The organism is Thermogemmatispora tikiterensis (assembly GCF_003268475.1).
GTDB lineage: Bacteria > Chloroflexota > Ktedonobacteria > Ktedonobacterales > Ktedonobacteraceae > Thermogemmatispora > Thermogemmatispora tikiterensis.
In genome coordinates this window covers 388015-445685 of sequence record NZ_MCIF01000002.1, presented here as the reverse complement: position 1 = coordinate 445685, position 57671 = coordinate 388015, and the positions used below count along the sequence as shown (strand labels likewise).

Below are 57671 nucleotides of genomic sequence, written 5' to 3'. Positions count from 1 at the left end.
CGTCCCCCGCTGCCAGCGACCTTGGCTTGGCGTTTGTGACTCTGCCCAAAGCAAGAACGAGGTGTATCTATGGCTACGATCGGGGCGCCGCTGCTGCAAGCCAAAGAAGGTAGCCCTCGCGGCCCTTTGGAGCGTCGTGAGGAGCGGCTGGCCTGGCTGATGCTGCTGCCTGTGATTCTGGCCCTGCTTGCGCTGGGCGTCTACCCAGTGTTAAGTACGCTCTGGTTTTCCTTTCAGCAGGGAGGCTCTTTCGGCCTGGGCACGACGAGCGCGGGTCTGGCCAACTATCTGCGGCTCCTCCACGATGACCAGTTTTGGAGCGCTCTGCGCTTTTCATTACTCTATAGCCTTGTGACTGTCTGCGGCCAGATGATCTGCGGGACGGCCCTGGCGCTGTTTGCCAATCGCTCCTTTCGCGGGCGCTGGTTGGCGCGGGCCGCTATTCTCTTCCCCTGGGCCATTCCTACCGCTACGAATTCGGTGATCTGGGCCTATATGTTTAACGACCAGTACGGCCTGGTCAATAGCTTGTTAGAGCACCTGGGCCTCGTGAATCCGGCACATCCGATCGTCTGGCTGGGTTCCGCTCAGCTGGCGACGCTCCTCATCTACGTGCTGGCGATCTGGAAGGCCAATTCGCTGGTGGCGCTGCTGGTGCTGGCGGGACTGCAGGGCATCCCCGAGGAGGTCTATGAGGCGGCACGCGTCGACGGGGCCTCACGCTGGCAGACCCTCTGGCGTGTCACGCTCCCGCTGCTGCGTCCGGTGTTGCTGGTGACGCTTATTCTGCGCACCATCGAGTCGCTGCAGGCTTTTGATCTGATCAGCGCTTTTACGAACGGTGGCCCGGGCAACGCTACCCAGAACCTTGGCCTGTATATCTATCTGCAGATCCAACAGTTCGGCGATTTCGGCTATGGCTCGACGATCGCCGTGGTATTGACGGCTATTACTCTGGTGTTCATCGTGCTCTATATGCGGACGCTTCTGCGGACAGGCACGAGATAACAGGGGTGTCGCTGAAGGAGAAACGAGTATGGCGCTGGCTCCTACGACGACAGCACCAGCAAGAGAATCCTCTCGCCCGACGACAAGGTCACGCGGCCCGCAGCTGAAGCCGCTGACTCGACAGACACTGCTCTATCTTGCGCTGGCGGTGATCATCGTCGTGCAGTTTCTGCCCCTGATCTGGGCGCTCCTGACCTCGCTGATGACTCCCCAGGAGACCACTTCGATCCCGGCGACGCTCTGGCCTGCTCGTCCAACGCTGAGCAGCTATATCGAGGCCCTCCAGGGGGATATCGGGCGCTACTACCTCAATAGCATTGTGGCCTCGCTGGTCTCAACCCTGGTGACGATGGTCCTGGCCACACTGGCCGCTTATGCCTTTGCCCGCCTGCGCTTTCGCTGGAAGCGGCTGGCGCTGCTTTTCGTCGTCTCGCTCTCTCTTTTTCCACCGTTCTCCCAGGTCATTCCTCTCTATATGGTCTTGCAGAGCCTGCATCTCATAGGGAGTCTCTTGGCTCTGATCATTCCGTATTCGGTCTTTGGCCTGCCGATGGCTATCTTGATTCTGATGGCTTTTTTACAGGAGGTGCCTTTCGAATATGAGGAGGCGGCGGCCCTCGATGGCATGAGCCGTCTCGGGGCTTTTGTGCGCATCGTGCTCCCTATGATTATCCCCGGGCTGTTTACCACCGCGGTGATAGTCTTTGTTGGGGACTGGAATGAATACCTGTTCGCGCTGAACTATACGACGACGGCAACATATACGCTGCCTGTGGGGATCGTGATCTTGAGTCAGACGGAATTTACGACGAATTTTGGTGTGCTGTCGGCGGCAATGGTGATGTCGGTGGTGCCCTTGGTGGCGCTCATTTTGTTGCTAGAGCGACGAATTGTCTCGGGTCTGACCGCCGGTGGCTTGAAAGGTTAACAAAGGAGGTTGCCAGGTTATGGATTTCTATCTCGATACAGCTCAGCTGGAGGAAGTGCGTGCGGCTGCCGCCTGGGGGGTGCTGCGCGGCGTGACAACCAATCCCAGCCATATGGCGCGCGCAGGCGTGCGCGAGAGCGAGATGCGTGGGCACATTCAAGAGCTGTGCTGGATCGCAGATGTACCAATCAGTGTTGAGGTGGTGGCCCTCGATGCCGACGGGATGGTGGCCCAGGGACTGGATTTTGCAACCTGGTCGCCACATGTGGTGGTGAAGCTGCCAACTACCGTCGAGGGTCTCAAGGCGATGGCTCGCCTGAGTCGGAGCGAGGTCATGGCCTCTTGTCAGGGCTGCGCCCACGTGACAGACTGCCCGATCCGGGCCCGCTTCGCTCAGCAGCAGCGGCTGACCCGCCGGCCAGAGATCAACGCGACACTGATTTTTACAGTCAATCAGGCCCTGTTAGCTCTGGCGGCGGGTGCAAGCTATGTGAGTCCTTTTGTCGGTCGCCTCGATGCTGTCGGCGAGGATGGGGTGGCCCTGGTGGCCGATCTGGCCCAGACATTGCGCGTCCAGCAGCAACCCGGGAAGATTATCGCGGCAGCCTTGCGCCATCCTGTGCATGTGACGGCAGTCGCCAGGGCCGGCGCACACATCGCCACGATGGCCTATACGATCCTGACGCAGCTGATCGAACACCCACTGACAACAGCGGGCCTTGAGGCGTTCTTGCAGGACTACCGGCGGAGTCAGGAGGAGCGATGAGCGAGGCGATGCAGATGACCGGCGATAGGCCGGAAATGGTGACTCAGGGCCTTTATCTGAGACGGCTGGTGCAGGTAACGGCCATCCCGGGAGGGGTGCGGGCCGAGGTAGCCCTGGTTCCGTTTCGGACGCTGGGCGGCCCGCTCCGTCCCGTGGTGGTAAGCGCTGAGCCGCTGGCTCAGCAGATGACGACGACCGGAGTGCCCAATCGCCCGGCAGAGGCGGAGGACTTGACAGGGACAGGGCGCGAAACAGGCGCTCAGGGCGAGTCTCCAGTTGCTGAGGCACGCTTGACATTGGAGCTGCAGGTGGTGTCTCCTCGCAGTCTGCGCCTGCGCCTGGGAGAGCCGGAGGCGCTACAGCAGGAGCGGACCTACGGGATGCTGGCGCCCGGCGCCCTGGAAGAGGTGCTGGCCGCAACCTATGGCTCTCAGCTGCCATTGCCCTCCATCGAGGAGATAGCGACGGGGGTCCGCGCTTGGCTAAAGGGGATCAGTATCAGGTTGGAGCGCGATCCGTTTGCGGTCCAGATCGAGAGTGAAGCCGCCCCGGCTGTCACCTGGCGCACAGCGCTTGATGATCGCAATGTGCATGGCCTCCTCTGTACGCCACCGCCGGGCCTGTATTCCGCACCAGGGGAACGGAGGGCAGCATACTGGTCGTGGGCCATCGATCCCGCTGAGCATTTCTATGGCCTGGGCGAGCGCTTCGCACGCCTGGATCATCGCGGCACGGTGGTCCACCTCTTCAATATTGATGCCTGGGGAACAACGACCGAAGGGTCGTATAAGAATGTGCCTTTTCTGCTGTCGTCGCGCGGCTATGGCCTCTTTGCGCATACGCCAACGCCTGTGACCCTGGCATTGGGGACGCCCTCGGCGCGGGCAGCGCTGGTACGTTGCGCGGAGCCGAGCCTTGATCTGTTTGTACTCTTCGGGCGGGAGGCGCGCGAGATTCTGGAAGAGTACACGCGTCTGACTGGACGGGCGACGCTGCCTCCGCGCTGGGCCTTCGGCGTCTGGCTTTCGCGCTGCCGCTACCAGAGCCGGGCGGAGGTGGAGGAGGTTGCCAACCGGGCCAGAGCTGAAGGGATACCATGCGATGTGCTCCACATTGATCCGGCCTGGCTGGCGCATCCAAATCTCTCCTGTGATTTCACGGTCAACGAGGAGGCTTTTCCCGATCTGCCGGGGTTGATCCGCGAGCTGGGTGAGCGTGGCTTTAAGGTCTCGCTCTGGGAGCTGCCCTATGTTTCTGAACAGGCACCGCGCTACCAGGAGGCGGCGAGCGCAGGCTACTTCTTGCGTGATGAGAAGGGTGAGCCGATCGGGGCCGATTTTGGAGGGCCGCCCCCCGATGGCCGCAAGCGCGCGATTGTCGATTTCACCAATCCCGCGGCGCGCGCCTGGTGGCAGGATCTGCATCGTCCACTGTTGCGCGCCGGGGTGGCAGTTTTCAAGACGGACTTTGGCGAGGGGGTGCCGCTCGAGGCGCGCGCGGCTAATGGAATGAGCGGCCATGAGCTGCGCAATCTGTATCCGCTGCTCTACAACGCTGCTGTCCATGAGGTGATTTCTCAGGAGACAGGACGGCCAGGCTTTGTCTGGGGGCGCTCTGGCTGGGCGGGTACGCAGCGCTATCCGGCGCAGTGGGGTGGTGACCCGAAAACCGATGTGGCGGCGATGGCCTGCTCTCTGCGCGGAGGCTTGAATCTGGCCCTGAGTGCTCCGGGCCTCTGGGCTCACGACATCGGGGGCTTTTATGGGCCGCCGCCATCGCCAGAGTTGTATATTCGCTGGGCCCAATTCGGCCTTTTCTCACCGCTGGCGCGGGCACACGGGACCACGCCGCGGGAACCCTGGGTCTTCGGAGAGGAAGCCCTGACTATTTTCCGCCGCTATGCGCGGCTGCGCCTGCGCCTCAATCCCTACCTGTATAGCCTGGCCTGGGAGGCCCATAGCCACGGACTACCGATGCTGCGCCCGCTGCTGCTCGAATTCCCGGCAGATCCGACTGCCGCCGTGATCGATGATGCCTACTTGCTCGGCCCGGCCTTGCTCGTGGCCCCAGTCTTTAGTGAGGCGCGTGAGCCAGTAGCCCGCCGCCTCTATCTTCCTGTCGGGGAGTGGATCGATTTCTGGAGCGATGAGCGGCTGGAAGGCGGACGCTATGTGACACGAGTGGCACCGCTGGAGATTCTGCCCGTCTATGTGCGCGCTGGTAGCGTGCTGCCGCTCGGACCGGAGCGGGCTTTCCTGAACGAGGAGGCCCCCGACGAGGTGACGCTGGAGGTCTACCCCGGCGCTCCAGGTCGTGGGCGCATTGTCTGGGACGCCAGCGGTGTAGCTACGGAATGGCAGCTGTTGCCCACTGCAGCAGGCGGCTGGCAGCTACAGATTGCCGGCCAGCGTCAGGTAGACTGGTCGGTACGCTGGCATACGGCCAGAGGCATAGTGAAGCAGGCGGTGGGCTACACAGCGAGCGCCGTGCTCTCTCTGTAACGGGGCAGAGGCCGCTGATGGAAGAGTGAGCGATGCTGATTGATCTCTGGCAGTCAGGTTGCCCATATACTACTATAGGAAATTCCGTGAGGAGAGCAGCCAGAGTGCCAGCACTCTATTCCCCACAATTGGTACATAAGATGGATAAAAAAGGAAGGACAGCTTTGTCGCTCTCTACCTTCCTGTCCAGCGCAGCCTGTCTGCGCCTGTCAGCCGCCCGTCTGGAATATACAGCGATAACATAGTAGTAGAAGTGCGAAAGATGCAGCAGACAAGAGAGCATGCCCAGGCACATCGAGGGGGGAGATGGTGCTGGCCATGCTCTCCTGCTTGCGTTCTCAGTCAGGCGCTGCTGACCAGAATCGAGACGTCAGAGCCAGACCAGAGCCAGAGAGGAAGCCAGACTCCTTCTGGCAAATTAGCCAGTGAGCGGCTTCTGTCCGTAGACAATCATAAAATAGCCGCGTGTCTGCAGCGCGTTCCACTCGTGATTAACCTGTTCGATAATGTCGAGGACCTCCTGCTCTGAGCGGCCAAAGCGCGCGGCGATCGGCCCACTCACCGCTTTGGCCCCCTCTTTAAAGTCCAGGGCCACCAGCGAACCCAGGCGCCCGCCCCAGTCGCCAACCGGGACCTCCAGGAGACGGCGCTGAATGTTGATCAGGCCAGCCTCTGCCAGATAGTGTTCGAGCGAGCGCACCACCACGCCCTCCGTATCCAGCCCACGCAGCGACGCCAGTTGTCCCATCCAGTCGAGCAGCTGCTGCATCGCCGGCCCGCAGGTTCCCCAATCGCGTGAGCTGATGCTTGTCTCAAGCAGCTCAACCCAGCCACCCGGAGCGGTCACTCGCGCCAGCTCCTGCACCACCCCCGGCCAGGCCACCAGCGGAATCGCCAGGATCAGCAAACGCTGATGCACAAAATCAAAGGTGTTCTCCTCAAACGGCAGACCCTGCAGCACGTCCCCCCGAACAAAGCGATAGTTCGAGGGCATGCGACTCGTACTCTTGGCCTGCTCCAGATCCAACCCGATCACCTCCGCCTGCGGAAATTGCTGCGCCAGCTCGATGGCCCATCGCCCGGTTCCACAGCCCACATCGAGAATGCGCCTCGGCTGCCCAATCGGCGCCAGGTAGTTCCCACGCAGCGCGGCACGAAACATATAGTGCTGGAAATCGAGCCGATTGACTTCGCCGAGATCCTTGGGCAACAAGTACGGTTGTTCCTGCAGGTAGCGGCGCCGGCCCTGTAAGCGGGGCAAGGCTACGTCTCCCAAGTGCCAACCCGCTCCGCTGCTCTGTCCCGCCGGTCCTGTCGACAGCGCGCTCCCGCCGCGCCGACGGAAAAACCACCAGGGCATCTACTCCTCCTTTCTTCTCTCCTCGTCATATCACCCATGCTGCTATCATCCGGTATCGTATTCCCGGGGAGGCAAAAAGATTTTGAATCATTTCCCAGGCTCTATCAGCTGTAGCACATGAAGTAGATAGTTCAGTGAAGAGTGTAAATAAGGAGATGCGTATCTGTCAATGCAGCTGGCAAGGAATAAGCGCAGACCTATTAATTTTTATCAATTTTTTATGGGGAGAAGGGATTGAAGAGAGGTCCTTCCACATCAGAGCTGGCCGGGAAGATCGCTTGCTTTATCTCGCACAGAGATGATGATGCTTCAGCAGTGTCTTCATGAGATGCTGTATCATCTTTGAGGAACTGCCCAAGGCGTAGGTAATGAAACAGTCACGAGAAGGGGGCCGAGGACCTGGACGGCCCCGGTGGAGGTTGATCGCAGACGGAGGATCAGATCGTTATCCCAGTCCTTTCGCCGGCAAGGCCGGGCGACTACGGCGCTCTCTCTTTGCCAGCCGCGTCCTTAGCGACGCGATCACCCTCAGCCTGAGCACGAGCCTCGTCCAGGTCGCCAGCCTGCCCATAGCGATAGACAACGATCCTCTCAGTCCGCCACAGCGCGGGACTGACCTCCATCAGGCGGAACAGGGCCCGTACCCAGAGTGGGAAGCGTGAGAAGGCAATGAGTTCGCTGGGCCTGAGTTCCTGGACAAGATCCAGCTTTGGCTCTAGCTGCCTGATCTCCTCTGGATCATCGAGGCCCCACCGATAGGTGGCGCCTGTGCCTCCAACGTTTGAGCCTGCTCGTTTCACAATCAACCTGTTGCAGATGTCGAAGATCAGCTGGCCACTGGGAAAGTGGGCCACCACAGCATTGAGCAGCGCTTTCACCTCTATCTCGCTCAGGTAGTGCAGCACCCCCTCAGCGATTAGCAATCCTGGCCGATCTCGCGGAACCTCATCGAACCAGCGCAGATCTGAGAGCGGGGCCCCGATCAGACGATAGGCCACTCGCTCGGGGAAGAGGCGACGACGCAGGTCGATCACATCGGGATAATCGATATCGAACCACAGAACAGAGGCCGGCGGATCGATGCGGAACACACGGCTGTCCATGCCGCAGCCCACATGGAGAACCACTGCCTCAGAATGCTCAGCCAGATAGCGGCTCGCCAGCATATCGAACGTTGCTGCTCGTGTGGCAATGACGGTACAGCCGATTTTCTCCCACATCTTCCACGATCCAGGCCCCCGATACTGTTCGCGGATATCGTAATCGATCTGCTTCATCGCCGCTTCAGCCCAGGGATCGCGCAAGATGGGCCGCTCCCATTGGCTCTGAAGCGCCCGCCCGCTCAGGGTCATGAGCATGGTCTCTTTTTCTTTGGAAAAGGGGATCTTCTCAGAAGTCATAGCGCAACTTCCTCCTGGCTGGCCAGGTCTTCTGCTCGACCCGGCCACAATTGGGATTATACGTCTGGGCCCCAATGATGCTTAGTTAGTAGGAAGGGGCCGCTATGGGTCGCGGAACCATACAGGCACCCATCATCTAATCCCGTCATTGGCCCCCTGTAGCAGGGCTTCTGCTTACAGGCCGGGACATACTGTCACTGAGATCAATAGACGAGCCTCCCTCAGAGGGAGGGAGACAGCTCGCCCTGGAGGAAGCGCCGCGCCAGGCTGGCCGGTTCCTTCCAAGCAAGCAGTCCTCATCTCACGCAGCCATCCAAAGGCCCATGACAATGGCCATGAAGATCAGAGCGCTGCCAGGCGTCTTTCACAGACCTGAGAGATGCCTGCTCAAGCTCAGCCTGGAGTGTATCCGCCTTGCTTTGATCTATGCCCATAGCTGGTACATTCATGCCCTCAGCCGGAGGCTCTGGCATATCCCCAGGTCCCAGTCCCAGCAGGTCAAGTCTGGACAGGCACATCCTCTCAGGTCTTCGTCACCCTGCACCCTGGTGTGGCCGTATGTCCCCTTATTCCTCCTCCGCAGCCGGGTTCAGCTAATGCTTCCAGTCGTGCCACATAGGGAAGGACCAGTGATTGGTCACCGTGCGACGGAGGGGACACCGTTGGCTTGTTCCCGTGAGGAGTTGGCGTACTCGTGGGTTTGCTGCTGCCACCACGCTGATGGCTCTCTCCAGCACTAGTGAGAGCGATGGCGTTGGTTTGGGCCACTGTTCCATCAGGGTTGAGAATGCCCAGACTCTGCAGGCGCTGGTTCCCTTGCCAGTTGGTCACAAAGACTATCAGTCCTTGACTTTGCCGCTGAGTCTCGTGCGCCTCGACCACCGCGCCGTTCACCAGCAACTGCGCACCCGGCTGGAGATCGCTTCCCGTCAGGGTAATAGTCACGAGGCCATTAGTAGAATGAGACTGCAGCACCACGGTCACGTGCGCCAGCGTGGGAACCGTATCTCCCAACTGCCCCAATTCACGAGTGGTCGCCAGGCGCTCTGGCAGCCCAAGGCGAGAGAGCAGGTGACGTAGCTCGTGGATCGAATCAGATTTCAGCGCTGCCAGATCCCCGGCTAGCTGGTCGCGCTGGGGGCCTGCCGGTAGTCTCGCGATCGCTGAAGCGGCAGCATCTACCTGTCGGTCAAGATCAAGGAGGCCCTGTTGATATGCCTCCCCCTGGCCCGAGTCAGCTAGCCTGACGAGCACACTGAGCTGCTCTCGCGCCATCTGCAGGTTCAGGGTCGCCTGGCTGGCCGGATTGCTGGACAGCTGGATCTCGACATGCTGCTCCCAACGCCTGAGCGTGTAGAGCGGATTAGCAGGATCGGTGACCTGAGCAGCCAGAACCAGCAGACTTGTGCAGAACAAACAAAGCAATAGACACAGGCTGAGAGCAATAGCCAGGGCAGGACGCCAGCGAAGTGCGGTAAAGAGAGGCCGCCGCTTCTGGCTCCGCTGACGCAATTCCGCATAACGGTCGACTAAACGCCGCTCCAATTGCCTGGCGAACTCAGGGTCGACTTGCAGCTGGGGCGCATGTCGCAGACGCCACGCCAGGCCCACAAGACTCTCCAGATCCGGGCTCGGACTCTGCTCCTGGGTTAACGCCGGCTCCGGGCAGCCGCCCACCGGGTGCCTCGCCTCCTCCTGCTCCTTCATGAGGCGCTCAAGGTAGTCATTAAGGCGCTCATCGAGCGGCTTCATGGTACCCTCTCCTTCCGTTTCTGAGCAACACGCAGGGAGCCAGACCCATCGCCCAGGAGGCGGCGCAGACGCTGCAAAGCGCGAAACTGCAGCGCTTTGATTGCGTTTACTTGCTTGCCCAGCATCCGCGCAACAGTGGCAAGGTCATACCCTAGAATCACACGGCTCACGAGGACCTGACGCTGTTCCTCAGTCAGGTGATTGATCGCCTGGACAACGGCTTGCCAGTCCTCTTGACCTTCTATCAGCGCAAGAGGATCACGCACAGCGTCATCAATCGGCCCGACCGGCGAGTCTGCAGGCGAGTCTTGCCGGCCCTGGTCTTGCAGCGAGAGAAGTAGTGGTTCTTTTTCGCGCGAGCGATAGTAGCCAGCCACTGTGAGACGCGCGATACTCAGGAGCCAGGCGAGAAAGCTGGCCTCATCTCGCGCCCTCAGACGGGCAAGACCCTCGACCATTTGGAGGAAGACCTCCGAGGTCAGATCCTCAGCAGTCGCCCGGTCGGGGACGCGAGCCGCAACGTAGCTAAAGACACCAGGCAAAAAGCGCTGGTAGAGCATGCTCACGGCCTCAGCATCTCCCTGGCGGGCACGATCCAGCAGGCGCTCGATTGTCTCTGTCACGTGCTGCTCCGCCTTTCAAGGCGAGATGCCCGTAACGGGTTACGGTACGGGAAGCAACCCAATTGTAGCAGTACATATAGCTGTGGGAAGATCGCTCTCCCTTTTATCCTAGGACCGGTTCAGGCCGTAACCTGAGACACCCTCCGCGCAACTTTTTCAGCGAGCACAGGTCAGTCAAGGCGGGTTGCCCTGCGTCTGGACCTGGATCACCCAAACCGCCATGTACCTTGTGGGTACTTTTTCTAACTTATTAAACAGCGAAAAGGAGAGATCTATGAAGCTCATCTTTCTCTTGCAGAAGAAGGCTCTGATTATGCTCCTCTCGGGAGTCTTCCTTGTGGGCAGCGCGACCGCCGCTTTTGCGGCTACCTCTACCGGACAAGCAGTTATCCAGTCATTCATTCATACCCATGCCGCAGCGACTTCAGAGGCTACTCACCATGCCAGTACGCAAGCTGAGGGAAGCCCCTCGCATGGGCCGGGGAGCTGTCCGGGCCTGCCAGATGCCCAGAAGCTGGCTGCCAGCTATCACCTGAGTACTGCCAGTACTGATGCCCCAGTGAAAGCGCTCTGCGCGCTGCACCAGGGCACCTTTGTGGGCACAACCACCGGCGGCGTGAGCGTGAGCGCCAGCCGTGTCTATGGCTATGGAGAGATCGATCAGTTGTTGTCCCTGGCACAGTACCTGGCGGCTCACGACCGCACCAACCCGGTGGGCAAACTCTCTGACTCTAATGTGAGCCACTACCTGGCCGACGCGCTGGAGCTGTGTGGCACGACGCCGCTGCAGGTCTGCCTCCAGCGGTCTACATCTGGTGGCAGCCCAGGCAACAAGCCGACCATGACGCCCACGCCCACAGGAAATAAGCCGAGCACTACTCCTACACCCAACAGCAAGAAGCCAACGAGCACTCCAACTCCGCATCACTAGGAAATCCTTCCCCTGGCTTTCCCCTCGAAGGAGGAAGAGGCACGAACTCCAAGCAGTGGGACTGCTGCTTAGCCGTGCCTTTTCCTCCCCTTTCGTCACAGGAGGGCAGGAAGCGCCTCGCCTGGCACTCCCTCCCACATTGCTGACACCAGCGATCTCTCCTCTAACGAGGACTGGCTTAGCTTGTTCCCCTTCTTCTTCCTTCCTTCTTAACCCACGCGCCAGATCACGCGCACGCAGGCAAAAGCAGCGCTCTTATGATGAAGATCGCCTATTTGCTTGACCTTTGTCTATCTCTGGACTATACTTGCTCAATAGCCGTATGATGATTTCTTTCTTTTCACACCTCCAATTTAACAGGATGCTTCTATCTCATTGCTGAGAGCAGGAGAGCGGGCAGCAACCAGGCTAGAGACTGAGCCAGGGTGTTTGTACTGGCGCACCGGCTCTCTCGTGGCAATCCTGTTGTAGTGATAAGGGGCACAGGTCGATAGATAGAGATATCATGGCCTCTTCTCTTCATTTCCGTTGAAACGAGGAATAGTATGGGGATGGGACCGTTTCTGGTTCGGTTGCTCAGCGCGCTGCTCTGCGGCCTGGTAATTGGCCTGGAGCGTCAATACCGGCAACGGGCGGCAGGATTGCGCACCAGTGCGCTGGTTGCGACAGGTTCGGCGCTGTTTGTCTTAGCTTCTACGCAGCTCCCTGGAGGCAATCGGCTGGCGGCTCAGGTGGTATCGGGAGTTGGCTTTCTCTGTGCAGGAGTCATCTTGCGAGACGGCCTGGCAGTTCGTGGTCTGAACACAGCGGGAACACTGTGGTGTGTAGCAGCTACGGGGGTCCTCGCAGCGACAGGTCAGTTTGCCCTGGCAGCGCTGAGCACGCTACTGATCGTAGGAACTCACTTGACCCTGCGACCGGTCGGGCAAATGATTGACCGCTGGACCCGACACTCCACAGAAAAGCGGGGAGCTTGCTACCTGCTCCAGGTGCTCGCTGCTGAGCGCATGGCCCACCAGGTGCGGGCCATTCTGTGGCACACTGTGCAATCCGAGCCAGTGCTGCTACAAGCGTTCCAGAGTCAAGATGGCCCTGGGCCAGATCTGGTGACGCTACAAGCAAGGCTCTACCTCGCGGCGAAGAATGACCGGCTCCTGGAAAGGCTGAGTCTGCGCTTAAGCCTGGAGCCGGAGATCATTGGGGTCAAGTGGACCCCCGTCTCTGGGGAGAGCCAGCCCGAACCCGAGGGGCGAACCGCAGAGGGTGGCGAGCAGCGATCTGACAGGTGCGAGAAGGCACGCCCCAGACCTACGGCGACCAGCCATCCCAGCTCATGAGAGGAGAGGGGAGGGGAGGAGAGACCCTTATTCACCCGCCCCCACCCAGGGCTAGCCATCCAGCCCAGCAGCAACCCTCTCTCCACCACGTCGAGGCTGCTGGATGCCCCCAGCGCTGTGCCCCAATGGCAAATGATTGCCAGCGATCGCCTCACGCTGGTCCTGCCCTGACCGCTGCGCCTGAAGCAGTCCAGTGGCTCACAGGAGGAGACAAGGCCGGAGCAGCATCCAGCCCTTCCCAGTTCAGCTTAGCTGGCGCAACAACTGAGCAGGCGGACGTCTCGTGAGAAGGAGAGCGCCACCAGCTTGAGCGCCTCCGCCATCGTCGGATAGACATGGACCAACTCGGTGAAATCCTCCAGCCTGGCCCCGAAGCGCAGGGCCATCGCCGCCTCGTGGATCACCTCGCCGGCACTCTCCCCGAGCAGCGACACCCCCAGCACGCGCCGGCTGCTCCGCTCTATCACCATCTTGACCAGGCCCTGCCTCCGATGGATCGCCCCCGCTCGCGGCACCAGGCTCAGCGGCAGCACGCGACAGGCACAGGCCAGCCCCTCCGCTTGCGCCTGGGCATCGGTGAGACCCACCATCGCCAGCGGGGGATCGGTAAAGATACAGCGCGGGATCACCCGATGGTCAACGGCGCGCGGTGGCTCCCCGGAGAGGGCATTGTGGGCCGCCAGCTTGCCATCAGCGGCCCCGACAGGCGTGGCGAACTGGTTGCCCCAGGCCGTGCCGATGACATCGCCAGCCGCCCAGATGTGGGCGACGCTCGTGCGCAGCGTGCGGTCGACCCGCACCGCCCCGTCCGCCTCCAGGGCCACCCCAGCGCGTTCCAGTCCTAGCCCGTCGGTATTGGGACGCCGTCCCGTTGCTACCAGTAGCTGCTCGGCCTCCAGCGTCTCTGTTCGTCCTGCCTGCAGCAGCGTGACCGCAACGCCGCTGCTGCCTGGCGCAACTGCCTGCACCTGGACCCCGGTCAGCAGCCGCAGCCCTTCCGCCTGCAGCAGCTCCGCCAGCGTCTGTGCTAGCTCCGGCTCCACTCCGGGTAGCAGCTGCGAGCCGCGTATCAGCAGAGTCACGCGCGTCCCGAGCCGGGCGAAGAGCTGGCCCAGCTCCAGAGCAATGGCCCCCCCACCCAGAATCAGCAACGAGCGCGGCTGCTGGCGCAGGGAGGTTCGCCAGGGATCATCGGCGCTGCTGAGCAGATCGCTGGTCAGGAAAGGAACTTGCTCTAACCCGGGCAGCGCCGGAATGATCGGACGCGAGCCGGTGGCGATCAGGAGCTGCTGACCGCGCAGGTGTCGCGTCCCGTCGGGACCGGTCACCACCACCTCGTGCGGCGAGCGCAGCTGCGCCCGCCCCGCTACGAGGGCCAGCCCCGGAATCTCGCGCAGCAGGCGCTCGTAGCGCTCCCAGCGATAGGTCTGGACCAGAGCATCCTTCTGCTGCAGCAGCTCAGCCCAGTTGGCCGGCATGTGCAAAGGGGTCAGGCCCGGATAGCGCGGGTGGGCTGCTTCGTAGACCAGGCGCGCCGCCTCGATGAGATTCTTGGAGGGCAGACAGCCCCGATTGGCACAGGTCCCGCCGATGGTGCGCTCCTCGGTGAGCAGGGCGGTTTTGCCCAGGTCAGCGGCGTGCAGGGCCGCGGCGAAGGCGGTCGAGCCGCTGCCCAGAATCAAGAGATCAGGCTCTGCGACGATCGACATTGCTCGGGTACTTCCTTTCCGTTCGTGACTTCTGTCAGGGCGAGAGAGGCCAGGGCTGCAAGCCCAGGGGTCAGCAGCAGGGAAATCAAAGCGGCCCGGCCAGTAACCAACACCGTCCCCATTCCCCTGCCATTGAGGGAGCCTGGTCTTGCCTCGGTGGGCCTCACCTGGTGCTCATGACCTGCCTCTCAGAAAGGCACCTCTGCCCGTCAGGCAGACTCGCTGGCACTTGCCTCGAATCAGCTATTTAAGATACTAATATATCCGTTTATACTGATATGTGAATCATAGAGCACGCGATCCGCCCTGTCAAGGAGTCTTTCGCTTTCGGCAGGCAGCGTCCGAGTCTGGCCTACACCCGACCTGTGATGATCATTACTGGTCTGATCAATACCTCGGTCTCGATGCGCTGGGGAGGAGGCGCCGGTGAGACGGCTCCCTCTGAGGTTGCCTCCAGGTGAGCGAGGGCGAGGGAGGGGTTGAGATACTGCTCTCTCACCATGAGCTGGCCATGAGTCAGTCACAGGGTTCCTCTTCTCCCTGGAGGCCTCTACGCAGCCTGTCGCGCTAAGGCTGCTGGAAGATTCTTACCAGGATGCAGTGAACGAAAAGCGGCGCGGCAAAGGTTCGTTCGAGATGCCAGATCTCTCCATCATGATGAGCTGCATTCAGGACAACTAAACGTCAGTGGTCTATGCTGTACGCTTTTTATAGGCCATCCTGGCGAAGAAGAAAGCCAGCAGCAGAATTCCCAGACACCAGGCGAGCGCTATCCAGATCTCCTGAGAGACCGGCTCGCCCGCCAATAAGGCCCGGATCGTATTCACGATTGCCGTCACTGGCTGGTGCTCGGCGAAGGCGCGCACGACTGGCGGCATCGAGCGGGTGGGCACGAAGGCCGAGCTGATAAAGGGGAGAAAGATGAGCGGGTAGGCAAAGACGGCAGCACCGTCGATCGAGCGAGCGGTCAACCCAGGGATGACAGCTACCCAGGTTAATGTCAGCGTCACCAGGGCCAGGAGACCGACGATGGCCAACCAGGGCAGGATACCCGCCGCTGAGCGAAACCCCATCAGCAAAGCGACGAGGACGATGATCAGCAGCGAAATCCCGTTGAAGACCAGCGAAGCCAGCACATGGCCCCACAGAAGAGTGGAGGGGGCAATTGGCATAGAGCGGAAGCGATCCATGATCCCTCGTTGCACATCGGTAAACAGACGCAGGGAGGTATAGGAGGTCCCGCTGGCGATGGCGACCAGGAAGATCCCGGGCAACACGTAATTAACATAATTGGCCGTGCCGCTCTGGATCGCGCCCCCAAACACGTACACGAACAGCAACATAAGACCGATAGGCGTGATGGTAGCGGTGATAATGGTGTCCATACTGCGGAAAATGTGTCGTAGCGAACGACCAAGCATCACGCCCAGGTCGCTGAAAAAGTAGCGCTGCAGGGTTGCCATTTAGCAGACCTCCTTTTGACCAATGATGGCGAGGAAAATCTCTTCCAGGGTCGGCTGTTTTTCCACATACTCCACGCGGGCCGGGGGAAAGAGCTTTTTTAGCTCCTGCAGGGTTCCACTGGCGATGATGCGGCCCTGATGGAGAATGGCAATGCGATCGGCGAGCTGCTCCGCCTCATCCAGGTACTGCGTCGTCAAGAAGATCGTTCTTCCTCCTTGAGCCAGCTCCTTGACCACTTTCCAGACCTCCAGGCGTCCTTCGGGATCAAGCCCGGTAGTTGGCTCGTCAAGGAATATGATCGGCGGGGTTCCTACCAGGCTCATGGCCAGGTCCAGCCGGCGACGCATTCCTCCCGAATAGGCCGAGACGCGACGATTGGCGGCTTCGGTCAGGCCGAAGCGCTCCAGTAGCTCATCAGCTACCCGACGCGGCTGTTTGAGGTGTCGAAGTTGGGCGATCATAATGAGGTTTTCACGTCCGGTCAATAGCTCATCTACAGCCGCAAACTGGCCCGTGAGACTGATGGAGTGCCTGACCCGGGCAGCCTGGGCGATCACATCAAAGCCATTGACGAGGGCTGTGCCACTGTCTGGCTTGAGGAGGGTGCTGAGGATCTTGATGAGCGTCGTCTTCCCCGCTCCATTAGGGCCAAGCAGGGCGAAGATGCGGCCCTGCTCGACGGCGAACTCGACGCCTTGCAGGACTTTGAGCTGTCGGTATGATTTGTGCAAATCTCTGACTTGAATTGCCATGTCTGGCATCAGATGCCTCCTACGTCAGGTTGATTACTTTTCACACTTTAGACAAGCACCGGACCCAGGTGGTCCAGTCGCCAGGCCCAGTCAGGGCCGGGATAGCCCCCCAGCCGCGATAAGACGGTTGGGACGGTGCATCCTGCAGGGTGGTTTCCAGCTCCAGCATGACCATGACAGGCGAGACCTTCCTATGGTATACTCATTTACTGATTGGGTCACCACTCACTCCGCCATTTTTATTCTCTAGTCACTAAAGAAAAATTCATTTAAGTGACTGAGTCACACAAATAGAAGGTACCACAGAGGAAGAGACCGTGTCAAGTGACACTCAGGAAAACCGCGCGGAGATGCTGGCAGCCATCAAGCGTGAATTGAGGAAGAGTAACAGTTTTGGCGCTGCCTTCTTCCGTGTAGCAGCGACCCAGGCGGGCCTGGCGGCTGACACAGACATCCAGGTTCTGGACCTGCTCGATCTGGCCGGTGAAGTTTCTGCTGGTCAGCTCGCCGAATTGATGGGAATGATCAGCGGGGCCATTGCCAAGGTGCTCAACCGTCTGGAGGCATCTGGGCTGGTGTATCGGGAGCGAGACAAGAGCGATGGTCGCAGGGTCATTGTCCGGCTCACCGCAGGCAAGGAGGAGCTGCGCAAGGTTCGCGCGATGCTGGCTGCTCTTGAGGAGACGTGGGACGAGGTGATATCGAGCTATAATGAGGAACAACTTGCCTTTCTCTTAGCCTTTCTCCAGCGCAGCAACACGCTTTCGCGCCAGCAGCTGCTCCAGCTGCAAGAAACGGCCTTGCCAGAAGAGAGAAGTATTTTCTCCGCTCCCCTGGATGATCTCCCGCAGGGCCGACTGGTTTTTCTCTCTGCTGGCATCCGGCTGGTCTTACGGACGAGCTCAGAAATGGCCGAACTCTACCAGGCGCGTTTCAAGGGAGCGGTTCCCAATGTGACCGTCCAAGGTGGAGTAGTCACTATCCGCTATCCTCGACAGTTCCTGCTTTTGACGGGAGATCAGCGTCAGGCAGAGATTACTCTGAACGGCTCCATTCCGTGGCAAATCGTCGTCCAGAGCGGGGGATCAGATGTCTTTGCCGACCTGAGCGGCCTCAATCTTGCTTCTTTCGAGGTCAGGGGAGTAGGCAGTCAAATCCTGCTACAGCTTCCCGTGCCCTCTGGAGTGGTTCCCATACGGATCAGCGGGGGAGGATCAGAGATTGTCGTGCAACGACCTGCAGGTGTTGCTGCACAAGCGCATCTCAAAGGCTGGGGGTCCGCCTGGGCCTTCGACGGTCAAACTTATATGGGTAACAAGCTGAGGTTATCCAGTGCTGGCTTTGATCCAGCAGATCCTTATTATCTTATCGAGGTGACCAGCTCCGGCAGCACGGTCACTATTACCTCTCTTGAGGCCGGGGGAGAGCTGAAATAGCTGCTCGTCGTGGTTCCGGCTAATCTGCTCATGCCCCTGGGCTTCCTGGAGCAGGAGCTGACCCCGATGGGGTGCAGATGAGCACGGCGAGTGGGCCTTTGCGACCAGCCGGGCCGAGCTGAGGTATGCAGGGAATCAACGGCACTTCCGTACATCCATGCAGGCCGTAGACGAGCAGAGCAGCTGCCAGAATGAGGCCAGGCCACGAGTGAGTGAGGTGCTCAGTCTGTGCGCGCTATTCAAGGTCTGCTCTGCTCTGCTGGTGCTTCCCCTCTTCAATCTGGCACGCAGCTTCCTCTTTCTGTTTCTGTTGATCTCAGCCCCAGACCCAGACGGGCCTGCCTCCTCTTTCTGAGCCTGAGAATCCTTGTGTTGCCCTCAATAACGGGCTCCTTCTCTGATTCTGAGCGCCGCTGGGGCTGGCTGTTGACACAGTTTGTTTCAATCCCAAACGGGCTCTTTCTCTGATTCTGAGCCGATCTGACCATGTCATGTCGCTCTGCCAGCCATGCGTTTCAATCCCAAACGGGCTCTTTCTCTGATTCTGAGCGGCTCTTGCGGCGGGGGCGCGGGTCATCCTCTGCTCCTGGTTTCAATCCCAAACGGGCTCTTTCTCTGATTCTGAGAAAAAAGAGCGTGCACGCCGTCATAGACGGCATGCAGTTTCAATCCCAAACGGGCTCTTTCTCTGATTCTGAGAAGGGTCGTGCTCTGCCGGCCCGGACAACAGTGGGTCGAGTTTCAATCCCAAACGGGCTCTTTCTCTGATTCTGAGTTTTCCTCATATACGCTACTCCATCCTCATATACGGTTTCAATCCCAAACGGGCTCTTTCTCTGATTCTGAGGTTCCTGCCCCCCTTGGGGGGGCAGGCGCAAAAAAAAGTTTCAATCCCAAACGGGCTCTTTCTCTGATTCTGAGTTCACAACTACGAGCAGACAGGGCGTCTCCGCAGGGGTTTCAATCCCAAACGGGCTCTTTCTCTGATTCTGAGTCAAGAGGTGCTCAAGTACCGACAGCTGATTGAGAAGTTTCAATCCCAAACGGGCTCTTTCTCTGATTCTGAGCAAAATGCCGGCCAGACGATGAAATGCCCCCTCCTTCAGGTTTCAATCCCAAACGGGCTCTTTCTCTGATTCTGAGGAACTGCTCGACAACTAACCACCCCCCCACCCTCCAGTTTCAATCCCAAACGGGCTCTTTCTCTGATTCTGAGTAGTGTACCGGTGTTGACACTGGGCAATTCGACAAGTTTCAATCCCAAACGGGCTCTTTCTCTGATTCTGAGGGGCCTACGAGCTGGGAGAAGCCCGTTCAGGGATTGAGTTTCAATCCCAAACGGGCTCTTTCTCTGATTCTGAGGGCACCCCCCTTAAGATAGCATCTGGAGCGGCTTCCGTCAAGGTTTTTCGATGATCCCAAAAAATCGGTCACTAGTGACCGCTCTTAAGCGGTAATGATGCCAGGCACTTTGCCACTCAGAGCGCGTCAAAAGCCATTCGAGGATCGCTGCGTGGAAAGTCGGGAGCCGAGATCCTCGAAGCAACAAGCATAAACCTATCAAAGGAGCAAAAAATATTTTTTCAATTCTTGATACCATATATCATATCTATCTTGAGGTATGGCTACAACTTCCCGAATCAGGTCAACCTTCGCAGCCACTCGTTCTCATTACCGCTTCCCCTACTCCCGTGATAGTCCCTGCTTTCCACCACTCCCACAGGACAGGACAGGTCGTAGCCTACACTGCCAGCTCCAAGGCCCGTAGTGCATCCCCGACCGCAGAACAAGAAGCCTTGGGGATACACCTGGTGGAGATAGCTCTTCCAGAGGCAGAGGTAGGGGCAGACAGTGAGCGCATTGATTCATTATACTAGAAGCAGCAGTGAAAGACACTGTAGCATGATCTTCCTCCACTGAGGGGACAGAACGACTAGCGAGCAGAAAGGAGCCTTCATGAACGAACGAGAAGCAGCAGCCGCCCCAATTCACCATGTCGAGCCTCAGCCATCGCCATCCTCGACATCCTCCAGAAACACCTATATTATCGATTCTGAGCAAGCTGCCGAGCTAGCACGTCTGATGCAGCAGGATCGGTTGCTCACCGAAGCAATGGGTGGTCTGCTGCCAGAGGAGGGGATCAACCTGCCGGAGAGGGGCCGCGTCCTCGACCTGGCCTGTGGCCCTGGCGGCTGGGCCCTAGAGCTGGCCTTTCGTTTCCCCAAGGTGGAGATTCTCGGCATCGACATCAGCCCCTTAGTCATTGAGTATGCCAACGCGCAAGCCTGGTCGCGCGGGCTGGAGAACGTCCACTTTCAGGTGGGCAACGTCATGGACCCCCTGCCTTCCCCCGACCAGTCCTTTGACTTGATCAACGGGCGGCTCCTCTTCGGCTTCATGCTACCAGCGGCCTGGCCGCGACTGCTCGCCGAATGCTTCCGCCTGCTCAAGCCCGGCGGCATCCTGCGCTGCAGCGAAACAGAGCCACCGCTCACCAGCAGTCCCGCCTTCGAGCGCTTCAGCGCCTTGGGAACCGAAGCACTCAAGCGCGCTGGCCAGAGCTTCTCGCCCGATGGCCGCCACATCGGCATCACGCCAGTACTGCCGCGGCTGTTGCGGCAAGCTGGTTTTGAGCGAGTGCGGCTCCGCGCCAGCGCTATCGAGTGGTCAATGGGAACCGAGGGACACTATCCCGTCTTTAAGGACTATCTCATCGGGTTGGAGCTGGTACAGCCGTTCCTGGTGAAGGTAGGCGTAGCGACAGCCGAAGAGCTGGCTGCCCTCTACCAGCAGGCCGTCGCCGAGATGCAAGAGGAGGACTTCTGTGCCCTCTGGACCCTGCTCACCGTCTGGGGAGAGAAGCCAGCCACAGCCAATCAGTCAGAAGCTTCCCCCACAGCTGGTTAACGGCTGCCTTCTCAGCGCACCCACCCTGCTCCTGCACCACCCCGGGCTCGTGCCTGTGCCGCACCCTTAGCGTCGGCCTCCCTGAGAACATCCGCTGAGCAGATGCCCGACCAACAGTGGCATCACATCACAGCACACCTTCCCAAAAGACAGGCCACCTCTCCTGGCTCCCGGAAAGCCAGGGGTAGAGGTGGCCCTCGATCATCACAGCCCAGAGCTGTTCTCTCGGCAAACCTGCCTATCCAGCGGGCTTGTCAGCCTCATCGCCGGAGATAGCCTGTGCAGGAAAGGAGGCTTCCCGCTTCCATCCTCCAAACAAAGGCTCTGCCCGCTGGCCACCATGAAGAGGCAACCAGCGAACGATGAGCTGGACTGTCAGAGCAAGAAGGAACTATCTCCCGTGCAACTCCTCAGCTACACTGGCCACTCGGCCCAACCAGTGGAGAACGCACGACGTTCGGACTGGAGACGAGCACTCCGCCTGGCTCAGGGAAGGTATGATCAGCCGGCAAGACCCCGCTCCAGGTAAAGGAATAGGTTTGCGTCGTGGCTCCAGGCCCAACGACGAGCGTCTGGGTGTTGTCGCCGCCGCTGCGTCCGTTATCCACAGTATAGCCAAACTTGATGATCCCGCCCAAACTCCCCGGAGCAATATGGAAGGTAGCCGTATAGGTCACCTTCAGATTGGTGCCACAATGCAGGCCGGCAATCGTGCCAGGGTTAACGCTCATAGTGACCGACGTCACGTGGAAGGGGGCCGGAGTACACAGACCAGCTGGCTTGACCGGTGTCGAGATGAGCTGGTTGGGACTGGTGACAAGGACCCCGCCAAGACCGGGAGCCGTGTGATCCAGCGGCAGCGCCCCATGCCAGCTGAAGGAGAACGTCTTTGTAGCCTGTCCCGGCAAGAACTGTAAGCTGGCGAACTGCTGCGAGCGCCCGTTATTTGTGGTATACGCAAATTGCACAGTATGAGTGCCCTGGTCAGGAACCACATGGAAGGTAGCCGTATAGGTCACTGTCAGCTCTGTGCCGCAGCTCTGGCCGGCGATCGAGGCCGGGCTGACAGCCATCTGAACTGAGGTAACCCTGAAAGCGGTCTGCGCCGTCGAGACCGGAGTGGCAGCTGTCACAGTCGCGCTGGCACGCGGCGTAGCACTTGTGGCGGACGGAGAAGCCGCAGCCCCCCCCGTAGAAGAACTTGGCGGGGAACCGCTGCAGCCTGCCAGGAAGGTCAACACGAGCAGAAAAAGGAAAACAATTTTTGTACTCTTTTTCACGAATAAAATCCTATTCCTTTTAAGTGAGGCTCAAAGCCACGAACTGGTATCAGGATAGGCACTACAAGCTGCCTTTCAGGAGCGAACAGAAGAGAGGCTACTGTTTTAACGCACTCAGATTTTCTCACCAGAACCTGAGTATAGAGTATCACAGCCCGTTGCTCACTACTGTGAAATCGGTCACACTCCGCCAGTGCTACTGACTGGCGGTGGCCGCCAACCTCTTTCCGGTCTGTGCCCTGACCAGCAACAGTACCGCTCACCCAGCGCTCGCTGAGCAGAGCCAGAGCAAGAGACGCCGCTGCCGTGAGCCTGGCCAGGGTGGGGACTATCCTGCCAGTAGCCCTGGTGCAAGCTGACAGACAGCGGAGCCATCTCAACCCCGGCCTCAGCGCGCTGACTGCTGGCCAGGCTCCGCTTGACGCTGCCGCCTCCTTACCAGCAGGAAACAGGCAAACAGCAAGAGATCGAGGCCCAGCATAGCCCCATAAAAGCCGGCACCCAACACGCTATGCTTAATCACAAGAGCCAGCGACCCACTATAGAAATCGAGCACGTCTTTGAAGGTCACCACGGTAATTGCCCCCAGCAGCACGGCTGCCACGATCTCCCAGAGGGCACGCTGACCAGGCGCCAGCCAGCGCCTGAGTGCCAGCAAGAGGACCAGCACAGCGCCAGCCAGCAAACAGAGACCCTGGCCGCCCAACAGACCAGTCTGCCAGCCGCTGAGCACCAGCACAGGCTCGCCGGGACGATTGAGCACACTATAGCGCCAGGGCAGAAAGACAGAGATCAGCAACGCCAGAACCCCCAGAGCAAACAGCCCCTCAGCCACGCTCACCGCGTTAAAACCGAACCGGCCCTGACGGCGTTGGAGAGAAGAAAGCGGAAGCAAATTTTCCTGGCTCACGACACAGACTCCTGAAACGAAGCTGATGGATGCTGACGACGAAAAACAGAAGCAGGGCGGGCAGCGACACAGCAGCCAGCCTTGAAGACGGCCTCTATCTGCCGGAGATGGCCGGGGTGCTCCAGCGGGTTGGCCCGGAGCAGCACAAGATCGGCCTGATAACCGGGACTCAGGCGGCCCAGCTGTCCGCCACGCCCGAGCTGTTCCGCAGCGCAGCTGGTGGCACCAGCGATAATCTGTGCTGGCGGAATGCCAGCCGCAAAGAGCAGCTCGCACTCCCGCAGCAGCCCGGCCCCGAAGGGCACGCCCGGATTGCCAGCGTCGCTGCCCACGCCAATGAGCACCCCCTGCTCGGCGAGGCGTCTGGCGTTCTGCATCGCCTGCTCCAGGAAGCGAGGCGCCAGTTGCTCAATAGCGGCCAGCGTCGGCACGTAGCAGATCTGGCGCTCTCGCAGCTGGTCGAGCAACTCCGGCTCGCAAGCCGCCTCGACAGCGTCGCAAACGATGCCGTGCTCGATGCCATCGCAACCGACCCGCACCGCCTCACGTACATCCGCCGCCGTCATGGTATGAGCAACGACCTTCAGGCCGTGGGCATGGGCCGCGGCGACGATGGCCGCAAAGATCTCGGGGCGCAGCTTGGGGACCTGCGCCTCCTCCTGGGGAACGATCAAACAGGCCGTGGAGACGACCTTGATGAAGTCGACGCCACTGGCGGCGAGCTGGTCGACCACCGCGCGCGCCTGCTCTGGCTCGCTCAGCTCGCGGGTAGCCGCCCGCCGCAATGCGCTCAGCCCGTGAAAGAGGCCAATGGTCGGATGCCCACCGGGAGCAGTGAGGAAGGGACCAGCCACAACGAGATTGGGAAAGAAAGGACTGCGCGCCGCCCCCGCGCGCAGACGGAGCAGCACCTCCGGCCAGCCCCCTAGATCGCGCAGGGTGGTCACCCCGGCCCCCAGAGCCTGCCGTCCGTGCTCGGCCAGCAGACGACGAAAATCATCGCTCTCCTCGATACGCTCCTCGCCGGGCGAGGTAACATGCGTATGCATATCGATCAGACCAGGCAGGCAGTAGAGGCCAGAACAGGGAATCTCTTCCCCTTCTCCCCTGAGCGGCAAGCGAGCGCGGCTATCGGTAATGGCCTCGATGCTCCCTCCTCGCAGCCAGAGATCGCATCCCTTCCTGATGCCTTCCTGCGACGCCCCCTCAACCAGGCAGACGTCGCGCAGGATCGTGTAGCTCATGCAGCCCCCCTCACCTTGAGTGAGATGACCGGTACCGGTCGTGAACACCACTCAGTGCAGCATGCGGAAGAACGCCGCCGACAGACCCAGAGCAGCGGCGCAGTATAGCAAACAGCCAACAATATCGGCGAGCGGCGCGCTGCCAGCGTTGCCCTGCAGCATCGCACTGCGCAGCAGCTCGGCCACCATGTAGGAGGGCGTAAAAGGGGCAATCTTGGAAACAATATCTGGCAGAATCTGCAGAGGTAGCAGAATACCCGTCAGAAAGGTCAGCAGAATGTACAGACCCTGGCTAATGATATTGCCAATCTCCACGCGATCCGTGAAGGAGGCAATAACCTGCCCCAGCAGCAGAAAGACGGCAGAGCCGAGAATGATGAACAGCAGGGTCAGCGGGGCATAGAGCGGGTTAAAGGTGAAATGAAAGACCAGGCTGCCAACGATGATCGCGACGATGGTCTGGATGACGATCACCAGCACCTGAGTGCAGGCGCGCGCCAGCATCACCTCCCACGGCGCCGTTGGCGTCACCAGAATACGCCTGAAGATACCCCGCTCACGCCAGGTGATCATGGCCGTGGAGTTCCCCATGAGGCCGGAAGCAATCATATTCATCACGATGATCCCTGGCAGCAGCCAAACCGAGTAAGAGACGCCGCCACTACCCGGCAGAGGAATGACATTCTGGCCAAAGACGAAGCCGAAGAGCAGCAGCGAGCCTGTCGGGACGAGCAGGCTAAAGAAAAGCAAAGTGCGACTGCGAAAAGCCAAAATAATGAAAAAACGAAATTCAGTTATGAAGCGACGCATAGGCGTTTCCTTTCTTGTCTCAAAGGGAGAAGCCGAACGACGCCGGACAGAGTCAGATTCAAGTAAGGGGCCAGGCCGATCAGCTGCTAGTCCGCTGGCCCGATGCTGCGGCCCGTCAGCGAGAGAAAGACATCTTCCAGGTTGGGCTGACGGATGGAGACGTTTTGCGGACGGCTCCCTAGCTCCTGGCCGATCTCCTCCAGCAGAGCCAGGACGCGCTGCGGATCAGATGTCTGCACAGTGAGCAGGCCATCGTCTCCGCTCACGGCGTGGACAAATTCCGCTGTCTGCAGTTGCTGCAGCTTCTCGGTGGGTAGATGGAGGCTGGCGCGCACCGTTGAGAGATTGCCCATGCGCTCGATCAGCTCGCGCGGCGTGCCCAGAGCCAGAATCTTGCCCTGATCGATGATCCCCACACGGTCACAGAGAACCTCGGCCTCCTCAATATAATGGGTCGTCAGGATGATGGTCTTGCCCTCACTCCGTAGCCGGCGCACGATGTCCCAGATATGATGGCGCGCCTGGGGATCAAGCCCGGTGGTCGGCTCGTCCAACAAGATGATCGAGGGCTGGTGCACCATCGCCAGTGCCAGCGTCAGACGCTTCTGCTGACCGCCGGAGAGCGTGCCGATGCGGGCATTGCTCTTCTCAGCCAGGTCAAAGCGCTCCAGCAGCGCCAGGGCCTCGGCCCGCGTTGGGAAGGTGTTGTAGAGTGCGCCATAGAACTGGACGGCTTCAACCGCCTTCAGATCGGTGAAGAGCGTTTCATCCTGGAGCTGCACGCCCAGGAGGCTTTTCACTTTGCGCGGCTGACGGGCGACATCATAGCCACTGACGGTGATCCGCCCCTCCTGAAAGCTGATGAGTCCCTCGACACAGGAGAGCAGGGTGGTTTTCCCGGCTCCGTTGGGGCCGAGCAGGCCAAAGCATTCGCCGTTGCCAATGTACAAGGAGACCCCTTCGAGGGCCTTAAGACTCCCATAGGATTTGTGTACGCTCTCTATCGAGATGATCGCGGCACTGTTCCCGCTCACGACGCTGACCTCCTTACGCTCAATGGTTGGATGCATGCAGATTCTCCGCTATCCTTCTGGCAATGCCGCGGCCAGAACAGCCGGTAGCGGCATCTCATAATACTGGCCAGCGAGGCGCTCGGGAGCGATCAGCACCTGAGCCAGCGCCGTCGCCCCTCTCTCAAGGCCAAGCAGATTGTTCACTCCTTCAATCGAGTAGGCCAGGCTGGTATGACAACCCAGACCGAGCAGCGCGGCAGCCAGATAGAGGCGCTGAATGACGCTTCCTGCCAGCATGTTCTGGATGCGATACCAGCGGGGCCCATAGCGGCGCACTCCCTCGCTGTACTCTCCAACCGGAAAAACGTGCAGATTGATGTGGTAGACATTATGATATCCGGTATGAGCTACTATTTGCTGTAATTGTAGACGCCTATCCCCTGACCTGACAAGCTGCCAATGGCGAGCACCGGGCGTGTAACAGTAGATACCGGGATCGAGTCCCTGCACGCCAGCGACGATACAATAGAGCAAGAGGCGAGGCAGATAAGACGCAGCAGGAGCGATATCGCTCTGCAGGCCACGGCCAGCGGCATAGAGCAACTGAGCGCACTGTTGCTCACTGATGCGCCCGGGCCGAAAGTAGTGGCGCGCTGAATGGCGCAGCGGTGTACCTCTGGCCAGCTCCAGCCCGATATCATCGCTCAGCGCCACACCAGACCCTGCAAGCGCTCCCCGCAAGCTCTCCTCCGCATCCTGGTCCTGGCCTGTCAGTGGCTGGCCCTGGGCGCAGGTCCTGATCAGCGAGGCGCGATGCAGGGCGGCTGAGAGCGGCAGGCTGCTGAGGGGCTGCAGACGCGCCCGCTCGTCTGTCACGCTGGACGGCGAGGCAGCCGCTTTCTGCCAACGCTGCCAGCCAATGCCTGGACCGCGGGGCGTATCCCCAAGGCTGAAGACGATGACCGCATAGGCGCTCTCATAAGCCTCGTCCAGGTTCAACAGGGCATTGACAGCACCGTCTACAAAGCGAAAATGAACGCTACTCTTCAGCCCGTAATAGCTGCCGACCGCCAGCGACTGACCCAACACAATCCCCAGGTCGAGACCTTGGAGACGATAGGCAAATTCGCCATATTTGAAGGCGTTCTTCCAGAAGAAGCAGCTCAGGACCAGCGCGAAGTCGGCGGCACAGGCTGGCGGTTCTAGCAGCGCTTCCAGCAGCCTCTCCAGGAAGCGACCGCTCTGCTCAGGACGGGCGTCGGCATCCTGGATTACATCCAGGGCATGATGGACGGGATCATAGTGATAGACGCCGGCTGGCAGGGCCTGGGCCGGGCCGATAACGGCATAGAGTTCACAGGGATAAAGACCTCCGCCGGAAGGCACAGGGCGCAGCAGATCCTGTTTGAACGGATGCTTGAGCGGATCGAGGATCGGCAAGGTGCTCCCGGCGGCGATGGCGTTATAGCTCTCGGCCCCCGTCCAGCGCTGGCGCGTCAGACCATAGATATCGGCCAGCATCTGGCCAAACTGAGCGCCCCCAAACGGCTGGCGGCCTTGCTCCGCACCGGCTTCTGAGGTGGGCGGCGTCAGATAAGCAAGGCGCAGGCAAGGGCAGCCGCGATAGATTTTATATTTGAGCGGCGCATGCTGCCAGTCGACCACCTCGCGCTCCGGAAAGTGCTGTGCCTCCGCCATATAGCGCTGCAGCGCTGGCGCCAGCGTTTCCTGTGGCCGCTGCTCATACGGGGAGAGCGCGCGCTCAGGCTCCTGCATGATGTTGCCTCCCTCTTTCTCCTGGCCAGGGCGGTGGCCCCGACAAGGCCCCTTCGCTGAAGGCGCTGACCATGTCAACGGCGCTGATCTTGAAAGCCTCCTCAACTGCGTTGGCGGCCAGATGGCAGAGCAGAAAACGATCGATCGGGCGCAGACCCAGCCGACTGAAGTGCAGATAGAGCAGGTTCAGCACAAGGCGATAGCTCTGGAACCAGGGATCGCTGTAGAGGGCCTGCTTGTGCTGCTGATCACGCTCCAGGGCACTATGGAAGGCGCTGGCGGCCAGATTCCCACGGACGAGCGGGCCGCCTCCGTTATCCGTCTCCAGACCTGCTGCGCTCAGATCGATCTGGCCGGCGGCGATCAGTTGAGCAGCGCGTTCTTGATAGCGCTGCATCAGCCGTGACCAGGCCAGAGTGAAAGGAAAGGTATCTTGCTCCCGGTCCAGAGCCGCCAGCAGCTGTCGAAGCCGGGCAACCAGCGTTTTGGCCTGCTGCTGATAGCGATCCTCCAGGAGGGTGCGCATGCGGGCGGGGTCGGCGCTGGCGATGATAAAGCCCTCAGCATGAGAGCGGTAAGAGATGAACCCACGGGCGATATGCTGGCCCTGCCGATGGGCCACAGTGATCATCAAGTCGAAGCAGAGGGTCAGTAGCGAATGACCCTGACGCCGGTGGGCCAGCATGGCAAAGGCCAGGTCGTTGGTGTCAACGTAGAAATCTTCCAGCAGGCTCGCCAGGGCCTCGGAGCCAAGGACGTGCAGGCGACGGTCGTAGGGCAGATACTGGATCGAGTTATCGGGATAGAGCGGGAAGAACGGCCCGGCTTCCTTCTCCTGGCGGGCCAGCGTGGCGTAGAGGCCTTTCAGCTGCTCCTCATCCAGATGGGCACTGGAAGGGTGCTGGCGCAGATAGCTCCCCACGATAGACTCGATGAGCGGCTTGAGCGCCACAGCGAACTGCGTCGGCGAGCAGTAAAAGCGCAGGCGCAGGTGAGGACCACGCAGCCAGTGACGCACAAAGAAGAGCCGTGTCGTGATGGGCCTGGCCTGAACAAACAGCGGCTGAATGCAGTCGAGGAGCAGGGCATCGTTCTGCTGCTCAGCATAATAGTAGACATGGACACTCTGCCAGTCCCCGCCTTCAGAATAAGCAACGCTACTGCTAGACATGGCTTGCTCCTGTCTCTAGAGCTGCCTGCCGGGAAGCGGCTCGGGCTGCCAATCAGATCCGCTGGTCTGACCGCCTTCGCTGAGCGCACGTTTGAGCAGATGGAGAACGTAAGCCTCTTCGAGGAGCAGCAGACCGAGGCGATTATTGTGCATATGGGCACAGCGTAGCAGAATAGTCAACGGCGCGCTGACCGGTCTGGCCGGCGTTGTGGGCACCTGGGGGGAGACCAGCAGACCGGCCTGATCCAGCTCCCGCAGCCGGCGGTAGAGCCGGCGAATGGAGCGTAGCCAGCGCATGAGCAGCGTTGCAGAGTCGTCGAGATCAGACTCCTGCTGAGCAGAGAGGCGCAAGAGCTGCTCGCTCAGTTGCTCAAGGCGCTGGCGCTGCTCTTCGTACTGCTGATCAAAACGGGCCAGCAGGCGAGTACGCAGGCTGGCAGGCATACGCTCCCAGGAAAAGTAAAAGTGCTCGATCACTCGAGCCGTTGCCGCTCGCGTCGGATCTTCCAGGGCGGCGGTCAGAAGCAGCGCCGCCACGCTATGGGCCGTGCGCTGCCTGCGATCGGCGTCCTGGGTCAGCAGCGCCAGAGCGAGGGCGCTCGACTCCCCGAAATGCTCCTCGACGGCGGGCATAGCCTGCTGGCCACCGTAGTGCTCATATTCTGGCACATAGGGCAGAAAGTGCAGACTGTTATTCGGGTAGAGCGGCCCAGACTCAGCGCGGCCATACTCCATATAGGCGAGGTAGCCACTGATCTCCTCGTAGCGTCCCACGTCCAGAGAGTCGGGAGCTGGATGCTGCTGGAAATAGCAGGCAGCGGCCTGGCGCACCTCATCCATAATCTGCGCTGAGGCGCTGGCCGTCTGTGGCAAGAGACGTAGGCGAAGATGCGGGCCCCCCTGCCAGTAGCGCACAAAGAAGGAGGAGGCGATCAGACCGCGCTGCTCCAGGCGAGTGAGCAGCGGCTGTACGCAGCCCTTCAGGAGTGCACTGAGATCGCCGTGATAAAAGAGATGGGCGCTGATCCAGCTGCGCTGCTCCATGCTCTCAGGCTCCTTCGCTGTTAACTTCAAAGACATATTCGCAGACAGAGCCACCCTCACGAGCGGGCAGCAGGTCGGTCTCCCCCGGCAGGGCCTCCTCCAGCAGCAGGCCGAAGCTGCCCTTCGCGATCAGGTGCTCGAAGAGACTGAGCGAGAAATAGCTTTCAAAGTCAATGTAGACCGGCTTGCGCTCCTTACCAAGCGAGTAGGCGGGGCCTTCACCAGGCCCTCCGGCGGCCTGGAAATCGAAGGGATTGACACGCAGAAAGCAGCGCGCCGGTAGCTGATACTGCGTGCGCCAGCGCTGTACCTTCAGAAAGTAGTCAAAGTGTGTCTCACCTGTCTGACGAGCGGGCAAGCAGGTGGGAGGCAGGTGCCAATGCGCACGCTCGAGACAGATGCGCCCTAAACAGGTGCGTGGCCTGTAACGTGGTTGCCTCTCCCCGGCGCCCTGATGATCGGGCATCAAGGGCTGATCGAGCAGGAGCAGGCGCAGACTCCACAGGCGCTCGCCCGGTGTCTCGCCGAAGGCCCACAGCAGGAAACGGTAAAGCGGAGGCAGCCAGTAATCGGACATCAGCCCCAGATGGATCGGCAGCAGCTTACAGTTCAGGCGCCGGGAGAGCAATAGCAGTCGCTGACTGGCCGGATCGTGCTGGACCAGCAGGTCACTCAGAGGGAGCAGCCGCTCGCGCCTGCCGCTGCTCGGACAGCCGGGATAGGCGATCTCGTACCCGCCGTCGGGCAAGCGCAGGTTCAAGTTAGAGCCGAAGACGCCTTGAATGGCGATCGGTAGAGGCTCCTCAGCGCTGGCAAGGGCCTCACGCCTGTCCACCTCTGCGTGCTCCGAATGTGGGAAGGAGGGAGCAAGATGAGCCTCCAGGTAGCTCAGACGGCGCAGGCTGCGCCCGAAACCGCTCTGGATGGAGTTCAGTACCAGGCCACGCTGACCATCCTGCCAGTAGAGCTGGCAGTAAAGGGCCAGCGAGGGCGGCAGCTTCACAGACGCCGGACAATGCTCCAGCAGAGCACGCAACCGCTGGCGATCCAGGAAGCGGACACCAGCGCTATCGGGGGACTGGTCAGCCACAAAGCGCGCTACCTCTTGACGCAGGGCCATGACGCGGCTCAGCTCCTCCTGCTCGCAGGTGCTGCCGGCGAAGAGAGCACTGAAGGGGGGCCGCACCTGAGCCGTACTGAGGGCAGTCGACGGTATCAAGAGCGCCTCCGCGGGGATATTGCGCACTGCAGGCCCGAGCTGCTGGCTTTCGCGGAAGCAGTCGGCGTAAAAGGTCAGCAGATCGACCGTGGCGCCCTCTCCATAGCGCCGGCTAAACCAGGCCGTCAGCGCCAGGCGTCCCGTCAGCAATGGATCGAAGAGGCCGGCCAGCCCCTGAACAAGGGCCAGGTCAGCCAGGAGATCGCTCTCCAATGCCGGCAGGCTGCTGCCGGGGGCCTCCTCCAGGAGCGTATTTTCATAGATCAGATTCTTGGTCGGCAGGGCAAAGCCGGGCTGCTCGCTGAGGCCCAGCTCCGCCAGGAGACGCTCCAGGAGAGCGCGTAGCTGCTGCAGAAGCGCATAACGCTGATGGGCCCTGGCGGCCCGCTCGTAAGCGGCCAGCGCCTCAAGCAGCTCCAGCAGCCGCGCACGCAGCGCCTGCACCTGGACCTGATCGATAGGAGCGAGCATCTCGCAGAGGCGCAACAGATAGTTATGGGCCTGCTCAGGGATGGCAAAATCGAGCTGCAGCAGCCCGCGCGCGATGAGCTGATCGAGAAAGCCCGCCAGCTCCTGCCGGCGCTCCTGCGGGTCCAGTGCGCTGAGCGCCTCTAAGAGTTCTCCATAGGTCAGCGGCTGCCGGCGCTCAACCAGCCTGAGCACCGTCTGCAGGGCCGCAGTGGCACGCACCGTGGCCAGGCTTTCGCGTCCCAGGTCATCCCGACTGATGAAGCGCAGGAGGCCGGCATCGCTGACAAGCGAAGGATTGACGCTCACGCTCAGATAGGGGCGGACGGCAGGCCACCGGGCCAGAGCGCGCGCAATGTGATGCACGAGCAACATATTGAGTTCGATAACACTGCGACCGCGCTCCGGCTCATCCTGCACAGCGACAGGAGCCGTCACCTCCTCCCACTGTGCCTGCGCCGGGACAAAGCGACCGCGGGCCAGCGCGGTAAAAGTGCTATATGGGCTGGTTTTGGCGGCCATGCGCGTGAGGTAGTTCAGAAGCCCATCCTCCAGCTTGCGATCGAGATAGCGCCCAGCCTCAGCAGGAGCTGCCGCCAGCCAGCGGCAGCAATCCAGATAGAGGCTGGGACTGGCAAGGAGCAAGCCCTGGAGAAAGCGCTCTTGACCAGCCAGGGCGCGCAGAGCCGCCCGGCGCTCTTCTAGCTCCGCGGCGAACAGGCGGCGAGCTTCTGCCAGCAGCGCAGCGTGTTGCTGGAGTACTTCCTGCCAGCGCATGATCGCCGCCTTCAGCTCAGCGGGTAAGAGGGCCAGCAGATCGGGAGCCAGCTGCACCGGCGCTGGCTGACGACCCTGAAAGATCGCGCGCCGCAACTCGATCAGCAGCTGGCGTGGCCGACGTAGCTCAGCACCAGCCAGTGTGCCGATTACCGCGTGCAGCTGCTCCGAAAGCCGGGTCCCGCTGCTGCTCAGCCTCTCCTCAAGGATGAGGAGATCCCTGATCAGCTTCAGGCTACGTTCAAAGCGCAGCGGCGCCAGGGCCGTCAGCGGCAGGCCGGCCACCCGTACCACATATTCCGCCGCCACGCTGCAGGTGTGCTGCTCTTTCATGCCTCCTCTTCTCTTCAGAGACGAATGCTGTGTCGGTAGCGTGCCCCGGCCCCCGCGCCAGGGCGCTCATAGCCGAAGGCGATCAGAAACAAGGGCGTCTCTACGCGCTCGCGCAGATGCAGCAGCTCCGCACAGCGGTCGAGATGATAGCTATCGCTGCAGCGCGCCACCAGGCCAAAGGCCGCGCTCAGGACCGAGAGACGCTGCGCCACCAGGCCACACTCCATGTTCATGATGCGGTAGGCGCGGTTCCCCAGCGCTGCGCTGAGCGCGCCGTAGCTGGCAACCGGATAGGCCACAAAGGGGGCGCTGCCACAGTTGACAGCGGGCGTACTGTGAATGGCCTGGATCTGAGCAGCCACAGCGCGCTGTTCAACGACATGCAGTGCGCCACAGCTCCCGCAGAGACGATAGATGCCCGCGGGCACATCAGCGACATTATTGAGCGCCAGAAAAAGCTCCAGAGCGGGCCTCCTCCTATCCACGCCGCCGAGATCGCTGGCGTAAGGGGCCAGACTGTAACGGACAATCTCCCAGAAAGCGGCCCGGCTCACAGATCTGTACAGGGGGAGGAAAAAGACGTCGCCCGAGCTGCGCTGGTAGAGAGCCTGGACCAGCTCAAGCTCCTCGGGCCAGGGTGCCGGCGCCTCTAGGGTAGGGAGAGCCTGGTCACAGGAGGACGTGGCGGGCGGCAGTGAGACCGCCAGCTCGGCGCCGCTCTCCAACCGTGAGTGCTGGTCGATCTCCAGCAGCTTCTGGCAGCGCTCGCGGTCAAGCGCGCTCAGCTTGACATGGGCGGGGGCAATCGGCGCGATTTCCCTCAGCAGAGCCTCAGCGCTGACTGCGGGGGCAGGCAGCGTCTTCGTCGCCTCTCGCTCGCTCTCGGCGGGCGAGAGGACCACAGCGGCGAAAGGACTCTCCTCACCATCCTCCAGGCCAAGTAGACGGATGAGAACGCGGTCGAGAAACTGATAGTGGACCCGGGCCGCAATACCCAGTACACCGCAGACCAGCAGAATGTTGCCGACCACCATTCCCACTTCCTGCGAGCATAGCCGGTAGGAGAAGTTGCGGTAGCGGAAAGCGTTCTTCCAGAAGTAAGCGCTGACAAAGAGCACCCCTAGGCTGTCTGTTAGTTCGCAGCCAAGGGCGGCGCTCAGCACAGCGCAATAGTCACCCTGTCTGAGGGCAGCCAGACTGTGATGCAGGTTGTCATAGTGGTAAAAGCCTGGCGGGATAGGGGCCGATGCTGGCAACCAGGCGTAGAGTTCTGCAGGAAAAAAGCAGCGAGCGGAGGCAACCAGACGATGGAAGGGCCAGCGCGCATCGAGGCCGCTGTCATGACGCGAGAAGCCATAGCTATAGTAGAGCAGGCAAGAGAGCGTCTGATCATCCAGGGAGCGCGGTCCCGCTCCACAGTGGGTGTCCTGCCCCTGGCTGGCCAAGGCCCGCCGTAGATCGCCCAGAGAGAGCGGAAGGCGCTGGTTGAGCGGATAATGAGGGACGCCGCGATAGATCTTGAACTTGAGTGGCTCGCCGGGCATGCCTTCCTCGCCCTGCCCCTCAGCAAAGAGTTCCGGCAGGCCGTAGTACGTGGCCTGCAGATAGCGCAGACCGATCTCACGATCTTGGTTGCTCATAGGTGCTCGCTCCTTCCGCTCGCTCAAGGGAATGGATGAGGATAGGGATTGAGATCGGCATCGGTCAAAGGCCGCGCTGCATAACCAAGCCGATAAGGCAACTCATAGAGACGCTTGAAGCCGTAGCAGCGGCGGGCATGGTGACCGAAGGTCATCGGCAGCATACCCGGCATCAGCACACGCACGGCCCAGAAACCCTCTCGCGCCAGTTCGGGCGTCGTCTGATCGACAGCAATCACATCGATGCCGCTGCGCAGATAGCGCCCCATCACCTCCAGCACATCCTCACGCAGATCTGCATGAGTGGGCGGCTCATCGCCGTCGAACGCCTCGGCAAAGGTCTGCTGATGTGGCGTCTCGTAAAGGAAGGCCAGGCGCTCAAAGGCTTCTGGCAGGCAGTAGAGCAAGGCATGATCGCGCATCTGGGTCACACGCGAGGAGTCGGCCAGCATACCGCGCGCGTGCTCCCGTTCCTGGCGGTAGAGACTGATATGGCTGCCAACGATCGGCGCCAGCTCCTGCAGAGCATTGATCAGGGCCTTTTCTGGCAGCAGATGCGAGCCAGCGGCACACAACGCACGCGGATAGTCTGGACGTTGCTGCTCATCGACGGCCATCACCCAAAAGCAGGGGATGCGCTCCGGCAGGGTGATGTTGAAGGCATGGACACTATAGCCCGTGAGATGATACAGGCGCTCGCACATCAGCCCGACCAGTGGGTCGCGGGCCGACTGCAGCTCGATGCGCGGCATCGGCAGACGCGCGTACCAGGTCAGCAAGAAGGCGTCGCGCTCGGCAATCTCCAGAATACCGTGCAGCAGGGCCTCCTCCAGGCAGTTGCCGATCGCGCAACCGTTGGAGATCTCATAGACGTACGGTCGCTCGTGCGTCCAATAGTGGAGACCATAGTAGACGTTGCATTCAGGCACCAGCACCGGCTGCTGGCGGGCGAAGGAATAGCCCCAGACCCAATTGAGCACGAGGTCATCGCTATAGCGCACATAGGGAAAATGGGGCAGGCTATACTGCGCCTCGCTGTGCAAGCCCAGCGTGCGCGGATCAATAGCCGCCTCCCCCAATTCACGCCGACAGGCTCGCACCGCTGTACGCTTGCCGCCTGGCCGCATACCGGCGTAGCGTTCCAGAGCCTCGGCGATGGCGGCCACCTGACCCTGTTCGTAGTTGAAAGCCCTGCCAAAGCCCACCTCTTGACGCCTTCCCTGCTGAAAGTGGATGTGGGCGGCGAAATTGGCATAGAGATTGCTGCTATCTTTGGTCAGGCCGCAGATCAGACCACACTCTGGATCGACGTAGCGCGCCAGCAGTCGATCTTTGAGAGAGAGCAGATCGCGCACACGGTAAGTCTGAGGAGCGAGCTTCTGCCGCGCGACGAGCGTCATCGCCGCCTGGGCGGCAGCAGCGCTATCGGCAGGTAGGGCTGAGCAGTCGGGACAGTGCGGCTCGGGCAGGAAGGGATGGCGGCTGATTCTCAGCGTTGCCAGATCCAGATAAAGCAGCGCATTGCAGGTTAGCATGGCCTCCGGGGCCTGCAGAAACTGCGCGACCTCCCGCGCGACCTGCTGCGCCAGGATGGCCTGGGCAAAGGCCGTCAGCCAGGTTCTGGTCGGGGCAGAAACCGCATCTGGTTGCAGCTCCGAGCACGCCTGCTGTTCCAGATAGGCCCGCTCCGCCTGAAATTCTTCCGCCCGCTTGTGAGCGTTGACCCGCCGCAGCTCGGCGCAGGTGAAGCAGGCGCTGTGCCCCGGCAAGACACACGGGCCGAGCACGGCGCGTCCTGGCTCGATCGATAGCCCCAGCCAGGGTCTGCCGCTGGCCAGACTCCAGCGATTGGCCTCCCGCAGCAGCGGCCCATGCCAGCCCTCACAGATCACCAGTAGCAGCGTGCAGGCCGGCACTTGCGCCGCCCGCAGATCGGCCTGGGTGACCTCCACAGGTTCACCCCACTCGCGCAAGACTTCACGGACGGCCTGACCCAGGCGGTGACCTTCGGCCAGCAAACCCAGCAATGGCCTGGATTGTGCATTCTTCAGATCAGCGGCCATCGTCGACCCTCCTCTTCCCCAGCACAATCCGTACAATATAGGGCAGCGCCTCAGTGAGCGCCGCATCGTGATCGAGTGGCACAATCAGCGCTCTCCGTCCTTGTGACTGCAGGGCAGCGAGCAGGGCCGGTAGCATCTGCTCCCACGCTTCTACCGGCGGATAGGGGGGAGCGATCAAGGTCTCGCCGCGCAGCGCTGACGGTAGAGGAGTGACCGGCAACAGCGCATAGTCCGACTCACTATTCCGCAGAGCCTGAGCGTGCTGAAGGCAAAGGCGCAGACCCTCTTCGATGGCCGCCTGGACCTGCACGTGGCAGGTATAGGTCCAGGTCTCCTCATTGCAGCAGAAAGCGAAGGCCAGCAGCCCCCAGTCGGAGAGCAGGGCAGAGAGATCATAGACAGCGATGGCGATCTCTTGCAAGGCCAGCAAATGCCTGTAGCGCTGCGCGGCCTCAGAGAGAGTCAGGGCCTCGATCTCAACCTGGGGAAAGGGTTCGCGACTCTGTGCCAGACGCTGCTCAAGAGCCGCGCATCCATAAGTGAAGAGCGCGCGACAAAGGGCCTCGGACCAGCTCATGCCGGCGGCCACCCCGACGGGCGGCAGCTGAAGACGCTCTTCCTCAGTGGACAGCGGAAAGACCGTCGCTGCCGGAACCAGGGCGACCTGCTCGCCCGGCAGCTCCCAGGCCCAGAGGTAGTCTTCTTGCGGGTCGAGGCTGGTCGATGGCTCCAGGCTGCGTGTGTAGCAGGTGAAGGCTTCCGGGGCTGTGCCAACGAGTTCTGGCGCACTCCCGCTCAGACTGCGTCGGGGATCATAGCACCAGGCAGCGTAGCACTCGCAGGCGCGCAACGTTGCTGCCCGGCGAGCCGCTCCAAAATCGCTGCCGGCGCCGAAAACGCGCCAGGTCTCTCCTCTGGACAGACGAGGCGCTGGCTGTGCCAGATCTACGCGCGCTATATTTAAAGGAATCTGAGTGTAGTTGTGCTCATCCAGGGCGCTGAACAGCCCTAGCCTGGCATCGAACAGGCGGGCCGCCTTGCGAGAGAAGTCTTCCTGAGAGAGGACAGGCCCTGTGCTGCGCTCCCTCACCAGGTCACGGAAGTACGACGCTGTCAGCGGGCCGGCCTGGCGGCAGCAACGGCAGTGGGCAGAGGCGTTGAATGGATGACGCTGGCTCTGCAGTGTTTCCAGATCGATGAAGAGCAGATGGCCACTCGTCTCCAGCGGTCCTGCTTCAGTAATATACTTAAATAGTTCAAAATTGAGAGTATTGGCGACGACGGCAGCGGTTGGCACAGCCAGCGCATAACTCAGGGGAGTCTCGGGGTGATCGGCGAAGTCGTCGAGGGTCGTGGCCATTTCAGGCGGCAGATTGGCCAGCAAGCGCAGCCAGGCGCATTCCCAGCAGCCGCGGCTAGCTTCGTGTCCCCCAGGAGCGGGAGCGGGAAGAACCAGCGGTCCCAGCCAGGCTTGAGTGTCCAGGATGGTCGCGCTGAGGAAGAGTTTGCCTTGTTGGTAGCAGAGGCGGTTGAGCAGGGCGCTGCGCCGCAGCATTGGTCGATCTGAGAGATGCAGGACGGCCTCAAAGGGTGCGAGAGTGCGCGCCACAGTCTGCTCATCGTCCCAATTGAGCGGTTCTAGTATGTGAAGCTGCTGGAGCGGATCGCGCGTCTGACGCAGAGCCAGATATTCCTGCAGACGCTGGCGATCCAGCGGGCACTCGCCTGTGATCAGCACAGAGATGTCTGCCAGGCCGCTATGCAGGGCGGCCTGCACCAGCGCCTGGAGCGTCAGACCGGAACCGATGAGCAGCACGCGGCTCTGGCGGTAGCGTTCGAAGCGCCAGGCACTCGAATCTTGAAATGCCTCGATGAAAGCGATTTCCGCCGCGTAGGTCTCCTGCTCCGCAGCACTCAGCTGATGGGGATGATCGGGGGTCAGATCCCTGATGAAGCCGCGAGCGGTCAGCATCTCAATGAGCTTGCTGATCAAGGCGCGCTGCTCCCCTGGCGCCTGCTGAGTGATCTCGTCCAGTGTATGCTGACCATCCAGATAGGGCAAAAGCAAGTCGAGCAGACGAGCGAGGCCTTTGCCTCTCAAGTGGAAGGCGCCTTGATTGTTACGCAGGTAAACCCCTTCAGGGGTAGGAAAATAGAAGACATCGCCTCTCATCCTGGGGCGCATGGCCAGTTTCTCTCCTCATCGTGCGCATAGATGCCCTGCGGCGACGGGCTGGGCTGATGGTGCGTGAGGTGCAGCATAGCGGCTCAGCAACTACGCTGCACCTCAGATAGGCCAGGTAAAGGAGAGCCGGCCTGGTTTATTTCCGCCGGCGCTCTCGATCTCTGTCTTGCAGCTTGCTACCAGCAACAGCAGCAGGGTATGCAGCAGCTGCAGCAGCCCTCGGGAAGGACAGAGGCGCCTATCTCGATCATGCCGTGACCAAGGGTGAGCGCTTCCAGCCCATCACGATCTGCAGTGAGCGGCTGGATGTTCAGCTCGTCCAGCTGCAGCTCGTCAAGGGTCAGGTGAGCCAGTTCCTGTTTTAGATCTTCCATGCTGCGATCTCCTTTCTCCCGGCGGGCAGGTCGTGTATCGCCTCAGTCAGCAGGCAGGGAGAGCAGTTATCAATAGCTTAATTAATTGGCGATTACCAGCAGCAGCAGCAGACAATGCAGCAGCTACAGCAGGCGGTCTGGCCCGAGGAGGCGCCGATCTCTACCATGCCGTGGCCGGTCGTGAGTAGCTCCAGGCCGCCTTCGTTGGAGAGCTTCAGATCCTCGATCTCCAGGCTATCGAGGGAGAGGCCTTCGAGTTCCAGCTGGGCGAGTTCGCCGTGCAGATCTTGCATGAGTAACCTCCTTGCACATCATGTAGATGGGATGGCGCTTGTGGCATGAAGCGACGTCTGCCCTGCTGTCAACCGCTAGCCCGCACGGGAGGCCGATCAGTCTGTCGACCGGCGCTGAATATCTTGCCGAGGGGTGAGCCTTACTTAACCCAGGCAGGGGCAGCAGCAGCAGACAATGCAGCAGCTACAGCAGGCGGTCTGGCCCGAGGAGGCACCGATCTCCACCATGCCGTGGCCGGTCGTGAGTAGCTCCAGGCCGCCTTCGCTGGAAAGCTTCAGATCCTCGATCTCCAGGTTATCGAGGGAGAGGCCTTCGAGTTCTAGCTGGGCGAGTTCGCCGTGCAGTTCGTTCATTTCAGACTCCTTTCTCTTCAAAAGCTCTATTTGCAGCTATATGAAGGTAAAACTGCTCCTCTGCCGCTCTTGACGAGCGATACACGACGGATCTAAAAAATACGTCTAGCGGTTAAGAGGGCAGTATCACCTCATGCCCGTAGTTTTGGGTGCTGGTGCTTGGATGACCGGAGACGAGAAGGAGTGGTATGCCTCTAGCGAGGCTATGGGCGCGGCCTCTAACATATCTGATCGTGCGGAGCCGGCGCTGGTAATCAGCCAGATTGCAATGGCAATCACCCCTGTGATACACCTGACGGTACTAGGCAGATGCTCCTTCACATCCAATCACCGAGCAGCATTGCTCTTGAGTGAGATGTCATTTGGCATGGTAGACCAGCCTTATAGCACGGCTCAGGCCCAAGATAGAAGTTTTTCTCTTTCTCTATTCATTACCCAGCCTGCCATCCAGCATGGCTGAGCCTGCCTGGAAGCGATCTACCTGACAGCGATCTGAGGAACTGGGCGCGAGCATGGCGAACTCAAGAGAACCTTCGCCCTGGGCCTTTCCCCCCCAGGAAAGGACAGGTGGGTTGACGTTCGCATTGTGACGGAGGAGTCGGGCGATCTGCACCAGGCCTGCCTGGCTTTCGACCGTCCATCTCGATGCCTCCCTATCCAGATGGAGGCTCTTCATGCTCACGCTTCGAATATACCATTATGGTGGAGTTAATGTCAAGTGGGGTAGCGAGTCTAGAGAGGGAAGTGATCAAGAAGACGTTCAGTCGCCTCTCTGGAGCTTTTGCCAGCCCCGCCCGGGGGTAAGGTGAAACCTCTCTTGTTTGGTGAACGTGAAAGGCTGTAAGCGCGAGCCTTGCCTATTCTTCCGATCCAGCAGTATAGGCATGAAAAATTGACCTGACTGCACTCACTGTGATCCCCTCTTGTGTCTGTAAGCGCCATCGGGCAGCCCCATCGCCAGGCCCCATGCTGGACCCACCCGCCCCATGCTGAGCGCCTGCGGCTGGCCTTCTCGCCCCTGGCGCGACAATGGTTACTGGATTGGTGCCAGGGGCGAGAGGGCCAGCCGCATGTCTGTCTGTACCTTTCCTTCATTCTCCTGCTCTACTCGCGCAGGAAGGCGAGACTGAGGTGAGGCAGGCTTTCCTTCTTCAAGGGACGACTGGGGGGATCAGAGTTTCCGTCCATAGGCGGCAACAAAGTGATACATTGTTTTCAGCTCATTGCACTCCTGGAGCATGGTCTGAACAAGCGCCTGATACTGCTGGTGACTCAGCTGAAAGCGTTTTGTTGCCGCGCCGCTCAGGGCCAGGGCGAACTCGCGGAAGTCCAGGGCTAGCAGGGAGCCGATGCGCCCGCCCCAGTCTCCAAAGGGGACTTCGATTACTTGTCGCTGCACCTGTGATAGACCAGCCTCCCACAAGTAGCGATCCAGCGAGGCGGTGACAGCCCCCTCTCCATCCAGTCCTCTGAGCGCTGCCAGTTCCTTAATCATGGCATCCAGCCGGCGATGCGTCGGCCCCATAGGAGCCGCTTCCAGGCCAGGCTCCAGCAGCTCGACCCAGCCGCCAGGGGCGGTCACCCGTGCCAGTTCTTGCACCACCCGGGGCCAGGCTGCCAGGGGCAACGCTGTCCACAAGAAGCGTTGATGGACGAAATCGAAGGAGTGATCTGGGAAGGGCAAGCCATTGAGCACATCCCCTTTGACGAAGCGGTAATTGGGCGGGGGAGCTGTCTGTTGCTTCGCTTCCTCCACGTCCAGGCCCACTACGCTTGCCTGGGGGAACTCACGCGCCAGCTCGGAGGCCCATTGTCCAGTACCGCAGCCAACATCAAGGATCTGGCGCGGGGCCTGGATGGGGGCCAGATAGTTGCGGCGCAGGGCAGCGCGCAGCACGTAGTGCTGAAAGTCGAGACGGTTGACTTCCTGCAGGTCCTTGGGCAGCAGATAGGGCTGCTCCTCAAGATAGCGGCGCTGATCTGTATCGGTACGGTCGGCTAGAGTGGTCACATTGGCCCAACTGGAAAATTGGGCTGTTTCGGAAGCGTCAGAGACCGGTGGCAAACTGCTCTGGGGCACTGTTGGGCGCTTGCGTCTGAAGAACCACCAGGGCATACTACTACCTCCTTGTCATCTCATCTGGTCCTGCTCTGTCCGAAAAGAGCCAGTATGAATGAGGACAGATGGAGAGCGAACACTGTCAGTCTAGGAAAGGAGAAGAAGGATGTCAACGAGAAGCGATTGCTATAACGCCTGATTATTGATTTTTTATGATTTCCTAATGCAGAACAGAGACGTCAGCCCGGCTGGAGCGGGCGGATTTGTCTGCGGGACGGGCCTGGCCCCTGAACGGGGTAGCCTTCAGACTGAGATGGTGAGCGAGCGCTTTCTCTACGGGCGTCCCGTGGGGGACTTGCTCGCACGGAGTCCTCGGGCAGAGAAACAGTCAGCTCAACCGTATACTTCACCGCTTTCGCCTCCTTGACATATGCCGCTCCATAACGTTGCGTCAGAGTCAAGGGTGCTCGGCAAGGGAAGAGCTGGTTTGATCAGAGGGAAAGCCGAGCGGCCAGCCTTTTGCGCCACTGAGAGCGAGCGAGTTCTTTCTTTCTGAATGAGAGGCCCGGGCGACGCTCCTGTACGAGGGAATCGGCTGCGTGCTGGCTTCCTGTTCTTAGAGGCTCTGTTATGCCGCAGGAGCCTATCGCTGGTCAGCCCGTCAGCCAGCAGGCCGACAGGCAGGTTTCCCAGGCTCGGATGGTTATGCCTGGTTTTATGGATACTATTCGATAAAACCATATTTTACATTTTTACCTGATATACTTGTCGCTTCGAGGATCTCGGCTCCCGACTTCTCACGCAGCGATCCTCGAAAGGCTTCCCAGGCCGCCGGAGGGCCAAAGTGGCTGGCATGATTACCGCCTAAAAACGGTCACTAGTGACCGTTTTTTTGGGATCATCGAATCTGCTTGACGGAGGCCGCTCCAGATGCTATCTTAGAAGGGGTACCGTCTGAATCAGCGATCCTGCCCGTCTGGGATTGAAACGATACTCTCGCCGTGATCGAGAAACAGGGAGAGCGCGTCTGAATCAGCGATCCTGCCCGTCTGGGATTGAAACGCTTGCTGGCGGTGAGCGCCGGACAGTCCGGCCACAGTCTGAATCAGCGATCCTGCCCGTCTGGGATTGAAACTCCATAATAGGCGAGGTCGCCTTCATCCGCAGGAGTCGAACGTCTGAATCAGCGATCCTGCCCGTCTGGGATTGAAACGGCAGCATTTTTAGAAGTAGGCATTTTGGGAGTGGTACGTCTGAATCAGCGATCCTGCCCGTCTGGGATTGAAACCTTCAGCAGTCTCCTCAGCAACTTCAGCAGCAGCAGCGTCTGAATCAGCGATCCTGCCCGTCTGGGATTGAAACTCAGCATTGCTCGCCAACACCAAGAGGGCCAGATGTTCGTCTGAATCAGCGATCCTGCCCGTCTGGGATTGAAACCCGATAGATCTGCCTCATCTCGTTCTCGGTCATGCGTCTGAATCAGCGATCCTGCCCGTCTGGGATTGAAACTCACGAATGCAGCCAGCGCCCGAGTCGGGTGCCAGCGTCTGAATCAGCGATCCTGCCCGTCTGGGATTGAAACCTGTAATTGTGCGATTTTTGCAAGTGTCTGCGGAGGTCTGAATCAGCGATCCTGCCCGTCTGGGATTGAAACTAGCTTATTTGTGCTGTTGTCGTTTTTTGTGGCAGGTCTGAATCAGCGATCCTGCCCGTCTGGGATTGAAACCTCGGGCTCACTTCCTACCACGTCCGAGAGCAGCATTGTCTGAATCAGCGATCCTGCCCCTTTGGGATTGAAAGAGGAAGGCGATGTCCTCGGATGATCGACACATTTGTGCGTCTGAAGCAGCTATCCTGCCCCTTTGGGATTGAAACAAGCGGTAGCTGCATCACAAGCATAGCCCCCAGCCAGACCTACGAGTCCCCTCGTCGTCGCAGCGCGCCACGATACCAACGCCGACACGCGCCTTCCCAAGGCGGATGAAGCACCGGCGTTCGTCGATCACCCCGACGTTGCCCGGCGCTTTCGTCTACCTTCTCACCCCATCCAGTGCCGCGATTTCTGGCTGCTCCGCTAATGCAACGCGCTGAGCCAAGCGAGAAGCAGCAGGAAGACCTCCCCGATCACGATCGACCCCACTCCCCGACGAGAAAGCCCCGCCGAAAGTCTCTGGGAGAGGCCTCCACTTCTCACCGCCAGTCTCTGCGCCAGGATCTGCACGAAGCCCTGACTCATCTGAAGACGGCGGTGAGGAAGGCTGGTTCCGGTAGATAGGCAGCTGTGAACGAAGCAACAATGTCACCGTGAAACGGTTCATAGCTGCCTGCGGCTGCAGATGCTAAATGAAGCAGTGAGAGTGCCCCAAAGCATACGCTTCCGAGCGTCTCAACGAGGATCTGAGGCCCATTGCGGAGGTGAAACCATGAGCTTCATCGCACGGAGTACAGCCAGGACAATAAGCTGGCTAGTGGTTTTCTTCTGTCTCATCCTGACGGGTTGTAGTGCATCTATCAGCATTTCTGGAGGCGGCGGCTCCGGCCTCCAGCAACTGACAGCAACGCCTACGAGGCCGGCACAACATCCACCGACTTCTACTCCCGCGCCCCGGAAAAGCGTGCCCATGCCAGTCACTCAGACCTCCTGCCCCGGCATCTCGCCCACCAACCCCTTCGGTACGCGCCCGGCAGTCATGCGCCCGCTGGCTCTGGGAAGCCATCAGAACCTTGTCTACATCTATAACGAAGGCCAGTCGCAAACCTCCACCGCCCACGGCCACCTGGTGCGCTACGACGTTGCCACCGGTCAACGAGTAACCATTATCACCAGCGGCTTGCACATTAGCGAGGCCCAGGTCTCCGCCGATGGGCAATGGATTATGTTTCTCAGCCTGCCAGATCCACAGCGCGACCCCAACCATGTAGCGCTGCTCCAGATGGTACGCATGGATGGACAGGGCCTCCAAACCCTCTATTGCTTCCCTAAGCTGCCCTATACCCCGAAAGGCGGGGCCTTCAGCGCCTTCGAAGGACGGGGCATCATCAGCTATACTGGCTATCCCCCGGTTCGCTTTACCTGGTCTCCCGACGAGCGCCATGTTCTCCTGTCTACCGATTTGCAAGGTACTACCAGCCTGGTGACGCTTCTGGATATCAGAACCGGAAACTTACGACAGCTCTTGCTATACACACAATCTTGCTCGATTGCTATCCCTTTGAGTTGGCTCAACAGCAGCCAGGCCTACATCGTTACAGAAAGCCGTGCCACCTGCGGCTCGCCGCCGCTACCAATGAACCTCTACCTTATCGATGTCAACAAAAGCCCTAATCCAGCCAATCCTGTGTGGAATGATGTAATAGAAGAAAATGTTCGCTATACAGACGTAGCAGTAGATACCAGTCCTGACGGCTCGCGTCTCTTTGTCTCTACATGCGAGCAAACAGGGCCAGCAATCTCCACCATCGTGAGCGAGCCAGCAGCGGGGGGTTCTCAGACGACCATCTACCGTCAGCTGGCTTCGGCACAGAATCCCGAAAGCTGCGTAGAGAGCATACGGGCCGTCACGACGAGGACGTTACTGATGCTCATGCGTAACGGGAGCCCGTACCTCCAGTGTGGCGCACCATACCAGGCCACCTTTCAGCTAGCTATGCTCAGCAGCGATGGTCGTGGTCGGCCTCGCGTACTGGCGAACCTGGAACAGGGGAGCAGCTATAGCCTGGACCAGGCGGTGCCTGCGCTCTGGTCCCTCATCTCCCGTGATGGTCACCTCTATGCCATGACAGGAGCTAAACCGCTAGCCTGCGGCAATGCCCTGATCGAGGAAACGACGGTCTTCTACGGGAGTCTAAGCGGTGGGGAACCTGTAGCCGTAGCGACGGCCAGCAACGGCACGGTTGATGTTGTTGGCTGGACGGCGCTCTGATCTGAGAGGAGGGTGCAACCGGTGCCGGCTGCCGGTCTGGAGAAGTCTGAGGGAGTCCCGGCACTTGAAGGGCTTTCAGGAGCCAGATCGTGCCAGCCTGCCGCGGCGCCGCCTGTACCCGATCGAGATCTGACGCCTTCAGCTTGATCCCTCGACTGAGAGGCCGGCTTTGGCTGACTGGCTGATCAGTAAGCCTGGCTGGCATGTTGCTCCCGGTCCTCAAACGCTTGAGGGCCGGGAGCAGCCTCTCTAAGAGCGCGCAGTCTCGTGTGCACTCAGGCCGACCAGGCTCTCGGCGATGGGGTCCTGTACTGTCAGGCGGCGCCAGCCAGCGGGATGAGTGGTTCCCGCCCGACTGGCGCCGCCAGCATCAGCGGATGTGGCCGATGAGCGCTTCTAGTGCCCTCCTCAGCCCGTACGATCGCCTCAGTTAGTTACCAGGACCGCTCGTTCCGAGCAGTGGCGAGGGCCACGTTCTGGCAGGAGACGATCATCCCAGCCGGCTCGGGACAGGCGAATTCCCGCGCGCCTTGACCAGGGGCCGACGGTCATCGTGTCCCGTCGCGCGAGTATGCAAGGAACTCTCTGGCTTGCTTCGAGTTCGCCGCAAGACCCTTGACCGCCTTCCTCCGGCAGCTATATAATTCTTCGCAGAGATTATCTCGTTTCAAAAATGGGCCTGGTATGGTGGCTTGTGGAGATCCCCAGTAGGCAGATCAAGCTCGGGCAGAGAGTCCGCCGCTATCACACCAGGCCAAAGCCCAGGAGGATCGTGACCATCTATGGAACCGGCGAGTAGATGCTCGGAACCACCGCCACGGCGAGGGACCTTCCTACGCATGGAATGGGTGAGTGCTGACGGGAACAGGGGGTGGAAGCCTGACTGAAGCAGGACACCTGCTCGTAGACTCCTCCCTCGGAACCCTTCCCTCAGTGTTGCTCCTCACCTCATCCCTCTTTTCTCGCGTGAGCGCTGACTCGGATCTTAACTTTCTTATCCTTCTACGAAGTGTTGCAGGCTCATCAGGATCGAGTTCTGCTACTTGCAGCCGGCCTCTGTCTGCCTGGCAACAATCGGTCGCTTGACCCTCGCTCAAGAGGCACCCGGCCCGGCAGTACAACGTTATAGCTGCTGCCAATGCGCTATACCTGACCTGAGCGTGGGGAAGCTCTCCTGTGCTCACGCGCAGTGAGCGGCCATCTTGGAAGCCAGTAGTCGGTACCTGCTGGAAAGGGAAGCTATGCCTTCGCTCAGGCATGCATGCTTGCTTTTGTGATGGTCTGCTCACGCCAGCTATGCACCCTGGCCGTCCAGTGATGGGCATGATCGTCCTGGCCTATCTCACCAGGCACAGGAGAGGCATCATGACTCGCAAGCTTCACGTCCTCCCGCAGCAGCGAGGAAGCCGGCGCGGCCTATCCGGGTCAGCCATTTATCACTGGCTCTGGCTACGGGATCTGATTCTAGGAGGGAGCTTTCTCTTTCTGTTGTGCGCCTGGCTTGTGCTGGCCGCCTCACGTTGGGCCGCTCCCCTGACACCGGTGGTTGCCATCTCGCTCTCACCGCTGGCGCTGCCACTCTATGCCGGTTACTCCCTGCTGCGGATGCTCCTGGCTTATGGGCTGGCGCTGCTCTTCACCTTGCTCTATGGCCACGTGGCTGCAACCAACCGCCAGGCCGAGCACGTTATGATTCCATTGCTTGATCTGCTTCAAAGTATCCCCATCCTCTCCTTTCTCCCAGCAGTGGTGCTGGCTCTGGTGGCAGCGTTTCCGCAAAGCAATATCGGGCTGGAATTGGCCAGTATCCTGCTGATCTTTACCAGCCAGGCCTGGAATATGACCTTTAGCTTCTACCATTCTGTGCTGACACTCCCCCGCGATCTGGTCGATGTCTGTCGTTTGCTAAGGTTACGACCCTGGCAGCGGTTCTTGAAGCTGGAGCTTGCTGCTTCCATCATCGGTCTGGTCTGGAACAGCATGATGAGCTGGGCCGGTGGGTGGTTCTTCCTGATGGCCTCGGAGCAATTTTCGCTGGGGGATCGCTCCTTCCAACTGCCCGGCCTCGGCTCCTACCTGCAGCTCGCTGCCGACCGAGGTGATCCCAGGGCACTTACCCTTGGGCTGCTCACCTTGATCGGTCTGATTGTCTTACTCGATGTCTGCCTGTGGCGTCCACTGGTGGCCTGGGCTGAGCGCTTTAAGCTGGAAGAGCAGGCCGAGACGATTCCGCCGCACTCGCTGGTGCTCGATCTCCTTCGAGGCTCGCCAACCGCGCGCTGGCTGTGGAAGCATCTGGGCCAGCCGCTCGGGGAGGGGCTGGCCTGGTTGCTCAACCGCCTGCAGCCATTGCCGGGAGACAGGTTCACACACCCGTCCACGGTAGAGCAGGCCCGTCAAGATCGGCTTCTCCACTGGGCGCTGCGCAGCGCGGGCATGCTATTCCTGGGCTTGCTCGTATTGCTGGTGCTCTGGATCAGCTGGCAAGGAGGGTTATTGCTGATGCAGGTGCCACCTGTGACTTGGGGGCGCCTGGTGCTGGCTGCCGGAGCGACCTGGCTCCGCACATTGATCGCCCTGGCGATCGGCACTCTGTGGACAGTTCCCATCGGCGTGGCGATTGGTCTTTCACCTCGCTGGTCACGCCGCCTGCAGCCGCTGGTCCAGATTGCCGCCTCGATCCCGGCCACAGCGCTCTTCCCGGCGCTGCTGGCTCTTCTGGTCGCTCTGCCAGGCAGCCTCTCGCTGGCGGCGATCCTGCTCATGCTGTTAGGAACCCAGTGGTATGTCCTCTTCAATGTCATTGCCGGGGCGATGGCCATCCCTCGCGACCTGCTGGAGGCTGCGGCCCTCTTTGGGGTGACTGGCTGGCGCCGTTGGCGCACCGTGATCCTGCCCGCCATCTTCCCGTACCTGGTCACCGGGCTGATTACGGCCAGTGGCGGCGCCTGGAACGCCAGCATCGTCTCCGAGCTGGTGCAGTTTCATGGCCAAACTCTGCACACCTTTGGGCTGGGTGCCGAAATCGCCGCAGCGGCTGGGACCGGCAATTATCCCGTGCTGTTGGCAGGTACGCTGCTCATGGCTGCCCTGGTTGTCCTGTTCAATCGACTTGTCTGGCGGCGGCTCTACCAGCTGGCCGAACGGCGCTATCGCCTGGCCTAGCTCGATCTGCCGTGGAAGGCCAGGCAGGCTGCGATGAAAGGCCCCCTATTCCTTAGCAGGAGATAAACAGACAACAGGAGGAAGACAATGGCTCAGAGACAGACGACTGAGGCGAACGGCGAGGTGATCCTGGAGGCCCAGCAGATTACTCATCTGTACCAGGGACGCGGAGAACAGAGACGGGGAGGACACCCTCCGGTCGTGCTGGAAGCGGTCTCGCTGCAGATCCGCGCTGGTGAGCTGGTAGCCCTGCTGGGGCCCTCCGGCTCAGGGAAGTCGACGTTGTTGCGTATTCTCGCGGGATTGATCCGCCCCACTCAGGGAGAGGTGCGCGTTCATGGTCAGCCGCTGCGAGGCCCCTACCCCCCCGTGCGCTCTGGTCTTCCAGAGCTTTGCCCTCTTTCCCTGGCTGACCGTGCTCCAGAACGTCGAGCTGGGCCTGGAGGCGCTGGGACTGCCACGTCTGCAGCGCCTGAAGCGCGCCCTGGCTATCATCGATATGATCGGACTGGATGGTTTCGAGGAAGCCTATCCCAAAGAGCTGTCTGGCGGCATGCGCCAGCGCGTGGGCTTCGCGCGTGCGCTGGCGGTTGAGCCGGAGCTGCTCCTGCTGGATGAGCCTTTCAGCGCGCTCGACGTGCTCACCGCGGCCAATCTGCGTCGCGAACTGCTGCAGCTCTGGTACCAGGCGAAGATTCCCACCCGCGCCATGCTGCTGGTCACCCACAATATCGATGAGGCTGTGAGTATGGCCGACCGCTTGCTGATCCTGGGAGCCGACCCCGGGCATATTCGCGCGGAGGTCCAGGGGCTGCCTCGCGGGCAGCGGGAGCCACATAGCCCTGCCTACACTCATCTGGTCGACCTGCTCTATCGACTCATGACGAGTCCAGAGGAGGATGGTGCAGCCTTGCTGGCGGCTGAGGAGGCAGCCCTTGTGCAGCGGGGGCAATCGCGTCCAACGCGCCCCTATCAAACGTTGCCCCATGTCGCCCCGGCAGATATGATCGGCTTGCTGGAATTGGTCCAGGCCCGAGGAGGGCGGGCCGATCTGGCAGAGTTGGGTCGGGAGCTGCAGCTGGAACTGGATGAGCTGCTTCCATTAGTGGATGCAGCAGATCTGCTCCAGCTGGCATGCCCGGAGGAGGGAGATCTGGTGCTGACAGCAGTGGGGCACCTGCTCGCTGAGGCAGATGTGCAGGAGGAAAAGCGGCTCTTCCGCCAGCAGGCTCTGGCGCGGATCGCCCTGCTACGCCGCATTGCCGAGGATCTGGCCGCCGCACCGGGCCATCGAGTAGACGAGGAGCGCTATCTCGAACGCCTGCGCGAGCATTTCAGTGAGGGGGAAGCGGAGGCACAATTGCAGACGATCATTGACTGGGGCCGCTACGCAGAGATCTTTACCTACCAGGAAGAGACAGGGGTTTTTGCACTGGAAACGAACGAGGAGGCGGAGGAGCAGCCCACCGAGGCCGCCGGCGACACACGGCGGAGAAACATTCGATGATTTCCTACCTTCTCTTCCTTTCCGTGCTCAGGACTGCTGCATAGCGAAGGCCCACAAAAGGCAGAGCGGGCTCTCACATCGCCTTTTTCCTTTGGCAGTCCTTCCTGAAGTGGAGATCGCCCCAGCGCGGACGCGGCGGCGATGCGTTGACAAGGAGAAGGGCATCGATGTCGTGGTCTATCAGGTGATCCAGCCAGGCCAGGATACGGAAACGCCTTCCCCTGTTCAGGCAACGGTTCTATGGCACAATTACAGGATAAATACAAACCGGCACGGTAGCCCAGAGCGGCCATCCCTCTCCCTGGTTTCCGTCAGGGAGGGGTCTTTTGGCCACCACCCTGATAAAATCCGTAGGAGCGCTCTGCAGTTACTGTGCAGACAGCATTTTGAGGAAGTTAACAGCCACTTGAGGCTGGGGCGCGCCACTTCGCGCCCGCTGGGGGCACAAGCCAGGCGAAGAAAAGGCCTGGCGAGGGTTAGGCACTTGCGGAATCCGCTGGAGGTGATACAATGATCTTGTTGTAAGATCGTTTGCTCCCACATCACAGAATAATGCAAATTTATCAACCTTAACAGGTGCCACTTGTGGCACTCGAAACCTTACTTATGCAGCTTGTTGGCGCATGTTTCCTTGACGAAAGGAGATCTGAAAGGCCTTGACCGGGCTATAAAAGAGTCCGAGGAACCGTCATATAGCTTTGATCTAAGATCCAGCAGCATTCTGCTATACCTGCTTGAAAAGTGCACATTTTGTTGCACTGGAGATGAGAGGCACATATGCCTGAAGAATCCTCGATGTCTGAGCCTTTCTCGCAAGACCCCCCTGTGAATCAGGCAACCTCAGCCAGGAGCACGGCAGTAGAGTCAGGACCTCTCATACCAGTTCCGCGGAAACTGCTCATGTGGCTGACCTATGGGACAGCTGGCACCGTGCTCTTCCCTGTTATCTACCTGATCGAGGGTGCCACCCGCCCCGACTATAATGCCCTACAGCAGGCCATTAGCGCGCTCAGCCTGGGTCCAGATGGCTGGATACAGCAGGTCAATTTCGCTCTCTGTGGTGTAAGCGTCCTCTGGTTGGCTTTTGTCTGGCGCCAGGTCCTCAGAGATGGCGTCTGTGCGACTCTTTATCCTATCATCCGTGGTATCGAAGGAGTGGGATTAGTGGCTATTGCCATCTTCTCGCAAGATCCAGGCTATGGCTATCCTCCTGGGGCGCCAGCCGGGGCGGGACCCTCGACCCTCGGGGGCACGCTTCACCTGAGCTTCACGATCCTGGTTGTACAGGCCATGTGCCTGGGCTTACTGGTCATTGCCTGGCGCTTCTGGAAAACTCCACACTTGCGCGGTTGGGCAGCATTTTCGCTGGCGTGCGGTCTTCTGCCGATGGTATTTATGCCTTTTTTCGTTCTCGCCCAGAACAATCCCCACAGTGCGTTTGCTGGATACGCTGGCCTCTTCGAGCGCTTGGCGACCAACGCTGACACCATCTGGGGAACTGTCTTGCTCATTCCTTTCTGGGCCGGAAAGAGGTTGATGCGGCCTTAAAGGAGAGATGGTTTAGAAGAGTGGGCAGATCTATTATTTCCTTACCTGCAAGGCCGGGATGCCCAACGCTGTCAGTAGAGAGGAGAGGCCCGCAGGAAATTTCATTTTAAGCAACCAGGACGTCGTTGCGAGCGCTGTGGGGACTATCACCATGACCTCTCCTGGTATCGCCAGATCCTGCGGAATAGGCTCATCCATTGACTCTGGGATGTAGAAAGCTCCTCATGAAAGTATGGACAACAGAGAGTCAATTTGTTATCCTCTACACAGGGAAACTCTCCAAACAGATCGAGCACCAGGGTATCTCTGGCGCCGGACTCAGCAAGAGGAGAAAGCGGTTTGCCTCGGCCAGGTGCTTTGCCTTGGGTGTGGTGTGATTCTGGCAAAGAGCCGCTCTGCTCACGTGCCGTGTGGAGATCACACGAGGGCAGAAACCGGCCTCGACGGATTGCCAGGCTCCAGGAGAGATAGGCCAGGAGGCATGCTGAACCGTTACATAGACGGTATCCGATCTGAGCAGCTATCGTCGGACAACCAGAACGAAGAGCCAGGAAGCCAGTCAAAGCCAGCCTACGCTGACATGGGGGTGTCAGTGTATCTACAGGGAAAACCAGGCTATTGATCCTGGTAGAAGAGGGCGGACTTTGGCAGAACCTGCAGCTGGCAGAGCAGAGAGGCCAGCACGTAGTCTATTGCTGGTAGCAGCAATCACGGCAAAGGTGAGTGTGTTCTGACAAAAGCCGACCTGAACTGTACCTCATACACACGAGAGCTGGCGCGATGTGACCCAGGGATACTTCCCTGTCCCTGGCAGCGGGTTTGCCCGTTCTGAGAGCACAAGCTGACCCAGCCCTCTCCAGTCGTGCGGGGAGGGTAAGGGGGGCTGTCTTGCCTGGGAGACGCACCAGGCAAGAACAGCTGGCTTCTCTTGGGCTTCTGCCCAAGGACCAGGCATCAGGTGTTCATCCAGCTCTACTAAGCTTGGGTTGACTTCTTTGAAGCAATGAAAGCGAAAGCCTGGCACGAGCGCCCTGAGCAACTCAAGAGCACTCCGGGACGCGCCCCTAAATCTTTGCTACACGGGGCACGATCAGGCAAATCGTGCCCATCTCTCACAATGATCGCCGCCTCCCAGGCAAGTCTGCTCTGTTCCCCCGGACTACATCCATCCTGTATTGATCAAATCTGCAGTGAGCGAGCGCTCCTTCTATTCCCAAGGCTCCCCCTCAGACTTTCAGGCCAGGGGATAAGATCCGGACAGGAGCCGTTTGATCCTGGTCCACTCGCCACTGCCGATTGGGATGGTGGGGTGCTTCCCCGCCTGGCCGCCGCCAGACCGGGAAGCACCCCGCGTCTGGCTGACGACCCGTCCTTCAGGTGCCCCCAACTGTTGTTCCGACAAACAACATCCTCACCCTTACAAGCGCCCTGCCTCTCCCAGCCACCCCTCCCCTACCAGTTTCATCACCATGGGACGCAGCGCTTCTGCCATTGGGAGCAAAAATATGGTCTAAGCCGGAGTGCAAGATGACAGGTAGCAGGAATGGAACCACTGACGGGAGCAAGTACCAAGTTTCGTGCTTTCTGGGCCTCAGCCTCACTATTGCTATCCTCAGCGGACAGGGCTAGACAGGACATGTTTTTGCGCCAGGCTTCGCCGCTCTAGCCCTTGCAGACACAGAAGAAGGAGGAAAACTATGCAGGAGAGAGACCTCCAGAAAAAGATATCTGCGCCTATGCTGCCCGCTAGAATTCTCCATCGCCAGCGTTTAGTGACTTACCTGGAAGAAGCCGTAGGGCGGGTACAGAAGAGAGATGGCACCCAAGCTCACTATCAACTGGTGTCGCTGTGGGCACCCGCCGGTTATGGAAAGACAACTCTCCTGGCTGATTTTGCCCGCTCCACCTCGTTACCCTGCTGCTGGTATTTCCTGGAGCAAGAAGATAGCAATTGCTCCATTTTTATTTACACTCTGCTAAAGAGCCTGCAGAGTCTTTTTCCCTCTCTGAGTGAGCTGGAACCCCTCTTGACGAATCTGCTGTGCGAGCAGGTGACTGCGCCGGCTAAGATCTACCAGCCAGCCCTTGACGCTCTCAGTCAGGCCCTGACAGAGGTAGCCAGACAGGATTTTGCTATTTTCCTGTGTAACTATGGAGCAGCCAATGCCCATGCCTCCCTCACACAGCTCCTTCACTACCTGCTCAAGAGATTACCATCTTCAGCCACGCTCGTGATAGAGAGCCGTACTGCCCTGGACCCCTCGTTTGCGCCGCTCTTTGCCCAGCGGCAGATCTGCGCCGTAAACAAAGCGCTGCTGCGCTTCACCGCCCGGGAGATCGTCGAGCTGGCCCGCTTGCAGGGCCTGAGCAGACTATCTGAAGAGGAAGCTGAACAGCTCGCACGCGACTTTGACGGCTGGATTACTGGCATACTCCTGGCAACTCGTTTGGGAGAGCAGGCTGCCCCTGACCCCGGCGAGATCGGCATACCTGAGCAGACGAAGCCATTGTATCAGCAGAGAATCATTGCTGAACAGAGGCGTGCTCATCTCACTTCATATCTGATAAATGATGTTTTATCTCACGAGCCAGAAATAAAAAGCTTTATGCAATTAGCATGTATATTCCAAGAAATGCACCCAGAGATATGTGATGCTCTCCTGGAAACGGACAAAGCCAGGGAATGGCTGACCTCTATGGAGCAGCAGGGGTTATTCGTCACCTCGCATCTGGATCACGGCCAGCGCTTCTATACCTGTCTCCCTGTAGTTCGTAGCCTTTTCCAGGAGCAGTTCAGACAAAGTGATCCAGAGCGCTTCTATGCCCTCCACTGGCGTGCTGCCCGGCTATGGCAGGACAGAAAGAATTACGAGCAAGCCATGTATCACGCTCTGGAAGCGCACGCCTATGAGCTGGCAGGAGAGATTCTGTTCACCTATGCCAGATTGCAGCTCCAGCAAGGACAGATTGATGGCATCATACGCTGGCTCAACGCGCTTCCCGCCAGCCTGTTGGAACAGCATCCCCAGCTGCTGACAATACGAGCATATGTCCTGTTAGAGGAGGGCCAGCACCGGGAGGCTCTCCCCCTTCTTGAGAGGGCCATAACGCTTCTATCCGGGGCTGAGCACACACTTGCATCGTCTAAAAAAGTCACTTTTCTGGCTGAAATCCATCTTTTGCGCAGCAAAGCCTTGTTTCAAGAGGGAGAGTACTCTCAAGCTTTGCAGCTCTGTCAGCAGGTACTGCTGCATTTGCCTGAGCACGAAGACGAGTTGCGGGCTGCAGCGGAGATGCGCCTGGGGATCTGTGCCTGCCTCCAGGGAGATGTAGCTACCGGCATCACTTATCTTCAGCAGGCGCTGCGGACCTGGAGTCACCAGCCATCGCTCAACCTGGCCATTGCAGTCCATAGCGCGCTGGCTAACACCTACTATCTCGTCAACAAACTTGATCTGGCCGAGCACCATCTCCTTTGCGCGATCAGCTATGGCGAGCAAGCGCGCAATATACGGGGCATTATCAACAATCGTATTTTGCAGGGACTGATCCTGGGAAGGCGAGGGGCGCTCGCGGAGGCGGAAGCTGTCCTGCAACAGGCCCTGGTCATGGCGCGTGCTACACCAGGCTATCACCGCGGGGAAGCCTATGCGCTTGGGAATCTTGGTTCGCTGGCACTGCTGCAGGGGCACAGCCGGCAGGCACTCGCTTATTGTCAGGAGGCGTTGGTGTTAGCCTGCCAGTATGGCAATCGGAGCTTGTGTAACTCCATCTACTCGACCATGGCCCTGGCCTACCTGTTCCTGGGAGATCAAACCAGCGCGCGGCATTTTGTGGAAGCGATCAGGGTAGGGGAAAGAACTAGCGCACAAGCTGGCTACGAGTGGTCCTGGAGCAGACTGACCGCGGGCCTGGTCTATCTCTATCAGGGCTGCTACGAGCAGGCCTATACCAGTCTGGCAGAAACCCTAGCTCTTCTACGCAAGGCGGACCTGCGGCAAGAACAATTGCTGGCCACGCTGCGTCTGGCCGCCTGCCAGTTAGCACGTCAACACGTCGGCGAAGCCGTAGAGCTGCTAGAGGAGGTGGGAAGGCTGCTTGAGGAGGGTGAGACTGACAAACTACTGGTGTTGGGGGAAATGGAGCGGCTGGCAGAGCTGCGTACGCTGATCGAGCGCGAGCCAGAGCTGGAGCACCTGCGAACATTGCTAGCGCTAGAGAAGGCCCCTGAACAGAATGTCTCAGCCACACAGGGAGGAGTCAGCGGAGGAAGCGTCGAGGAGCCGAGAGCCAGATTAAAGATCCTGGCCTTTGGTGAACCAATGGTGCTGGTTGATGATCAACCTATCAAGAACTGGCGCCGCATGAGTGCTATGGAATTGTTCTTTTTTCTCCTGAATAGTGACCAGCCTCTGAGCAGAGAGCAAGTGATTGCAGCGCTCTGGCCCGAGGATTGCGAGCAAGTCGATAAAGCCTTCCATATGGCCCTCTACTACCTGCGTAAGGCGCTAGGTAAGACATGCGTTGTTTTTAGTATCGATGGCTACAGCCTCAACCTGGCGACCTGCTATGGAGGAAGCATCTGGTATGACGTCAAAGAGTTTCAAGGGAGATGGTCAGAGGCCAGACAGGCCCTGGCGCGAGGAGAGGAGGAAAACGCTCAGCAAGCATTACTCAGAATGCTCGAACTCTACCGGGGTGACTATGGAAGACCGTTCTATAGCGACTGGTGCCGTCAGCGACGGGACGAGCTGCGCACTACCTATCTGGAGGCCCTGGGCCAGCTAGCGCAGATCGCCTGGAATCATCAAGACATGGAGGCATGCATGTATTACTGGCGTAAGGCCTTGGCTGTGGATAACTGCATGGAGGAGGCACACTACGGCATCATGCTCTGCTATATGGCACAGGGCAAGCGCAGTGCCGCGCTACGCCAGTATCAACTCTGCAAAAAGATTCTGCAGCAGGAGTTGTGCGTAGAGCCTGGATCATTGTTACAAGAGCTGTACCGGAGACTCAGCAGCACCGCCGAATCTCCCCAGATGAGACAGATGGCACCAGGCAAATTAAGCGGCTTCTCTGGTTTCCTCCACAGCCAGGCAGGGGATAACACTGACAAGGTATCCATACACAGGACGCCTGCGCAGGCGGAGAGGAAGTTGGAGAGAGAATGGAGAGAGGAGGAGCAGTATGCTTCTAAAAGAGGGAAGGGACAGTGAGAAATAGGGGAGGGCTGCATACCGCAGACTAAGATCCTATGCCTGATAGGAGAAAGAGTATGCTGACGAGCAATGGAGACCCGGTCTGGCCTTAAGTTCTCACGGAGCTTCTGTACCTGCTGCGGCCATAGCTTACTTCTGTACCTGCTGCGGCCATAGCTTATGAGCTGATCCCTGGCAGTGAAGGTCTTCTAGGTCCAAGGAACAATAGCAGGTAAAACACCTGGATCGCTCAGAAAATCTGCCGTGAAAAGATTCTGCTGGTGAGAGGCAGTGTCATACTCCGCGTGAAGATTAGCCTGGTCCAGGGTCATACTCAGCTCGATGGACTGATGTAGCTTCTACGAGCGATGAAGCGTTGTATCACAGATTTTAAGGCCCAAGGAGGTCACTTGAGGAAGGCGATAGAAGCACGGAAGGTG

At 59.8% G+C, this 57671-nt stretch carries 36 protein-coding genes, 1 pseudogene and 2 CRISPR repeat arrays; of the genes and pseudogenes, 14 read left to right on the top strand and 23 right to left on the bottom strand.

The window, feature by feature from the left end; genetic code table 11:
- The first annotated feature begins 69 nt into the window (after window positions 1-69).
- From A4R35_RS01990 to A4R35_RS01975, 4 genes are read left to right on the top strand one after another with little or no spacing between them, the layout of a single operon-like run.
- Window positions 70-1008: a carbohydrate ABC transporter permease gene (locus A4R35_RS01990; RefSeq protein WP_112426035.1), complete on the top strand. Its 939-nt coding sequence runs from the start codon at window positions 70-72 to the stop codon at window positions 1006-1008.
- A gap of 28 nt (window positions 1009-1036) precedes the next feature.
- A complete protein-coding gene (locus A4R35_RS01985) occupies window positions 1037-1936 on the top strand; it encodes a carbohydrate ABC transporter permease (protein WP_112426033.1) in 900 nt (299 codons plus the stop codon).
- Between the two features lie 19 nt (window positions 1937-1955).
- A complete protein-coding gene (locus A4R35_RS01980; RefSeq protein WP_112426031.1) occupies window positions 1956-2702 on the top strand; it encodes a transaldolase family protein in 747 nt (248 codons plus the stop codon).
- Window positions 2699-5203 (top strand): glycoside hydrolase family 31 protein, encoded by a 2505-nt coding sequence (locus tag A4R35_RS01975; RefSeq protein WP_112426029.1) that lies wholly within the window; start codon window positions 2699-2701, stop codon window positions 5201-5203. The genes A4R35_RS01980 and A4R35_RS01975 overlap by 4 nt, the downstream gene beginning before the upstream one ends.
- A 418-nt stretch (window positions 5204-5621) precedes the next feature.
- Here the strand turns inward: A4R35_RS01975 and A4R35_RS01970 are convergent, their stop codons facing one another.
- The 4 genes from A4R35_RS01970 to A4R35_RS01955 form a co-directional block, all read right to left on the bottom strand.
- The gene (locus A4R35_RS01970; protein WP_112426027.1) at window positions 5622-6563 is read right to left on the bottom strand and encodes a class I SAM-dependent methyltransferase; all 942 of its coding nucleotides are present in this window, start codon (window positions 6561-6563) and stop codon (window positions 5622-5624) included.
- 479 nt (window positions 6564-7042) lie between these two features.
- Window positions 7043-7963: a class I SAM-dependent methyltransferase gene (locus A4R35_RS01965; RefSeq protein WP_112426025.1), complete on the bottom strand. Its 921-nt coding sequence runs from the start codon at window positions 7961-7963 to the stop codon at window positions 7043-7045.
- Window positions 7964-8485: 522 nt separating this feature from the next.
- On the bottom strand, window positions 8486-9715 hold the full coding sequence (locus A4R35_RS01960; RefSeq protein WP_112426023.1) for a DUF5667 domain-containing protein: 1230 nt from the start codon (window positions 9713-9715) through the stop codon (window positions 8486-8488).
- Window positions 9712-10338 carry an RNA polymerase sigma factor gene (locus A4R35_RS01955; RefSeq protein WP_223258149.1) on the bottom strand — a complete coding sequence of 209 codons (627 nt, stop codon included), beginning with the start codon at window positions 10336-10338 and terminating at the stop codon, window positions 9712-9714. Before A4R35_RS01955 ends, A4R35_RS01960 begins: the two co-directional genes overlap by 4 nt.
- Before the next feature lie 274 nt (window positions 10339-10612).
- On the opposite strand from A4R35_RS01955, the gene A4R35_RS01950 reads away from it, so the two are divergent.
- Together A4R35_RS01950 and A4R35_RS01945 are read left to right on the top strand one after the other, a co-directional pair.
- Complete coding sequence (locus tag A4R35_RS01950) at window positions 10613-11269, top strand: hypothetical protein (protein ID WP_112426021.1); 657 nt, start codon at window positions 10613-10615, stop codon at window positions 11267-11269.
- Window positions 11270-11820: 551 nt separating this feature from the next.
- Window positions 11821-12606, top strand: a complete 786-nt coding sequence (locus A4R35_RS01945; RefSeq protein WP_189361230.1) for an MgtC/SapB family protein — start codon at window positions 11821-11823, stop codon at window positions 12604-12606.
- A gap of 248 nt (window positions 12607-12854) precedes the next feature.
- Here the strand turns inward: A4R35_RS01945 and merA are convergent, their stop codons facing one another.
- The 3 genes from merA to A4R35_RS01930 all read right to left on the bottom strand — a co-directional run bounded on the left by merA (window position 12855) and on the right by A4R35_RS01930 (window position 16540).
- Window positions 12855-14315, bottom strand: coding sequence for a mercury(II) reductase (gene merA, locus A4R35_RS01940; protein WP_112426017.1), 1461 nt, complete (start codon window positions 14313-14315; stop codon window positions 12855-12857).
- Between the two features lie 692 nt (window positions 14316-15007).
- Window positions 15008-15778, bottom strand: coding sequence for an ABC transporter permease (locus tag A4R35_RS01935; protein ID WP_112426015.1), 771 nt, complete (start codon window positions 15776-15778; stop codon window positions 15008-15010).
- Window positions 15779-16540, bottom strand: a complete 762-nt coding sequence (locus A4R35_RS01930; protein ID WP_112426013.1) for an ABC transporter ATP-binding protein — start codon at window positions 16538-16540, stop codon at window positions 15779-15781.
- 308 nt (window positions 16541-16848) lie between these two features.
- On the opposite strand from A4R35_RS01930, the gene A4R35_RS01925 reads away from it, so the two are divergent.
- Both A4R35_RS01925 and A4R35_RS01915 read left to right on the top strand, forming a co-directional pair.
- Window positions 16849-17967, top strand: coding sequence for a MarR family winged helix-turn-helix transcriptional regulator (locus A4R35_RS01925; protein WP_223258148.1), 1119 nt, complete (start codon window positions 16849-16851; stop codon window positions 17965-17967).
- Between the two features lie 371 nt (window positions 17968-18338).
- Window positions 18339-19329: a CRISPR direct-repeat array (repeat unit 37 nt; unit sequence GTTTCAATCCCAAACGGGCTCTTTCTCTGATTCTGAG).
- Window positions 19330-19923: 594 nt separating this feature from the next.
- Window positions 19924-20874: a class I SAM-dependent methyltransferase gene (locus tag A4R35_RS01915; RefSeq protein ID WP_112426007.1), complete on the top strand. Its 951-nt coding sequence runs from the start codon at window positions 19924-19926 to the stop codon at window positions 20872-20874.
- Between the two features lie 410 nt (window positions 20875-21284).
- On the opposite strand, the gene A4R35_RS01910 is transcribed toward A4R35_RS01915, so the two are convergent.
- The 16 genes from A4R35_RS01910 to A4R35_RS01820 all read right to left on the bottom strand — a co-directional run bounded on the left by A4R35_RS01910 (window position 21285) and on the right by A4R35_RS01820 (window position 41944).
- The gene (locus tag A4R35_RS01910; RefSeq protein WP_146747086.1) at window positions 21285-21947 is read right to left on the bottom strand and encodes a hypothetical protein; all 663 of its coding nucleotides are present in this window, start codon (window positions 21945-21947) and stop codon (window positions 21285-21287) included.
- A 595-nt stretch (window positions 21948-22542) separates the two neighbouring features.
- Window positions 22543-23064: a hypothetical protein gene (locus A4R35_RS01905; protein ID WP_112426003.1), complete on the bottom strand. Its 522-nt coding sequence runs from the start codon at window positions 23062-23064 to the stop codon at window positions 22543-22545.
- Window positions 23061-24308: an amidohydrolase family protein gene (locus A4R35_RS01900; protein WP_112426000.1), complete on the bottom strand. Its 1248-nt coding sequence runs from the start codon at window positions 24306-24308 to the stop codon at window positions 23061-23063. The genes A4R35_RS01905 and A4R35_RS01900 overlap by 4 nt, the downstream gene beginning before the upstream one ends.
- 51 nt (window positions 24309-24359) lie before the next feature.
- Window positions 24360-25118 carry an ABC transporter permease gene (locus A4R35_RS01895; protein ID WP_112425998.1) on the bottom strand — a complete coding sequence of 253 codons (759 nt, stop codon included), beginning with the start codon at window positions 25116-25118 and terminating at the stop codon, window positions 24360-24362.
- 86 nt (window positions 25119-25204) lie between these two features.
- Window positions 25205-26188 carry an ABC transporter ATP-binding protein gene (locus A4R35_RS01890; RefSeq protein WP_112425996.1) on the bottom strand — a complete coding sequence of 328 codons (984 nt, stop codon included), beginning with the start codon at window positions 26186-26188 and terminating at the stop codon, window positions 25205-25207.
- A 12-nt stretch (window positions 26189-26200) separates the two neighbouring features.
- Window positions 26201-27907 carry a SagB family peptide dehydrogenase gene (locus tag A4R35_RS01885; RefSeq protein WP_112425994.1) on the bottom strand — a complete coding sequence of 569 codons (1707 nt, stop codon included), beginning with the start codon at window positions 27905-27907 and terminating at the stop codon, window positions 26201-26203.
- The gene (locus tag A4R35_RS01880) at window positions 27894-29078 is read right to left on the bottom strand and encodes a thiopeptide maturation pyridine synthase (RefSeq protein WP_112425992.1); all 1185 of its coding nucleotides are present in this window, start codon (window positions 29076-29078) and stop codon (window positions 27894-27896) included. Before A4R35_RS01880 ends, A4R35_RS01885 begins: the two co-directional genes overlap by 14 nt.
- A 15-nt stretch (window positions 29079-29093) precedes the next feature.
- A complete protein-coding gene (locus A4R35_RS01875) occupies window positions 29094-30122 on the bottom strand; it encodes a lantibiotic dehydratase C-terminal domain-containing protein (protein ID WP_189361229.1) in 1029 nt (342 codons plus the stop codon).
- 4 nt (window positions 30123-30126) lie between these two features.
- Complete coding sequence (locus tag A4R35_RS01870; RefSeq protein WP_112425988.1) at window positions 30127-32919, bottom strand: lantibiotic dehydratase; 2793 nt, start codon at window positions 32917-32919, stop codon at window positions 30127-30129.
- Between the two features lie 14 nt (window positions 32920-32933).
- On the bottom strand, window positions 32934-34559 hold the full coding sequence (locus A4R35_RS01865; RefSeq protein WP_112425986.1) for a SagB family peptide dehydrogenase: 1626 nt from the start codon (window positions 34557-34559) through the stop codon (window positions 32934-32936).
- Window positions 34560-34582: 23 nt separating this feature from the next.
- Entirely contained in the window at window positions 34583-36622 is a 2040-nt protein-coding gene (locus A4R35_RS01860; protein ID WP_189361227.1) for a TOMM precursor leader peptide-binding protein, read from the bottom strand.
- Entirely contained in the window at window positions 36612-38807 is a 2196-nt protein-coding gene (locus A4R35_RS23820) for a TOMM precursor leader peptide-binding protein (RefSeq protein ID WP_146747085.1), read from the bottom strand. Before A4R35_RS23820 ends, A4R35_RS01860 begins: the two co-directional genes overlap by 11 nt.
- Before the next feature lie 176 nt (window positions 38808-38983).
- The gene (locus A4R35_RS01840) at window positions 38984-39181 is read right to left on the bottom strand and encodes a thiomuracin/GE37468 family thiazolyl RiPP peptide (protein WP_112425978.1); all 198 of its coding nucleotides are present in this window, start codon (window positions 39179-39181) and stop codon (window positions 38984-38986) included.
- Window positions 39182-39273: 92 nt separating this feature from the next.
- Entirely contained in the window at window positions 39274-39474 is a 201-nt protein-coding gene (locus tag A4R35_RS01835; protein WP_223258147.1) for a thiomuracin/GE37468 family thiazolyl RiPP peptide, read from the bottom strand.
- A gap of 144 nt (window positions 39475-39618) precedes the next feature.
- Window positions 39619-39828, bottom strand: coding sequence for a thiomuracin/GE37468 family thiazolyl RiPP peptide (locus A4R35_RS01830; protein ID WP_223258146.1), 210 nt, complete (start codon window positions 39826-39828; stop codon window positions 39619-39621).
- A gap of 1171 nt (window positions 39829-40999) precedes the next feature.
- Window positions 41000-41944, bottom strand: a complete 945-nt coding sequence (locus A4R35_RS01820) for a class I SAM-dependent methyltransferase (protein WP_112425974.1) — start codon at window positions 41942-41944, stop codon at window positions 41000-41002.
- A gap of 895 nt (window positions 41945-42839) precedes the next feature.
- Window positions 42840-43762: a CRISPR direct-repeat array (repeat unit 37 nt; unit sequence GTCTGAATCAGCGATCCTGCCCGTCTGGGATTGAAAC).
- Between the two features lie 746 nt (window positions 43763-44508).
- On the opposite strand from A4R35_RS01820, the gene A4R35_RS01815 reads away from it, so the two are divergent.
- The 6 genes and pseudogenes from A4R35_RS01815 to A4R35_RS01795 all read left to right on the top strand — a co-directional run bounded on the left by A4R35_RS01815 (window position 44509) and on the right by A4R35_RS01795 (window position 57249).
- Complete coding sequence (locus A4R35_RS01815; RefSeq protein WP_112425972.1) at window positions 44509-45810, top strand: TolB-like translocation protein; 1302 nt, start codon at window positions 44509-44511, stop codon at window positions 45808-45810.
- A gap of 1365 nt (window positions 45811-47175) precedes the next feature.
- Window positions 47176-48975 (top strand): ABC transporter permease, encoded by a 1800-nt coding sequence (locus A4R35_RS01810; protein WP_223258145.1) that lies wholly within the window; start codon window positions 47176-47178, stop codon window positions 48973-48975.
- 87 nt (window positions 48976-49062) lie between these two features.
- Window positions 49063-49272, top strand: a pseudogene (locus A4R35_RS25215) (ATP-binding cassette domain-containing protein); the annotation flags it as partial.
- A 40-nt stretch (window positions 49273-49312) separates the two neighbouring features.
- Entirely contained in the window at window positions 49313-50482 is a 1170-nt protein-coding gene (locus A4R35_RS24930) for an AAA-associated domain-containing protein (protein ID WP_148668799.1), read from the top strand.
- A 900-nt stretch (window positions 50483-51382) separates the two neighbouring features.
- Window positions 51383-52030 (top strand): DUF998 domain-containing protein, encoded by a 648-nt coding sequence (locus tag A4R35_RS01800; RefSeq protein ID WP_189361225.1) that lies wholly within the window; start codon window positions 51383-51385, stop codon window positions 52028-52030.
- Window positions 52031-53766: 1736 nt separating this feature from the next.
- Window positions 53767-57249 carry a BTAD domain-containing putative transcriptional regulator gene (locus tag A4R35_RS01795; protein WP_189361223.1) on the top strand — a complete coding sequence of 1161 codons (3483 nt, stop codon included), beginning with the start codon at window positions 53767-53769 and terminating at the stop codon, window positions 57247-57249.
- Window positions 57250-57671: the final 422 nt, after the last annotated feature.

Bases quoted from the DNA above. Each gene is read 5' to 3' on its own strand.
- merA (WP_112426017.1), bottom strand. From the start codon at position 14,315: ATGTCGATCGTCGCAGAGCCTGATCTCTTGATTCTGGGCAGCGGCTCG.
- A4R35_RS01875 (WP_189361229.1), bottom strand. From the start codon at position 30,122: ATGGAGCAGCGCAGCTGGATCAGCGCCCATCTCTTTTATCACGGCGAT.
- A4R35_RS01880 (WP_112425992.1), bottom strand. From the start codon at position 29,078: ATGTCTAGCAGTAGCGTTGCTTATTCTGAAGGCGGGGACTGGCAGAGT.
- A4R35_RS01950 (WP_112426021.1), top strand. From the start codon at position 10,613: ATGAAGCTCATCTTTCTCTTGCAGAAGAAGGCTCTGATTATGCTCCTC.
- A4R35_RS01860 (WP_189361227.1), bottom strand. From the start codon at position 36,622: ATGGCCGCTGATCTGAAGAATGCACAATCCAGGCCATTGCTGGGTTTG.
- A4R35_RS01895 (WP_112425998.1), bottom strand. From the start codon at position 25,118: ATGCGTCGCTTCATAACTGAATTTCGTTTTTTCATTATTTTGGCTTTT.
- A4R35_RS01975 (WP_112426029.1), top strand. From the start codon at position 2,699: ATGAGCGAGGCGATGCAGATGACCGGCGATAGGCCGGAAATGGTGACT.
- A4R35_RS01815 (WP_112425972.1), top strand. From the start codon at position 44,509: ATGCCAGTCACTCAGACCTCCTGCCCCGGCATCTCGCCCACCAACCCC.
- A4R35_RS01840 (WP_112425978.1), bottom strand. From the start codon at position 39,181: ATGGAAGATCTAAAACAGGAACTGGCTCACCTGACCCTTGACGAGCTG.
- A4R35_RS01835 (WP_223258147.1), bottom strand. From the start codon at position 39,474: ATGCAAGATCTGCACGGCGAACTCGCCCAGCTGGAACTCGAAGGCCTC.
- A4R35_RS01800 (WP_189361225.1), top strand. From the start codon at position 51,383: ATGTGGCTGACCTATGGGACAGCTGGCACCGTGCTCTTCCCTGTTATC.
- A4R35_RS01935 (WP_112426015.1), bottom strand. From the start codon at position 15,778: ATGGCAACCCTGCAGCGCTACTTTTTCAGCGACCTGGGCGTGATGCTT.
- A4R35_RS01930 (WP_112426013.1), bottom strand. From the start codon at position 16,540: ATGCCAGACATGGCAATTCAAGTCAGAGATTTGCACAAATCATACCGA.
- A4R35_RS01945 (WP_189361230.1), top strand. From the start codon at position 11,821: ATGGGACCGTTTCTGGTTCGGTTGCTCAGCGCGCTGCTCTGCGGCCTG.
- A4R35_RS01885 (WP_112425994.1), bottom strand. From the start codon at position 27,907: ATGCAGGAGCCTGAGCGCGCGCTCTCCCCGTATGAGCAGCGGCCACAG.
- A4R35_RS24930 (WP_148668799.1), top strand. From the start codon at position 49,313: ATGGTCAGCCGCTGCGAGGCCCCTACCCCCCCGTGCGCTCTGGTCTTC.
- A4R35_RS01970 (WP_112426027.1), bottom strand. From the start codon at position 6,563: ATGCCCTGGTGGTTTTTCCGTCGGCGCGGCGGGAGCGCGCTGTCGACA.
- A4R35_RS01890 (WP_112425996.1), bottom strand. From the start codon at position 26,188: ATGCATCCAACCATTGAGCGTAAGGAGGTCAGCGTCGTGAGCGGGAAC.
- A4R35_RS01980 (WP_112426031.1), top strand. From the start codon at position 1,956: ATGGATTTCTATCTCGATACAGCTCAGCTGGAGGAAGTGCGTGCGGCT.
- A4R35_RS01865 (WP_112425986.1), bottom strand. From the start codon at position 34,559: ATGAGCAACCAAGATCGTGAGATCGGTCTGCGCTATCTGCAGGCCACG.
- A4R35_RS01990 (WP_112426035.1), top strand. From the start codon at position 70: ATGGCTACGATCGGGGCGCCGCTGCTGCAAGCCAAAGAAGGTAGCCCT.
- A4R35_RS01960 (WP_112426023.1), bottom strand. From the start codon at position 9,715: ATGAAGCCGCTCGATGAGCGCCTTAATGACTACCTTGAGCGCCTCATG.
- A4R35_RS01910 (WP_146747086.1), bottom strand. From the start codon at position 21,947: ATGGCTGTCAGCCCGGCCTCGATCGCCGGCCAGAGCTGCGGCACAGAG.
- A4R35_RS01810 (WP_223258145.1), top strand. From the start codon at position 47,176: ATGACTCGCAAGCTTCACGTCCTCCCGCAGCAGCGAGGAAGCCGGCGC.
- A4R35_RS01795 (WP_189361223.1), top strand. From the start codon at position 53,767: ATGCTGCCCGCTAGAATTCTCCATCGCCAGCGTTTAGTGACTTACCTG.
- A4R35_RS01900 (WP_112426000.1), bottom strand. From the start codon at position 24,308: ATGAGCTACACGATCCTGCGCGACGTCTGCCTGGTTGAGGGGGCGTCG.
- A4R35_RS23820 (WP_146747085.1), bottom strand. From the start codon at position 38,807: ATGCGCCCCAGGATGAGAGGCGATGTCTTCTATTTTCCTACCCCTGAA.
- A4R35_RS01965 (WP_112426025.1), bottom strand. From the start codon at position 7,963: ATGACTTCTGAGAAGATCCCCTTTTCCAAAGAAAAAGAGACCATGCTC.
- A4R35_RS01820 (WP_112425974.1), bottom strand. From the start codon at position 41,944: ATGCCCTGGTGGTTCTTCAGACGCAAGCGCCCAACAGTGCCCCAGAGC.
- A4R35_RS01915 (WP_112426007.1), top strand. From the start codon at position 19,924: ATGAACGAACGAGAAGCAGCAGCCGCCCCAATTCACCATGTCGAGCCT.
- A4R35_RS01870 (WP_112425988.1), bottom strand. From the start codon at position 32,919: ATGAAAGAGCAGCACACCTGCAGCGTGGCGGCGGAATATGTGGTACGG.
- A4R35_RS01985 (WP_112426033.1), top strand. From the start codon at position 1,037: ATGGCGCTGGCTCCTACGACGACAGCACCAGCAAGAGAATCCTCTCGC.
- A4R35_RS01830 (WP_223258146.1), bottom strand. From the start codon at position 39,828: ATGAACGAACTGCACGGCGAACTCGCCCAGCTAGAACTCGAAGGCCTC.